This is a genomic window from Bacillus sp. FSL K6-2869, assembly GCF_040869405.1.
Lineage (GTDB): Bacteria > Bacillota > Bacilli > Bacillales > Bacillaceae > Bacillus > Bacillus altitudinis.
Map to the genome: position 1 here is coordinate 1984354 of NZ_CP152035.1, position 57671 is coordinate 2042024.

Sequence of the window (57671 nt, forward strand, 5' to 3'; positions counted from 1 at the left end):
TTTCTTCAGAGCGATTGACGTGAACCATTTCTTCATCGAGCCATTTTTGATAAGGAAGTTCATTCGCAATCGAAGATTTCACTTCTTCATCAGAAATAATGCGTCCTTCTTCTAAATCGATTAACAGCATTTTACCTGGTTCAAGACGGTCTTTATACTTCACATCTTCTTCATTTGTGTCGATGACGCCGACCTCAGATGAGAAAATGATATGATCGTCATTTGTCACGTAGTATCTCGCGGGTCTTAATCCGTTCCGGTCTAAGATGGCGCCGATTTGTTTACCATCCGTAAACGAAATCGCTGTCGGACCATCCCACGGCTCCATTAACGAACTATGATATTCATAAAATGCCCGTTTCTCTTTAGACATGTGCGTATTCTCCGTCCACGGCTCAGGAATCAGCATCATCGCTGTATGAGCAGGAGTACGCCCTGCAAGCACGAAAAATTCAAAGGCATTGTCTAAAATGGATGAATCACTTCCGTCTGCATTCAGCACTGGCAAAATCTTGTCTAGATCTTCTCCGAAGGCTTCAGACACGAATTGTTGTTCTCTTGCTCTCATCCAATTGATGTTTCCTCTTAATGTGTTGATTTCTCCGTTATGAATTAAGTAACGGTTTGGATGCGCTCGTTCCCATGTCGGGAATGTATTTGTACTAAATCTTGAATGAACGAGTGAAAATGCAGAAACAAATGTTTCATCCTGTAGATCAAGATAAAAAGCATCAACTTGATCTGATGTTAAAAGTCCCTTATATACAATGGTTTGACTAGACAGACTGACAAAGTAAAATTGTTTTTCCTCTGCTGTTCCCCAGTTTTCAGCCTGCTTGCGGATGACGTATAATTTTCGTTCAAATGACAAACGGTCTGTTACGTTGTCGTTTGCTCCGATGAACACTTGCCGGACAACCGGACAGCTCTTCGCTGCAACCGTTCCAATTTTCCCAGCATCAACAGGGACCGTTCTCCAGCCAATTAATGTTTGCCCTTCTTGTTTAATGAAGCCGTTGATCTTTTGTTCGATCGCTTGACGCGTTTTGGCATCATCATCTTTTGAAAAGAACACCATTCCTACCCCGTAACGGCCCTTTTCAGGAAGTGCAAAGTCTTGACAGTTCTTTCTAAAAAAAGCGTCTGGCAGTTGTACCATTAAACCGGCACCATCACCTGTATACGGATCACTGCCTTGCCCGCCGCGGTGATCAAGCTGGCACAGCATTTGCAATCCCTTTTTGACGATGCTATGTGTCGCCTCCCCTTTTAAATGGGCGTACAGTCCGATTCCACATGCATCATGTTCAAATTCAGGACGGTAGAGACCTTGTGGTTGTGGTAGTTGATTATAAGTCATCGTTTCTCTCCCCCGTTTAAAAGATCCGTTTTTTCACAGTAATAAAATCTCACAAACTCTGTAACTTATTTTAAGTTTTCAAATTAATATAAACAATATATAATTTAGATCAAAACAATCTCTTTTTGAGATAGATGGGTGTGAAGTGCAAAAATGGAGCTTCGTCAATTACGTTATTTTGTAGAAGTTGCTGACCGTGAACACGTGTCAGAAGCGGCTGAAAACTTACACGTTGCCCAATCTGCCATCAGCCGGCAGATTGCCAATTTAGAAGAAGAACTTGGAGTGGCTTTATTCGAACGAGAAGGACGAAATATCAAATTAACGAAAATCGGCAGACAATTTTTGGACCATGTCAGAACCGCCCTAAAAGCGATAGATTACGCCAAAGAACAAATTGATGAATACTTAGACCCCCACAAAGGGACAGTGAACATTGGATTTCCTACAAGTCTAGCAAGCCAAGTGCTCCCTTCTGTCATTTCCGCATTTAAGCTAGAATATCCAGAGGTCGATTTTTTACTTCGTCAAGGTTCCTATAAGTTTCTGATTGAAGCTGTCAAAAATCGAGACATTGATCTTGCCTTTTTAGGACCCGTCCCGACAAACGATCCTCAAATAGAAGGAAATATCTTGTTTTCCGAAAGCATTTATGCCCTTTTACCTATTAGTCACCCCTTTAGCGGGCAAAGAAGTATTCATTTAAGTGATTTGAGAAAAGACCATTTCGTTTTATTTCCTGAAGGATATGTGCTGAGACAAATTGCGGTTGATGCCTGTAAGCAGGCTGGCTATGAGCCAACTATCTCATCTGAAGGAGAAGATTTGGATGCCATTAAAGGTCTTGTGTCAGCGGGTATGGGCGTTACCTTATTACCCGAAAGTGCTTTTTATGAAACAACACCGCGATTTACAGTGAAAATTCCCATTGATTTCCCTCAAGTGAGAAGAACGGTCGGAATTATTGCGTCTAAATCAAGAGAGATGTCTCCTTCTGCCCATGATTTTTATATGTTTGTAAAGGACTTCTTTTCAAAAATTGAACAATATAAATAATTCATTGAAACAAGACATTTCATTTGTAGAAATAATCCCTCTTTGTATATGATGAGTTACAGAACAACAGACTATATGGAAGAAAGGTAATCGTATGAAATCAATTTTATCGTTTTTAAAGCCCTATCGGCTATCCGTTGTGTCCATTGTGATTCTCACCTTTTTAAGCAGTATGCTCCAGCTGTATTTACCGACGCTTACGGCAGATATCGTTGATGTCGGGATCGTCCAAGGAGATGTCGCTTATATATGGAAGGTTGGGGGCTGGATGGTGGCTTGTTCTTTACTTGCCATCTTGCTCACGATTTGGAAGTCCTACTTGTCATCTAAGACAGCTCTAGGCTTCGGGCGTGATATGAGAAGACAGCTGTTTGTGCATGTCGAACAATTCTCATTAGAAGAATTTCAAAAAATCGGGACATCTTCCTTTATTACAAGATCCACAAATGATGTGAAACAAGTTCAAGATGTCACGATCATGATCTTACAAATGATGACACGGGCGCCTCTTATGCTCGTTGGTGGAATTATTTTGGCTGTATCTAGAGATGCTGTGTTATCTCTCATCTTTTTAGCAGCTCTTCCCCTTCTTGGCGGGTTCATTTATTTGGTGTCAAGAAAAGCAATCCCCCTCTTTGGCCAGCTTCAGAAAAAAACGGACCGGCTGAACTTGATTATGAGAGAGTCGCTTTCAGGCATTCGGGTCATTCGAGCGTTTAACCGAGTAGATGACGAAAAAGAACGTTTTCAAGAAGCCAATACATCGTATAAGGATACTGGCCTTAAAGTCAATCGATTAATGGCGTACTTGTTCCCTTTTATGCTCATTATCATGAACTTCACGAATATCGGCATTGTCTGGATTGGCGCTAATCGGATTGATGCCGGACAGATGGAAGTCGGGAATCTGATCGCCTTCATTCAATATGCGATGATGATTTTAATGGCACTCATTATGCTGTCTATGAGTTTTATTATGGTGCCTAGAGCTCAGGCATCAGCTAAACGGATGAATGAAGTGTTAAATCTAGAACCAAAAATTAAAGACAAAAAAGAAGCTGTCACTAAACTTGATCAGCCAGCCCAGTCCATTCGCTTTGAGAATGTGTCATTTTATTATTCAAATGCTGAAAAACCAGCCGTTCAAGACATGACGTTTGAAGCCAAAAAGGGTGAAACGACGGCGATCATCGGCAGTACAGGTTCCGGGAAAACGACACTTCTTCAGCTGATGACACGTTTTTACGAGGCAACAGAAGGAAAAATTACATTAGATGGTGTCGATATTAGAGAATTGCCTCAAGAGAAACTGAGAAGTCAGATGGGCTATGTTTCTCAAAAAGCCATTTTATTTAGCGGAACCATTGCTGATAATGTGCGCTTTGGCAAACGAGATGCTACAGATGACGAGATTTGGCAGGCACTGCGGACAGCACAGGCCGAAGAATTTGTTTTGCAAAAAGATGGCGGAATTCACGCAGAGATAGACCAAGGGGGTTCGAATCTCTCTGGCGGTCAAAAACAACGTCTTTCGATCGCAAGAGCACTCGTAAGAAAACCTGCATTCTACCTGTTTGACGATAGCTTCTCTGCCCTTGATTACAAAACGGATGCAAAACTTCGGTCAGCGCTAGAAGCTGAAAAAGAGCATGCTGCTTTGATTATTGTGGCTCAAAGAATCAGCACAGTGAAGCATAGCGATAAAATCATTGTGTTAGATGATGGAAAAATAGCAGGTATCGGTACACATGAACAGTTACTGAAAGATAACCTTGTCTATCAAGAGATAGTCGCATCACAGGAAGGTCAGGAGGTGGAGCAAGGATGAGTAAAAAAATGTCGTCTGGAATGGGACATAAAGGCGGTCACCCAAGGGGCCCAGTACAAAAACCGAAGGAATTTAAAAAAACACTTCTTCGTTTAACGGGCTATTTAAAACCGAGGAAATTTCAGCTGATCATTGTCCTGATTGCAGCGATCGGTTCAACCGTTTTTAATGTCGTCAGTCCAAAATTACTTGGGGATGCCACCTCTTCCCTATTTGAAAGTTTTACACAAGGAACTGGCGTTCAATTCGATGTCATTTCACGCATTTTATTGCTGCTTGTTCTATTATATGTCGTAGCATCTCTCTTCTCATTCGTGCAGCAATATGTGATGGCGGGTGTCTCGCAGCAGACCATTGCTGAATTAAGGCAAGAAGCAAATGACAAGCTCACACGTCTCCCCCTTCGTTATTTTGATAAAACAACACACGGAGACACGCTGAGCCGGGTGATGAACGACATTGATAATATTAATACTTCTTTACAGCAGGCACTCACGCAAGTGATCACATCTGTTATTACAGTCATTGGAATTGTCGTCATGATGCTTTTCATCAGTCCGCTACTGACGCTGCTTGTTTGTTTGACGCTGCCTCTTAGTTTGTTTGCGATTCGAGGCATTACATCATTTTCGCAAAAGCATTTTAAAGCACAACAAAAAGAACTAGGGATGATCAATGGACATATTAATGAAATGTTCACAGGACATCAGACGGTTCGTGCGTATGGCTATGAAAAGAAAGCCATTGATACATTTGATCAATTAAACGAACAACTATATGAATCTTCAAGAAAAGCACAATTTATCTCCGGCTTAATGATGCCGATGATGACCTTTATTGGGAATCTTGGCTATGTGGCGGTAAGTGTTGCTGGCGGAATTCTTGTCATTAACGGGAATATTCGTGTTGGGGATGTGCAAGCATTTATCCAATACACACAGCAAATGTCGCAGCCACTTGTGCAAGCATCCAGTGTTGCAAACTTAGTTCAATCTGCTATCGCTTCTGCTGAACGGGTGTTTGAAATTCTGGATGAAGAAGAAGAACATGCGCAAGAAGATGCAGCGATTGATCTTAAATCCCTTTCCGGAGATGTGGCCTTTGAGCACGTTCACTTCGGTTATGAGAAAGATCAACCCATTATTAAAGATTTGAATTTACAAGTCCGAGAAGGACAAACGGTGGCCATTGTTGGGCCAACAGGCGCTGGAAAAACAACGATTATTAATCTGTTAATGCGCTTTTACGAGCTAGATCAAGGCTCCATTCGCATTGGCGGCGTAAAAACCACCGACCTCAGCCGAGAGCAAGTGCGTGACTTATTTGCGATGGTTCTTCAGGATACATGGCTCTTTGAAGGCACAATTTATGACAACATCGCATATGGCAGACCAAATGTTTCAAAAGAGGATGTGTTGAAGGCCGCTAAACATGCCTATGCAGACGATTTCATCCGCACCCTTCCAGATGGATATGACACACTCTTAACAGAAGATGCCGGCAACCTCTCACAAGGTCAGCGTCAACTGTTAACCATCGCCCGTGCCATCTTATCTGATCCGAAGATATTAATCTTAGATGAAGCAACAAGCAGTGTCGATACACGGACAGAGATGCATATTCAAAAAGCGATGAATGAATTAATGAACGGCAGAACAAGCTTCGTCATTGCACATCGACTTTCAACGATTAAAGATGCCTATCTCATTTTAGTCATGAAAGATGGCACGATCATTGAAAAAGGAACTCATCGTGAGCTTTTGAAAGAAAAAGGCTTTTATGCCGACCTCTATATGAGTCAATTTGCCGAAAACCAAGTCGGTTAAACAGCACCAAAAAGGATAGACAGCATGTAAAAATGCCTGTCTATCCTTTTTGTTATGCCTTAAGCTTCCCGTTTTCTGACTTTCACACTAAGTTTCGTCATGTAATCCGCTTCATTTTTAGACATCAGAGAATGAAGTAAATACTCCTCAAAGACATCTCCATCCAGTATCATATCCTCTGCTTCGATACGATCTAATAAACGTGAATAGGCAGTCTCCATCTCTTCATATGTTCCTTGTTGATACATGACTGCATATAGACCCGCTGGCTTTTTGACTGCATCCGGCCCTTCCATTCGGCAAAACAGCCTATCAGATTGATGATAATGACGCTGCAAAAACTGCTCCTTGTTTAAAACAGAACCATTTGCCGCGGCACCTTTAATACCAATCCCTTTCAGAAATTCTCCTACAATTCGAGAAATTTCTTCTACAGGTGTGTTTGAATCAATCGGGTTTGATGTACTGAGGACGATCGGTTCTTCTGGCAGTTCTTGAAACAAGACCTCCCCTGTTTTCACTGATGATAATTCATTCGTTGTCTCGATCACACGAAAAAGAAAAGATTGAATATCCTGTAGTTTTCGGATCTCCTCCCCGACCTTTTCTGCTTGCTCAACCGCAAGGCTTTGCAATTTTTCCTGAGAAGGCTCAGTAAAGTATTGTTTTAATTGCTTGATCGGAAATTGAACAGCGCGAAGAGATTGAATGGCCATGAAATGATCAAACTGTTCAAATGTATAATAACGGTACCCATTTTCCTGAACACCTGCCGGCTTAAACAAATCGATCTTATCATAATAGAGCAGTGTATCTTTTTTCACTTCAAATAATGCCGCAAATTCTCCAGTTAAAAATGTTTTTTGAACATCGTTCATCATTTTTAGGGCTCCTTTCTTGACTATGGAGTTACTCCATCCTTTATGATAACATGCAGAAACACCACATATGTGGAGAAAGGATTTACACATGAACAAAATCGCACAAGATCAAGTCACATTATCACTTGCAAATCAAGAAGACTTCCCTTTGATGAAAAAGGAACTGCAAGATGCTTTCACAGCTGGCATCATTGATGCATTTGGCGATGCAGAAGGTGGACCAATTCCTCCTGATGAGTCGATTGATGAATCTTTTTATTCGACTGAGAACCTTGTCTATCATATTTTACTAAACGGTCAAAAGGCAGGAGGGGTTGTTTTAAAAATCAACCCTCTCACACACCGCAATTCGGTGGACCTATTATACATTTCTTCATTATCTCACAGCCGCGGCATTGGTCAGGCAGCGTGGAAAGCCATTGAGGCGCAATATCCAGAAACGAAGGTGTGGGAAGTTGTCACTCCTTATTTTGAAAAGCGCAACATTCATTTTTATGTGAACAAATGCGGGTTTCAGATTGTTGAGTTTTATCACTTGCACCATCCAGATCCGAGCTTGCCTCATGAGAACGATCAAGAAAATGACCCTTTAGCGCCTGAGACATTTGAATTTTTCAAATTTGAGAAAGTCATGAAAAAAGACCGTTCAAGTTCATAAAAAAACTCCCTCTTATGGGGAGTTTCAGATTGTTGACAAAGGGCTAAAATGGACTTTATTTTAGCCCTTTGTCTTCTTTTTCAAGAGTTGTCAGTGCTTCAGCATCGTTTCCATGTCGTTCCCTTTTTTCTCTCTTCTTTCATCAGTCACTAAAAAACACTACCTCAAGTTAGAAAGGTAGTGTTCTTTACATTCATTCTAGCTTCTAATCTGACCATCACCAGATAGAAGCAGCTTTGTCGTTGTCAGTGCAGGAAGTCCCATTGGCCCTCTTGCGTGCAGCTTTTGAGTAGAAATGCCAATTTCAGCGCCATATCCTAGTGCACCGCCATCTGTAAAACGTGTAGATGCGTTATGATAAACAGCGGCCGCATCGACTTCGTTTAGAAAGATTTGTGCGTTTTTTTCATCCTCTGTTACGATGGCTTCTGAATGTTTCGTTCCGTACTGATCAATGTGGTGAATGGCGTCCTCAATTGAGTCAACGACTTTCACCGCAAGATCAAGACTTAAATACTCATCTGTCCAATCCACTTCCTCCGCAGGAACCGCTTCGGAAAAGAAAGATTGAGCGTCTTGATCTCCATGCACAGTGACATGGTGCTGAAGGAGTGCTTCATTCAATGCTGCACCATTTTCTTTCAGCCAATCGCGATGAACGATCAGAGTCTCAAGCGCATTACAAACGGCCGGACGATTTGTTTTCGCATTGATGACAATCTGAATGGCTTTTTCTACATTCGCTGTTTGATCAATAAAGATATGGCAGTTCCCTGTCCCTGTTTCAAGAACGGGAATGGTCGATTCTTCTACAACTGTTTTGATTAACGAAGCCCCGCCTCTCGGAATTAAAACATCGATCCATTCTTTTAGATGAAACATCGCTTGAACCGATGAACGGTCTGTTTGTTCAATAAACTGTACCGCATCACGAGGGATCTTTGTTTGATCCAATGCCTCATGAATGACGCGGACGATGGCTTTGTTGGAAGAAATAGCGGAGGAACCGCCTTTTAAAATCACTGAGTTGCCTGCCTTGAGGGCAAGCCCTGCTGCATCGACAGTGACATTCGGTCTCGCTTCATAGATCATCCCGATCACGCCGAGCGGTACTCTTCGACTTTTCACATGTAAGCCGTTTTCAAGAGTCCATTCATCCAATATTTCTCCAACAGGATCTGTTAATCTCGTCACAAGCCGCAAACTTTCCGCAAACTCATGAATTCTCTCTTCATTTAACATTAATCGATCCATTAATGCTTCAGAGAAGCCCTTTTCTTTTCCTGCCTCTAAATCCTTTTGATTTTCCTGTAAAATAAAATCACTTTGCTGTTCGAGTGTTTCTGCTATTTTCAGCAGCGCCTCATTTTTTTCCTCTGTTTGAAGTAAACCTAGTTTTTTTGATACGTGCTTTGCTTTTTTCGCTTTTTCTTTGACCGATGTGACAACTTCAGCTGTCAGTGTCATGAAATTCCTCCCTTATGATTAGCAAACTGGTATTGATAAATCTAAATGACAAACAAATGCTTCAAGATCTACGACATGCACCACTTCATCCTGTAGCAAGTCACCGTTCAGTGCGAGTTCGTTGGACGCATAATTGACAATGCCAAGCCCTATTTCTCTTTCATCTTGATCTAAAATACGGACAACATCGCCTTTTTTAAACGAACCCTTTACATCGACTATGCCGTCAGAATCCAGACTTTTCTCACGATGCATGAGAAGTTCCTGTGTTTTCTCTTGAACAACGATTTCGCCTTTTGGGCCAGAATGAAAAGCAATCCACTGCTTTTTATAATTCAGCGGCGCTAAATTTTCGTCAGCTGTAAAATAAGTGCCGTCCTCTGTCCCATTAATGGCTTTGTCTAAAATGTGAGGCGTATCGGCTTTTCCCAAAAAGCCATTGATGCCTGAGGCCATTGAAATTTTAAAGGCGTCGAGTTTTGATTTCATTCCGCCTGTGCCAACGCTGCTTCCCGCATCTCCAGCGGCTGCTTCGATGTCTTCTGTGATTTCTGTGACTTCTAGAATTCTCTTCGCATTCGGATTTGTATGAGGGTTATCTTCATACAAGCCGTCAATATCAGATAAAATAGCGAGGAAATCCGCATCAATCAGTCCAGCTACTTTTGCAGACAATGTATCATTATCTCCAAATTTCAACCGATTGATCGTCACTGTATCATTCTCATTAATAATCGGGATGATCCCTCGATCTAATAACACATTCATTGTATTTCGCACATTTTGATAGCGCGTTTCATCTGAAAAATCGCTTCTTGTAATTAATAGCTGTGAAGCAATATAACCGTGCGATAAAAATAAAGTAGAATATGACTCCATTAAAAGCCCTTGCCCTATTGAGGCAGACGCCTGTTTTTCTGGCAGTGTTTTCGGTCTATCAATAAATCCTAATTTTCGGTAACCAGCTGCAACCGCACCAGATGAGACCAAAATGACTTCGTGTCCTTCATCTTTGAGTTTTACAATTTGATTGACGAGGTTTTCTAGTTTTTTTAAACTAATCTCACCTTGAAAGCTAGTAAGAGAGCTGCTTCCGATTTTCACAACAATTCGTTTTCTCTCTTTATCTGCGTACACCTTATCACTCCTGTATTGAGGCTCTATTTATATCGTTACTTTTTGTTTTTGCTGTTCACTTATTTCTTTTGATCGATTGGCGGCATGTTTGACGGCCTGTTTGATGGCTTCTCCTCCGCCAAAATCATCTAATGCATCTAGTCCTGCAGCAGTTGTTCCATTAGGTGACGTAATTTTTTCTCTGAGGACAGAAGGATTTTCAGCTGTTTCTTGCAGCATCTTCGCTGCACCGAGAAGTGTCTGTGTACCGATTTGACGGGACATTTCTTTTGATAAGCCAGCTTCTTCTCCAGCCTCTTCGATTCTTTCCATTAAGAAATAAAAATAAGCTGGACCACTTCCGGCAATTCCTGTGAAAATATCCATTTGCTCTTCCTGAATGGTATACACTTCTCCCATTTCAGATAAAAGAGCCCGACTCATGCTTACATGTTCATTTTTCACATAACGTCCAGCAGATAAAGCGGTCGCCGACGCCCCAATCGTACTTGACGTATTTGGCATTACTCGCATAACAGGCTGCCCTTCATGCAGCATGTCTTCAATATACGATGATTTCACACCTGCAAGTACAGACAGGATGAGCTGATCTTTCTGAATATGAGGTTTTAATGATTCAAGTGCTGTTTCAGCATCCTTTGGCTTCATTGCCAGGATCAACATATCCATTTCTTCAAAAGGAAATGAATCCATTGTGGCTGTTTGGATTCCGTAGCGTTTCGTTAGTTCGTTTAATCGCTGCTTATTTTGCTTGTTTGTTGCGTAAATTTGGCTGAGCGGCATCTGACCTGATCGCACAATACCTGCAATCATTCCTTCCGCCATAGAACCTGCTCCAATGAAAGCAACTTTCTTTTGATCAATGATATTGATCCTCTCCCTTGTTCGCTTTTTGTTCGTGTTTTTCGCACGTTAGTTATCGTAACATGATGAGAAATCGTGTCAAGAAAGAGCCAGCGCTTTTCAAAAGTCCCGAATACACGCTGAACAGCTTGCGGTATGTATGTTAGCCGTGTTTTTTAAAATCATCAATTTAGATCAAAAGAACTATACAGATTTGAATCATAGTACCCTTTCGTTCGACTGAATTCACCATTTTATTTTTGGTTTCGGTGACTTCAATTCTAGTTTTTAGAAAGCGTTATCATTTTGATGACTTTCTATTTTCCTATAGGATGAATGTGTTTGAATCTTTCGATTAGACTATTGACATATTTTAGAAAACATGTCCGTTGAAATGCGTTTTTCGTGGTGATACCGTGAAAGGGAAATCAAGTGAAAAAGGAGCGTTCATAATGAAAGTAAAAGAAAATTACGTCAATGTCATCCCAATGAAAGAAATCCGATCTACAGATGACCTTCTTTTCCCATTCCCTATCTACAATGAATTAAGATCGCAGGGTGATATTCGATACGACGAAACGAGAAAGTGCTGGGATCTCTTTCGATATGCTGATATTCAGTCCGTTCTGAAGCAGCCAAAAGTGTTTTCATCACAGCGAGGAAGAAGTACATCTAAAACGAGTATTTTAACAATGGACCCTCCAAAACATACCAAAATGAGAACACTCGTCAATAAAGCCTTCACGCCAAAAGCGATCAAACAAATAGAAGAAAAGATCAAAGACTTGACCCATGATCTATTACATCAAGTAAAGGATCAACGGACCTTCGATATTGTGCAAGATCTGGCCGCTCCCCTACCTGTCATGATCATCGCCGAGCTTCTCGGTGCAGAAGTGAAAGACAGAGAGCTGATCAAAAAACATTCAGATGCTCTAGTTGCAGGAGCCAAAGATGATTCAAAAGAAGCTGTTCAAGCCGTTGTCGACATGCAAAAACAAGCAGAAAAAGAGCTGTCAGAGTACTTTGCTCATTTGATCCAAAAGCGAAAAGAAACGCCAGCCGATGATTTAATCTCCCTTCTCATCCAAGCGGAAATTGACGGTGAGCGTTTATCAGAAAATGAACTGCTTGGCTTTTGTATACTCTTACTCGTTGCTGGTAATGAAACAACAACGAATTTAATCACAAATGCCGTACGACTTTTAACAGAGCAGCCGCATCTCGCCGAATCAGTGCGGCAAGACCTGTCTCTCATTCCTCAATTGACAGAAGAAACGCTACGCTATTATCCGCCTGTTCAAGCGATTGGGCGAGTTGCAGCAGAGGATGTTCAGATTGCCGGTTCTCACATTGAAAAAGGAGACTATCTTATCAGCTGGGTGGCATCTGCGAATCGTGATGAACGGAAGTTTGACGATCCAGATACGTTTCGTCTTGACAGAAAATCAAATCCGCATTTGAGCTTTGGCTTCGGCATCCATTTTTGTCTTGGTGCCCCTCTCGCCCGGCTTGAGGCTCATCTAGCACTTGAGGTTTTACTCCGTACGTTTCGAGAAATCACCTGTGCGGCAGATCAGCTGAAACCGATTCAAAGCACGTTTGTGTTTGGGGTCAAAGAATTCCCTGTGCAGGTCACCCGTTTTTAAAAGTCCCTTTCATTAGGGGCTTTTTTTCATATGCTTATCCTTACCTTCCTCGTCTGAACATGCTAAAATAAAATCCATATGTACAGTGATCACGGAATTCGGAAAGGAAGCTAAACGTATGACCGATTACACAGCAATGAAAGACGGAATATTCAAATCAGTTTGTTCGTTAGATTGCCCTGATCAGTGCGGTCTTTTAATACATAAAGAGAACGGAAAGATCGTTAAAGTTCAAGGAGATCCAGATCATCCAGTCACTCAAGGAAACATTTGCAATAAAGTGCGGAATGTCACAGCTCGTTTATATGATAAAAAACGTCTGACAACACCATTAAAACGTGTAGGTCAAAAAGGTGACCGGCAATTTGCTCCAATTACGTGGGAAGAAGCGATTGAAACCATTCGTCAAAAATGGACAAAGCTGATCGAAGAAAAAGGACCAGAAAGCATTTTGCCTTACAGCTTCTATGGGAATATGGGAAATCTCAATGCAGAAGGAATGGACCGCCGCTTTTTCTATCGACTTGGCTCAAGTCAGCTAGACCGAACCATTTGTCAATCAGCCGGAACAACTGGCTATAAATATACAATGGGCGCAAGCATCGGGACAGACCCAGAAGAGACCATTCATACGAAACTATTTATCTTTTGGGGCATCAATGCGGTTTCAACCAATATGCATCAAATCACGTTGGCACAAAAAGCTCGAAAGCAAGGGGCTAAAATTGTCGTCATTGATGTGCACAAAAACCAAACGGGCCGGATGGCAGATTGGTTCATTCCGCTTCGCCCTGGCACTGACAGTGCGCTAGCTCTTGGGATCATGCATGTCCTTTTTAAAGAAGACCTCACAGATACGTCATTTTTAGAGACTTACACGGTCGGTCACAATGAACTTCGCGAGCATGTGAAGCAGTACGATCCAGAAACGGTTGAACAAATCACGGGTGTCCCGAAAGAAGACATCATCACACTCGCGAGAATGTACGCAGAGACATCGCCGTCTCTCATTCGTATTGGCAATGGGCTACAGCATCACGATAATGGCGGTATGAGTATTCGAACCATCTCCTGCCTCCCTGCCCTCACCGGTCAATGGCTGCACAAAGGCGGCGGTGCGATGAAATCGAACTCTTCTTTTCTTAGTTATAATGAAATCGCTCTTCAGCGGCCGGAATTATTAAAGGAACGCGAACCTAGAACATTTAATATGAATCAGCTGGGCAGCGTGCTAACGAACGCAGAACCTTCTATTGATTCTCTTTTTGTCTACTCTTGCAACCCGGCTGTTGTGACACCTGAAGCAAATAAAGTAAGAGACGGTTTGATGCGGGAAGACTTATTTACGGTTGTCCATGACTTGTTCATGACAGAGACAGCCACTTATGCGGATATTGTTCTGCCAGCGACCTCTGCCTTTGAAAATGAGGATTTTTATACTTCTTACTGGCATCATTACATTCAAATTCAAGAACCTGTTATAGAACGTTATGGAGAAAGCAAATCAAACACAGAAGTGTTTCGTCTTTTGGCTCATGCGATGGGCTTTGAAGATGAAGCCTTTAAAGACACAGATGCGGAACTAATGGAACAAGCTCTTCATCACCCTGAAAATCCGCACTATGAAAACATTTCATATCAAGCGTTAAAAGAGAAAAAGTGGATCAAAGCAAAACGAGGGCCTTTCGAAGATTTAAAGCTCCCTACCCCAAGCGGGAAAATTGAGCTTTACTCTGAACAAATGAAAAAAGATGGATATCCAGCCCTCCCAACCTATGTACCTTTATTTAAGGAAAGTGATTATCCACTGACGTTTATACCGGGACCAAACCATAATTTTCTTAATTCCACCTTCTCTCTTCATGAGAAGCATCAAAAGCTTGAGAAATTTCCGAAGCTTCATATGAATGAACAAGATGCAAAAGAAAGACAGATTGAAGATGGGGACATGGTTCGTGTGCTGAATGATCGAGGAGAATGCGAGCTCATCGTGTCAGTCGGACAAAATGTGTTATCTGGCGTTGTTGTCAGCCAGGGATTATGGGCAGACCAAAAAGGCAAAAAACATTTGGTGAATGGCCTCACACCTGATCGTTTGGCAGATATGGGCGGTGGTGCGACGTTCTTTTCCGGCAGAGTCGAAGTTGAAAAATTATGATAGAAAGAGCCAGGCGTTTTGCTCCCGGCTCTTTTCTTTGACTTTTTTAGTTGCCAATAAACAGCTGATTGGTCATCACATTTGCACTTCCGCTGCTTTGGTAGCCTTCTACAGTAAATGCCGTTTCATACATTTTCCCCATTGGCATCCCTAAGCTTTCCCATTTTTTAAAATGCGCACTGACGGAGACCGTTCCGCTTGTACGTTTCGTTTGACGTACACTCCAATATTGCTTGAAGGTTGCGATTCCGATAATGGAAGGCTGATTGACACGGGTTGTTTCATAAATGTCATATGTGCCCCCGTCTGCATAAAATGTTCCTTTATGTGTGCCTGTTGGACGATATGTGCCCCATGAATCAACAATGTAGTATTCTGCTAATGGAGATTGTGTCCAGCCATAGACACATAAATAGGAATTCCCGACTGGGTTAAAGCTTGCGTTGTAATTGATGGAGATGTTGCCAAGTTGATGGTGAGTTCTAGTGGAATCAAACTTTTTTCCTTTTCGAAATAAAGCATTTCCGATATTGTTCCAGCCTGCACTAAATGCCCCGCCGTTATTGAGTGTCATCGAGGTGTTTCCATAATCCTTCCATAATTCATAATCGTACCCGCTATGGTTACCCATTTCATTATTCGTAATGGTTCTCGCATGGGCTGGTACAGCCGTCAGTATAAGCGTCAGTCCAATACACATCACAAACAACAGTCTTAATTTTCTCAAATTCATCTTCCATTCCTCTCCTTTTTCATCCTTTTGATTCTGTCATCTCTAAGATGAAACGAATTCATCACCTCCTTTCATGCCCCCACTCACTACTAGATTATCGATACTGTGCTAGATCCGCATGAATGTCTCTTGTGTTTGTATAAATGCTTTGATACAAACGAAAGAGATGATCATATACATCGACATGCTGTTGATTTGGTGTAAATACGGCCGCTTGATGGATAAACTGATCCGCGCACGCCTCGAGTGACTGGTACCAGCCGCATCCAACTGCTGCAAGCATCGCTGCACCTAACGCGGGCCCTTGCTCATTTTTAAGCTGAATCACCTCAACTTGAAAAATATCTGCCTGCATTTGAAGCCATGTATGACTTCTCGCACCTCCACCAATGGACACAATAGCATCGATTCTTTTTCCGGCCTGCCTGAATAAAGCGATCGATTCATTTAATGAAAAAGTGATTCCTTCGAGCACAGCTCTAACCATATGCGCTTTTTCATGCCGGCTGTCTAATCCAATGAAGCTTCCACGAATGAGTGAATCTGCATGAGGCGTTCTTTCCCCAACTAAATATGGCGTAAACAGCAATCCATTTGCGCCAGGCGCTATATCCTTTGCTCCGGCTAAAAGGGCTTTAAACGAATCATTTGGAGCAAGTAAAGATTTAATCCAATCGAGGCTATAACCTGCTGATAAAGTGACTCCCATTGTATAAAAAGCGTCTTTTTTTGCATGATGGAATAAATGCAAGTTTCCATTCAGCTCTCTGTTATGATTTTCTTCATAGGAAAGAATGACACCTGATGTGCCAATGCTGCATAGTGTGTGACCTGATGATAAAATGCCGGCACCAATGGCACCGCAAGCATTATCCGCTCCACCCGCAAAAACCTTCGCCTCTTCTGTCATCCCGGTTTCCTTTGCGATCTGCGGCAAAAGTGTTCCAACCTCCGCCTCCGATGAAACGAGCGGCGGGCAAATACGAATCGGAATATCAAAGGTTTGACAAATCTCCTCACTCCATGTTTGTTCTCCAATATCCAACAGTAACGTACCAGCCGCATCAGAATAGTCCATATGAATAGCGCCGGTTAATCGATATCTGACATAATCTTTTGGAAGTAAAAACAAATGGATTCGTTGATCAATTTCTGGTTCGTGTTCCTTTACCCATAACAACTTTGGCAGTGTAAACCCTTCTAACGCCTGATTTTTTGTGATCGCTTGCAGCCTGCCTCCTAGCTTTTCTGTCATGCGCACGCATTGCGGTGTTGTTCTTGTGTCATTCCACAAGATGGCAGGCCTGAGCACCTGAAGGGATTCATCCAATAAAACAAGTCCGTGCATTTGTCCAGAAAAACTGATGCCTTCTACCTGCATTGACTGAACAGGCTTTCTCTCCATAAGTTCTGTCATCGCAGCCATCGTCTGCTCTACCCAGTCTTCAGGATTTTGCTCACAATAACCTGGTTTGCTTTGAATGAGGCGGTAAGATTTAGTCGTCTCGCAGCATACCTTCCCGCTCTCATCTACTAATATCGCTTTGACTCCGCTCGTTCCAAGATCAATTCCCATCACATACTTCATGTGTTCACTCCTTCAAAACAGCAGCCCGCTCCATTAATCTTCTAACAAATATTGATTCAATCTGGCTTTCAACTGTTCCTCTCTGCCAGATTCGTTTCTGATGAGCGGATGTTTCAGTGCATATTCTTCTAATGTATGAAAGTTTGCCGTTCCTTCTGAAATCTCCCGTCCAATTCCTTCAGAAAAACTACGGTACCGGTGCTTGATCACATCTTCAAACACACGGTCTTCTATGAGTCTATGAGCCACCCGCAGCCCTTTTGCGAATGCATCCATCCCCGCAATATGGGCATACAGAAGATCTTCCAGTTCAAAGGAGGCTCTTCTGACTTTTGCATCAAAATTGAGACCGCCTGTTCCAAGTCCGCCATTTTGCAAAATTTCATACATGGCGAGTGTTGTGGCATATAAATCCGTTGGGAATTCATCTGTGTCCCAGCCTAGAAGGGAGTTTCCTTGGTTGGCATCAACGGAACCGAGCAGTCCATGAATTCTTGCTACACGCAGCTCATGTTCAAACGTATGACCCGCTAATGTCGCATGATTGGCCTCGATATTTAATTTAAAGTGTGTATCCAATCCATATTGTTTTAAAAAGGCGATCGATGTCGCTGCATCCGTATCATATTGATGAGTTGTCGGTTCCTTCGGCTTTGGCTCAATTAAAAATTGACCTGTAAATCCAATTTCTTTTGCATAATCGACCGCCATATGCAAAAAGGTCGCCAAATGGTCAAGCTCTCTTTTCATATCTGTATTCAGTAGTGTGTCGTAACCTTCTCGTCCTCCCCAGAAAACATAATTCTCTGCGCCGAGTTCCTTTGCTGTTTCGATGCCCTTTTTCACTTGTGCAGCTGCATAGGCAAATACATCTGCATGACAGGATGTCGCTGCACCGTGAACAAATCTTGGATGCTTAAACATATTAGCCGTGTTCCATAGAAGCCGAACCCCGCTTTGCTGCATGTAATCTTTCATTCTTTCTATGATGATGTCTAACTGCTGATTGGTCTCTTGAAGCGTGTCGCCCTCTGGTGCAATATCACGGTCATGGAATGAAAAATACGGAACATCCAATAGATCAAAGAGCTGAAAAGCCACTTCCAATCTAGCTTTCGCCAAATCCATTCCACTATAAGAATCCCAGGCCCTTTTCATCGTGCCAGTTCCAAACATGTCTGTTCCATCAGCAGTCAGTGTATGCCAATAAGCGACGGAAAATCGCAGGTGGTCTTTCATTGTCTTTCCGCCAATCATTTCGCTCGGATTATAATATTTAAATGCGAATGGGTTCTTTGAATGTTTTCCTTCATATTGAATGTTGCCAATCCCCTGTAAACTACTTAACGAAGTCATATTTGATTTGACCATAAGTGATTCCCCCTATATATTCACTTAGTAAGTTGATTCAACAAACGAACAAACGAGTTTACCAACTAATCTCTTTGAATTTTCCATATTTTTTAGTTTTTTAGAAATATTTTCGTTATAATAAAATGAAAAGCATGTTTTATAGAGAATGAACACGATAAAAAGTGGCTTTTCTTCACTTAATCTAAAGACGAAACAAATGGAGTGGATACAATGGATATTGCGGATCAGAACTTTGTGAAAAAAATAAATCAAAAGCTATTGCTAAACGAAATTCTGCACCATGCACCAATTTCCAGAGCAAAATTATCTGAACGCACTGGGTTAAATAAATCGACCGTTTCTTCTCAAGTGAGTACATTAATGAAAGAACATCTTGTTTATGAAATCGGTCAAGGCGAATCTAGCGGCGGAAGAAGACCCGTGCTTCTCATGTTTAATAAACGTGCAGGTTACTCTATCGGCATTGATGTCGGTGTTGATTATGTCAACGGCATTTTAACAGACCTTGAAGGGTCGATTATTCATGATGAGCAGCTCAAGCTCCCATCCAGCACACCTGATGTGACCGTCCGTATTTTAATTGAATTGATTCAGCAGTTACGTTCACACATTCCTTCTTCTCCATACGGGCTGATTGGTATAGGGATTTGTATACCAGGTCTGGTCGATGCAGATGAACAAATTGTGTTTACGCCTCATTCAAAATGGAAAAATGTCGATCTAAAAACAAGTCTCCAAGACACATTCCAAGTACCGGTTTTTATCGAGAATGAAGCAAATGCCGGTGCGTACGGTGAAAAAATCTTCGGTGCTGCTAAACATTATGACCATCTGATCTATGCAAGTATCGGCACTGGTATTGGAATAGGCATCATTATCAATCATCATTTATATAGAGGCACGAACGGTTTTTCTGGTGAAATGGGACATATGACGATCGACTTTAATGGACCGACATGTAGCTGCGGAAATCGTGGTTGCTGGGAACTGTATGCATCTGAGAAGGCACTGTTCCAATCGCTCCAAACAGATGGTCAGCCACTCACCTATCAAGATATTGAGCGGCTGGCGAAGTTAAATGATATGAAGACACTCAATGCCTTGCGTAACTTTGGCTTTTACATTGGGGTAGGTCTCACAAACGTTCTGCATACCTTCAACCCACAAGCCGTTATTTTACGAAACAAGGTCATTGAATCTGAACAGGCCGTTCTAAGTGTCATTCAAGATGAAGTATCCTCTAGAATGGATGCACAATTCAGCTCACGGGTGGAGCTGCTTCCTTCATCATTAGGACAAAATGCACCAGCCTTAGGGATGACATCTCTAGTCACTGAAGCTTTTTTGCGTGATGTCACGCCTTCACCATAATGGAATACATGTTAAAGAGAGACAGCCTTTAGAGTGTTGTCTTTTTTTATTCAGTTGTTTCTTCGTATCGAAAATACTTAAAATCGGCAGGCAGACGTTCGCCGCTTGTGTCTTGGCACTGCATTCCGACAAAAGCCCCTGTAAAGAACCCCCCTCCTCGAATAAAATCATCTGATAAATGGGTCGATTCAAGCGGTACATCTATTTTTTCCCACTCTTGTTGATCAAAAGAATAAGAATACGTGTACGTCTCTCTCTGAACAGTCACTTTTAAATACACATACGGAATCTCGTCTGGGATGATGATTTTTTTGATTAGCGGCTGAGAAAAGGCCAGATTTTCACACACAGATAACTCAAGGATACGGCCAAGCGCCTCGTCATAAGTCACCTGAAGTGCAGTCCAATTTTCCGTATTATAATAATTCACAAGTCCTGCCGCTTGCTGAAAGTTTTTCGGAAAGAAGGAAACCGCTGTCTCTGCTTCAAAATAAAAGCTTTGCCAGCGCCTCGCAACAAACGCTTGGGTAAATTTAGACGTTAAAGATTCCTGCCCATACAGCCTTAAATGATGAGGATTTTCCGTCACTGAACCAATCTGATCCGTAAATGGGATTCTTAATGTTTGAAAATGTCTATTTAACGATGAATCTTTAAATTCATCGACTATGTGATAGGTTGGAGAGAACTCTTTTACGCTCATCGCAGGCGCTTCAACCTCTAGAAGCCCCTCTTTTCCGCCTACAACATACGGCCAGCCATCTTTCCATTCAAGCTTTTGTATGGCTGTCTCTCTTCCTAAAGGGCACCAGCCTCTTTGCTGAAAAATGGATTCCTTCCTTGAATGAATTGGGCGGCCAGTCAGATGAGCCATATACCATTCATTTGTATGCGTTTGTACAATGGAAGCATGCCCGCATTTTTGTAGTGGATGGCTAGGCGCATGAAAAGCCGTTAAAATTGGGTTGTCAGGATGAACCTCGTACGGCCCATCAATACGCGAGGAACGGGCGATTGTGGCTGCATGTTCGTAACGTGTTCCCCCTTCAGCTGTTAATAAATAATAGACATCATTGATGTAATAAAGATGTGGGGCTTCTGTCAGTTTGATTGGCGTGCCTTTAAAAATGACCTTCCGCTCACCGACCAGTTTTTTTTCAAATACACTATATTCCTGCAAGGCTATACCTGCAAAGGAGTGATGTTTTTCTCGATGGTCCCACAGCATATTCAACACGTATTTCTTTCCGCTTGGATCATGGAACAAGGAAGGATCAAACCCAGAACTATTGAGCCGAACCGGATCGCTCCACTCGCCATCTACTTCGTCAGCTGTGACCAAATAATTATGACCATCTTTAAACGGACCATCTACTACTTTAATATCTGAATAGATGAGCCAAAACTGACCATCCGCATAACTTAAACACGGCGCCCAAACCCCGCCGGAATCAGGATTTCCTTTCATATCGAGTTGAGAAGTTTTTTGCAAGGGACGCGCGACGAGCCGCCAGTGGACGAGATCCTTCGAGTGATAAATTTGCACCCCCGGGAACCATTCAAATGTAGAAACCGCCATGTAATAGTCCTCTCCCGTACGGCAAATACTTGGGTCAGGGTTAAACCCTTTGAGCACTGGATTAGTAATCTTCAATTGAACTTCCTCCTCTTTCAGAGAACTACATTTTAAAGTCGTCCATATGATCGATATACACTTTGTCTCTATTCTCAAGCTCTCGTACGACTTTTTTATGTTTTTCTTCATCTAGGTTATAAAAATTAATATCAACCATCGCTAAAATTAGTAAGCATACAGGAATCACCGTTGTCGTGATTAAAATGCCCAGTAAAGCTTCTGGTGTTTGCACTTGGTTTGCAATATAACCAAATCGGTCAAGGACAAGCCCTGGAACGATGCCGCCTAAGGCCATCCCAAATTTAAAGAAGAATCCAATCACTGCGTAGATCAGTCCGCCCATCCTTTTCCCTGTTTTATATTCGCCATATTCAACAGTTTCAGGAATGAGTGCCCACATGTAAGCACCTGCTGTAATACTCCCTGCAGCCGCAACGAGCCTGAAAACAAGTATTAAAGTGATTTGACTCGGCGGGATCACAAGTAATGCAAGAAGGCCTACAATATTCAGCAATAATGAATAATTCAGCAGCTTTTTCTTTCCTAACAACTTGTGCAGCTTAGGAATAAACGGCAAGACCATTAAAGCTGGCAGACTGCCAATCAGGCCGTACCACTTCACTAAATCTTCTCTGCCTAGGTTATACGTCACATAATAGATCCCGACTGAGTTGCTGATCGAGTTCACACCAAAGATAATGATAAAGAAAATGCTTAACACAACAAGCGGACGATTCACTCGTAACTGGACAAAGAGATCACTGAACTTGATCTTTTCCTCTGGCTTTTGAAGCGTGACGCGCTCATTCGTACTTTTAAAACAGAAAATCAGTAATCCGCCCCCAAGTACGCCGAGAAATGCCATCGTGATCTGCCAGCCAAGTGCTGTATTTCCTGTTGTATCACCCAAAAACGTCGCAAGAAACGGAACAAAAAAAGCAACAACTAAACCACCGAGATTTGCAAAAAGCATACGAACAGACGTAATACTGACGACCTCTTGGTTATTTCTTGTCATTGCGGAAGTTAAAGCACCATAAGGAACATTGATGAACGTGTATGTAAGCGATAAACCAACATACGTGATGTACGCATAAATGAGTTTTCCCATTTCGGAAAAATCCGGTGTCGTAAAACAAAGAATGGCAAGAACGGCAAAAGGTAACGCACCAAATAACAAATAAGGTCTAAACCGGCCAAAACGGCTGTTCGTTCGGTCAACCATCGCCCCAATAAACGGATCTGCAAGCGCATCGATGGCCCGAACCACCAAAAACATTGTCCCTGCTGCTGCTGCTGATAATCCATAGACATCCGTATAAAAAAATAATAGATACGTAGAGACAGTTGCATAAATTAAATTACATGCGAAATCTCCTGAAGCATATCCCACTTTTTCAGACATACGAATCTTCTTTAAATTCTCACTCACCATGAGTTTTCTCCCTTCTTCACTTAGCCTCTTCTAACGGACAGATGGTGCAGGGCAGCAGCAATCAATAGGTCGAAAATAAAGCGCTTTCAATTCGTTGTAAAAATGAAGCTGAACATCTCTTTCTTTCAGCTTAGCCCACATAGCAGCAAATCATTCGCTTTAAACAATAGATCAATAGATGATCGACATCTTAGTTTATCGATTAAACAAACTAAGATGAATTCATTTTATAAAATATGATCTGACTTTTCAATATTTTTTGAAAAAATAATCCAAATAATTGATTTCTTGTCATTTTTTCTATGATATGAGGAGATGAACCTTCTTTTTTTCTTCCAAAAACAAAGAGAACTCAAATAATGGTTGCATTCATACCAATCCCATGCTATATTAATCAAGCGATGAGCTGAATTGTGTAAGTCGGGTAACACGTCTCTTTGAGACACACACGAATGTGGCGTGTGGTTATTCCGCCTCAATACGCAAAAGACATCTTCTGATGAAGATGTCTTTTTTCTTACCCTATTTTGGTGCCATTTTCAACCGGGTCATCAGTGGCAAGCAGGACAACGTCTTCTTTTGATGGCATGCCTCCTAAGACAAGTACCTCTGATTTAAACCCGGCAATTCTTCTTGGCGGGAAATTGACCACTGCAATAATTTGTTTCCCAGTGAGATTCTCAGCCTGATAACGTTTTGTCAGCTGTGCACTAGATTGTTTTATGCCAATCTCATCCCCAAAGTCAATCTTCAGCTTGAAAGCAGGCACTCTTGCTTCTGCAAAAAATTCTGCTTCTACTATCGTCCCAACGCGAATGTCTAACGCTAAAAACTGTTCAATATCTGCCATTAAAATCTCTCTCCCTTTCTCCCTTTCAATCTTTCATAAAAAAGGTCATATTTTTCTTCTGCTAGATGACCACTTGTTTTCCACTAATTTCTTAATTGTAGCACACCCTACTCTTCTAAAAGAAAGGGTTAAAAAGCCTATTCATTGAAAATCCTTTTTAGTTTACATAATGATTTTATAGTAGTCTATTAAATGTTTGCATCATGAAAGTGAATTCGGTAAAATGGCAAATAATCCTACTGCTTCCTCTCGAATATTTCGGGGAGGGTTAACACTTGTTTACATTATCAGATATGTGGACGTTTTGCTGGTCGTTTTTCGTCATTCTTCCTATCGTTGCCATCTTGCATCAGCTGGGCCATATTGTAGTCGCCTGGCTGTTTGGAGCAAAGGTTTCGTTTGCACTTGGCAGAGGCAAAAAAGTATTGAAAATAGGCGTCGTTGAAATTAGAAGAATCTATTTTCTAGATGCATTTTGCCACTATGAAGAAATGAGGAGAAATAACCGTTTCTCACACATTCTTGTCTACTTAGGCGGATCATTATGCAACCTGCTCAGTGTTCTCATATTGAACACAATGATCGCCAACGATTTCCTGCCAGAACATCAATTTTTCTATCAATTTGCTTACTTCTCAGTCTACTATGTATTTTTTGCTTTACTGCCAGTACAGTATGCAGATCATCATCCGAGTGATGGGCAAGCGATTGTGAACATCATTCGTCACGGTGAACCATGCGACATCATTGATTAAGATGAGTGGCTTTCACTGTCGATTTGATACTGAATCGTTAAAAAAGGAATACCGAATAGCTTCATTTGATGAATCGCTGTGAGACTTTTTTCCGTCTTCGGTTTCATATGAAAGCTTTCTTCCATTGGCAGTTTCATGGTGATGAAAGACGTATGCAAATACAATCCTTCATCACCCGTACTGCCTTTTGGACTTTTACTTTTTAATAGAAAATCTTCCTTTTCATTCAAAGGTTTTAAAATAGCCGTAAGCTGTGAAAAAGGAAGCGGCAAAGCAATATTCATATAGACTGTCTCTTCATCATGGTGCTGAGCATAGAGCGCATAAAAGACTTGCTCGCCTTTCTCATTGCGCCTGATCCACACACGTACATTCTTCCTTTCTTCAAGAGGATGTTGAAATCTTGAAAGACTCCCCGGCATTTCATATGGCATTCGTGATGACCCTAAATAGAGTTGTCCTATTTGTCTAAAAACAGGTTGAAGCAAAAAGACAAATGGCCTTACCCACCAATGAAAACAGACGGCTGCTTTTAACGTAAAGGACATCGGGTCCTCATAAAATCTGCGAATAACAGGTGACACACTCTCTGCTGAAAATGCCTTTCCATTTAATTGGTCAAGAGAATCGACTAAACCAATCTTCTCATCATGCTGCATGTCGTCATGTTGAAAAGACATGATCTGAAAACGACCGTGAACTCTCGATACCGGAAAATCCTTCTGTTTCAATCGATCAGCTGGTCTTTCAATCAACCATCCAATGAGGCCTGGTAAAATAACCAAACTTGCATTGATACTGCCATGAAACCAAATCATTTGATCCATGCTGATGTAGGTAACATGTAAAAGCATTCCGGCAGAATAAAGGAATGATAGGACGATCGTTCCCATTAACATGATGCTAGAAAACACAACGAACCCTTTTGCGACAGTTGAACGAAAAGAAGTTTTCATACATAAAACTCCATACAAATAAAGTGCGATCACATAAAGAACGACGCTGAACGTATCAAACAGGCGAGAATAGCTGATTCCCACAGCAATCATCACTGGCGACAGTAAAATAACCCAGCCACCCACTTTGTATAACGTCGTCTCTTTTTTCCGCTGCCTTCCTAATAAGCCATAAAAGATTGGGATAAAAAAAGCCGAATAATGAAAATGAATAGCTGTCAAAAGAACAATCATCGGTGAAAATGTCATCACTTGTATATCTGCTATGTACAGCCAGAACCAAAGCCCACCTAGAGCGATATACATACATGCGCCATCGATCATCAGCTCATGAAGCGGATGGGCCCCTCTTTTCAGCAAACGGGTGAAACCAAATAAAGCCAGAATCATTGTAAAGAAAAGCCATCCCAATGCAAGCCAAAGAGAATGATAGATGAATGCGCCTGTTGCACATAGAGCTGCTACTGGAAAGGCTTTCATTATGAAGCTGATCAGCCCCTTCTGCTGCCGTTTCTTCTCTTCCTGATAAAAAAAGTGTAAGAAAGCGGGAAGAAAAAATAAAATCGCAATCAAAACAAAAAATTCTGGTATGGGAGCTGTCGTCAAACGTGTAACGAGAAAGCAAGACATCAACATGATGCTACACATCAAATGCCATTTATTCATATGGTGACACCCTTTCCGTAAACCGGCCCTTATAAGTAAAAAGAGTGCCAAAAAGGCGATTTTTCACTTGAACATCAATGGTATACTCACCTGCATGCTCATCGTACCCTTCTGTTACATCAGATTCACCATAAAGCCAAGAAGGGAGCGGCCACTCCCGCCCAAACAGCAAAAACTTTTGCTTACCTGATTGAATGTGCAAGAATCCTTTTTCCGTGACTGTAAAATGAAGCTCTGACACAAGAAGCCTAGGTTTTCCAAAGTAGTCTAGTACTTGATGGCTCTTCTGATCAATGATCATATCTGCATCAAAATGTCTTTCCTTGTCAGGAAAATAGAACGTTCGAAACCAGTGCATCCCTTCTTCTCCCTTACTTGTCGTAAAAGGCTTGTTCACAATTTGGAAGGGAATATTTCGCCCTCTTTCAGGAAAAAAACAGCGAAACAATGGACCGATTTTGAATAACAATCGGATGAGCTTTGTCCCGCCTCCTATTTCCTCCATGATGCCTTCGGCCGTAAACGCGCGATTATAACGTTCTTTTAATGTTGGATGCAGCTTATCGTAGTCCTTTACTTGATGATGATGAACGACCATGTCTACCTCCCCTTTTTCGTTTGATCGAAAACACATCTACACAATCTTTTAAATTAATCATTCCTGCAACGGATAAAATGAAAAATGCACTCAGCACCAGCGGCTCGTGCAGAGTCGTTTCTGGCGATAAAATCCCTATACCAAGCATCAGTAGCAGAAAGATGCTTTGAAGGATGAATATATATTTCTTTGGCAGTTTAGGCATGAGCCATGATACACCTAATAGCGCATAAAACAATCGAAATCCGGTGCTATGATCAAAAGCAGAAGGTGAAAAAGGAATGATCGCTTGACATAACCAGACGATGGCAAACAACAAACAAATGCCATAATGGGCAAGTGTTCTCTCTAGCAGCAAACGGGGATGCGTTCCCTTTTCAAGCCACGTCTTTAATGCGCCAAAGCTAAAGGCAGTCATAAACCCCATCATTGGCCGAAAAAAGAACCGGTCTGCCCATTTCCACCCTTTTCCTTCCTTTGTTTCATAATCAAATTGCGTTTGAAACACAATGTGATCATTCGTTTTCATGTATTTCCAATACCCTCCGCCTTCTTTGATGAAAGACAAAGGGTGTGATGATTTAAATTGAAGTGAGGATGCTCTTTCATGACGCTCATCCTTCACGCTCGTTCGATACGCTCCTGTCCCAGTTACACTAATGCCGAATCCAAGGTGTTTCTCATACAAAAAGGATTGGGGCTGTTCATCACTAGGTCCATTTAATGAAATGGTCGAAAATCGCAAATCCCATTGTTCATGAAGCTTTGGATTTTGCGTATACTCCCATACTTTTTCAATAGGTGCTTGAATGGTTGTTTCCACATAAACAGGCTTTCTTTTCATCTGCCTCTACTCCTCTATGTGAATTATTTCACATAATAAGCATACCATGTTTCACAAAACTGTCAAATCTTTATTGGTTTTTTGCCCAAAAAATGTTTTGATTTGTTTACATCTCCTTCATCATATCGGTTCGATACATAAAAAAGACCTGTCAATGAGACAGATCTTCTTGCTCTTTGATGCCTGCAATATAAAGACGGACCGCATAGCTCACACTATCTTCAAGCTGTTCTTTCCGTTGAAATCCTTTTTTGTTTGAAATATCTCCAAAACCGTGCAGTAAGCTTCTAAGCCCTCTGACGACATGCGTCATGTCCTCTTCTTTTACACCAAAACGAGACATGATGGATTGGACAAAATCAGCAAGATTCTCTGCAGCCACACTGACTTCTTTTTCATTCATATGTGAAAAAGCAGCCTCATAAAGGCCGGGATGCTGACGAACAAATTGAACATATTGTCTTGCAAATGCTAAAACAGCGTCTTCTTTTTCCAGCCCCGCTGTAACTTGTTTGCCGGCCTCACAAAGCATTGTCAGCCCCTTAACAGCAAGAGCTGCCTGTATTTCATGAAGACCGGATATATGGTTGTAAAGAGATGGTGGTCTGATGTTAAGCCGTTTGGACAATGTAGCAATGGTCAAAGCGGAAAAGCCCTCCTCATCGACAAATTCGATGGCAGATTCAACAATTTTTTCTTGTGTGATACCCATTCTTGGAGACATGGCTTACTGTCCCCCCTTTTGTAGCTGCTGCTTCCTTTTTTCGATAGCGGCTCTGAGCTTTGCCTCAGGCTCTATGATGAGATCACCATGCCCTGCTGCGAGACAAGACAAGGGAAGTGCCAGTAATTTTTCAGCGCTTTTTAGTGCTGTTTCTGCATCCCAAGTGGCAAAAGCCGGGAATGGGAAGGTGAAGCGAAACTCACCCGTTACAAATAAACCGCCTTTTGTCACAACTGCATCACCCGCAATGACAACCCCTGACTTTTCATCGTATAAAGAGATGCTTCCTGGTGTATGTCCTGGTGTGGCAATGACTTTCAGTGACCCAATCTCGCCCCCTTCTTCAACAAGCACGTCTGGTTTTGTGTGAATGTCTTTTGAAAAACTGCCTTTGACTTTTTTCTCTGGCTCACCAGGAAGTAAAGAGAAATCGCCAGCAAACAGGCGAGCATCTCGTTTCGATAAATAAACAATTGCCTCTGGAAAAGCCTTTTTCACTTCATCTAGTGCGCCAATATGATCCATATGACTATGAGTCAGAATAATTTTTTTAATGGGTTTGTTTAATTGATGTGCAAATTCAATTATCGAGCTTGCTGCCATTTTCAAAGCTGCATCAATTAAGATGAGTTCATTCTCTTCCTCAAATACATAACAATTTACCGGAAAGATACGTGGCATGAGTGTAAGCTGGTGCAAACGGTCAAATGTTGTCAATCTCATCTTGTTTTCCCCCTAAAACTAATGTCGTTAGTTTTATATTAACTAATACCATTAGTTTTAGCAACTATTTTTTCATCGACTGCTATATAAATATCAATTTGTGCTTGTTTTGGATCAATCGATCGTTCGTCGTACCATTCAAAATCGCCAGTATATGTTCGCAAGTGACGCTGTTCCCAGCTCCAAATCTGCTGCCATGTTTCAAACACAACCTCTTCAATCGGGCCCTTTCTCGTTTGAAATCTTGCGTAGGTGGAGCCTGGAATCTCTTTTGCATCTTGTGCTAGCTGCTGGTCAACCAATTGCCCCGCTGTGAACAAATAAGCGCCATTTTCATCCTTTTCATAATCTGAATACAGCCCTATGACTGGCGCATGGCCCCCGTCGAGCTGCTGCGTGAAAAATTGCTGCCAAAGCGGTGCAATCTTCCGCTCGTTTGTTTGCTCCATTTCATTTGTTGTTCGAACAGATAATCCCTTGATCCATTGTTTCTGTAAAATCACGATATCGTACATACATTCTCATCTCCTTTTTTTCCATCATATAAAAAGAAACCTGACAACATTGTGTCAAGTTTCTTTTGGTTTTTGAAATTGTTTCAACTTTAGATCAAATGCTTCCCGAACGGATAGCGGAGAGACAATCTCGACATCTGGCCCTAAATAAAAAAGAAAGCTATATAACCAATCATCCTGAGGCAAAGTGATTGTGGCAAGATACGTACCATCTGCACATACGGTGAATTCATTTTCATCTATCCATTCCTTCACTTTACCAACAGAATCTTCAGTCAACCTGAGCGTTAGTGTACTGACGGAAGGTTCTTCGTGCCAAGAATCATTCCAAGGCTTGTCTTCATTTTTTATTCGTTTAGGAAGAAAAGATACTGAATGCGTGATAAGGTCTGACATTCTTTTGAGTTTAAACAGACGAAACGCTTTTTTCACGCAGCAATACGCATACAAATACCAGTGTCTTCCTTTTAAGACAAGTGTATAAGGCTCTACTTTTCTAGGAAGTGTTTCGCCTTTTGCATTGCGATAGGTGAACTGGATATATTGATGCGCTGAGGCAGCGGTATGAATGAGCTGGAGCTTCTTTTCTAAGTAGCTGTCTTTCCCCCAAGAGCTTAAATCAATAAAGACATGTTGCTGTTTCTCATTTTGAGGCGGGATCAGGGATTTCATTTTCTTTAGTACATGTTCACTTTCTTTAAAGGTGTATGCACTCGTAATGCTTTCAAGAGCTGTTAAAATCAGTTCAATATCATCATCGGTGAATAATTTTTTCTCTAGACGATAGTCGTCAACGAGTGAAATTCCACCCCCTGCGCCTTGTTTTGTGACAACTGGAATCCCCGCTTGATTAATCGTATCAATGTCACGGTATATGGTTCTTACGCTCACTTCATGTAGTTCAGCGAGGTCTTTCGCCTGTACTTGCCGTTTGCTAATCAGTATCATCACAATGGACAAAATGCGATCGATTTTCATGACTTTTCCTCTTTTTCATAAATATAGGTTTTGATTTGATAAAAAAAGAAAGAATGGTAATGATAAGTAACAGCCAGCATTCGTTTACATCCCTGCCTGTGCAGGAGGAGGTTGCATCATGACACATCACGTATGGCAGTTGTTCATGATCGGGATCGTCATGCTCGTCTGGATCATCATTCGAATGAATCGAATGAGACGCTATCAGCTTGTGCGCCCGGTAAATCTTTTCATGAGAATGTATGTATTTAGTCTCACTGCCCTTATTCTCTTATCAGAAGGATGGCAAAATCACAGTATTTTTATCTATGCCGTCATTGGCATGATCTTCGGGAGCAGTCTCGCCATTCACGCCTATCAGACGATTCAGATGAAATTAGAAAATGGCCGGCTGTATATGAAAACAAGTAAATGGATTGAAAGCTTTATTTTATGTTTGTTTTTATCTAGGCTTGCATTTAAATCGGTCAATCTGACAACACATGCGATCACCAAAATGGATATCGTTGAATTGTATCAGCATATTGTCAGCGATGATGCGCTGACAATACTCAGCTTTTTCCTTCTAGCGGCTTACTATATTGTGTTTTCTTATCAAATGATGAAAGCAAATAAACGATCAACCCAAGTACATCATGCATAAAAAACCTTCCTATATAAAAGTAGGAAGGTTTTTTCTCAATCATGCTGTGCATGGTGTATCATTTGTTCAAGCACTTCCATCACATGCTGATCTTCAGGACTGTAAAAAATCGAGGTCCCTGCTCGTCTAGATTTCACGAGACGAAGATTTTTTAAAAAGCGCAGCTGATGAGATACGGTTGATTGCATAAGGTTTAGTGTTTCTGCTATATCATTTACTGAATGTTCACCTTGAGACAGCAAATGCAGAATACGAATACGCGTCGGATCAGATAAGGCTTTAAATGTTTGGGAGACAAGAAATAGACTTTCTTCGTCCAGCTCCATCCGTTCCTGTTCTTGATTTGTATTCAGTTCTTCCTTCATTTCGCTTCACCTTTCTTGTCAGTCAACTCACGACTTATTCTATGTATCATCATATACCAAAACGTGTAGCATGCAAAGCTTCCACACCTTTTGAAAAAAGATTTATTCAAATAGCATTGACACGTGGTAGCATTCTTTTTAAAATGAGCATTATTTATTCATTTTTTTAGAGGAGCTGATAGGCAAATTGACTGAAGAGCCAAGACTAAAACGCAGCCTGACTGTTTTTCCACTTGTTGTGATCGGGCTTGCTTATATGGACCCACTTGTCGTATTTGATTCATACGGCATTGTTGCTCAGCTGACGAAAGGACACGTTGCTGCAGCTTATATCTTTACTTTACTGGCATTACTATTGACAGCGCTTAGCTATGGGAATATGGTGAAGGCTTTTCCAAAAGCAGGATCTGCATATACATACGCGCAAAAAAGTATTCATCCTCACGTCGGCTTCCTTGTAGGCTGGACACTATTGCTGGACTATTTATTTTTGCCTATGGTGAATTTTGCAATCGGAAGTGCATATTTAACCGCAGCCTTTCCTGATGTACCTCATTACATTTGGATCATCATACTTGCTATCGCCATAACGACTGTCAATGTAATCGGTATACGTCTTACAGCCAACATTACAGCGCTATTTGTGACCTTTCAGGTGATTGTCGCTGTGACATTTGTTGGGTTTATTGTTTATGGGCTCACGCAGAATGCAGGCACGGGAGAGTTACTGTCAACCCGTCCGTTTTATTCAGCGAGCTTAGATCCCGCCCTTATTTTTTCCGGCGCAACGATTTTATGTTTTTCTTTTCTAGGATTTGATGCGATTTCGACCATGTCTGAGGAAACAATTAAACCAAAAAGAACGATTCCTCTCGCCATATTTTTAACGGTCGCTATTGGAGGTGTGCTGTTTACCCTCACCTCTTATTTTTTACAGCAGGTGTTTCCAAATTTCCAACAGTTCAAGCATCCAGATGCGGCATCACTTGAAATTGCAGAATTTGTGGGCGGCGCGTTTCTCCACTCATTCTTTTTAGCCGGCACCATGGTCGCTGTCATCTCTTCCTCCCTATCATCACATGCGAGTGCCGCAAGACTCTTGTATGCGATGGGAAGAGATCAATCATTACCAAAGCGATTCTTCGGTTACATTCACCCAACATTGAAAACGCCTGTATTTAATATTTTATTAATTGGTGTTTTTTCGTTAACCGCAGTTGTTGGTGAGCTTGAGGTCATTTACTCGTTTATCAGCTTCGGAGCATTAATTGGATTTACGTTTGTTAACTTGTCAGTTTTCGCTTACTATTTCATCAAACAAAAACAAAGAGGTGTATTAAACACACTGAGGTATGCCATCATCCCTCTTTGCGGAACGGCTTTTTGTATTTGGCTCTTAACAAGCATCAGTACAAATGCATTAATCATCGGCATGGTGTGGCTCATGATCGGTTTTGTTTATTTCTGCTATAGACTGAAAACAAGAACAGAATTTACGTTTGGCTATGATTGAATATAAGGTTTTCACTTGGTATCCTGTGCAGGATATGGCATAATATAAAGGCTGTACTTCCCTTTTAAAAGCGGGGCAAAACAGGGGTGAACTGACCTTGAAAAAGAAAAAAACAGGATGTTTTGCCATTTCAGGCTGTTTCACGATTTTTCTGTTTGTTTGCGTATTAGCGGCCATTGTCATTTCCTTTAATCAAAAGGAGTTAAAAAAGCTGCCGATTGATACGGAATCAATTGTTTTGTCGAGACTGGATGATTACAAACCGCTTGTAGAAACAGAGTTAAGAGATCAAGATTTAGATCAATATACCGCGTTAATTCTCGGTATGATGTATCAGGAATCAAAAGGCAGAGGCGGAGATCCAATGCAGTCCTCTGAATCTCTTGGTTTGAAACGAAATGAAATCAATGACCCTCAGAAAAGCATTAAACAAGGAGTCCATCATTTTTCAACCATGTACAAGCATGGGAAGAAAAAAGGCGTTGATTTGGAAACCATTATTCAAAGCTATAACATGGGAATCGGCTATATTGATTTTGTTGCAAAAAACGGGGGAAAACATTCCGAAAAATTGGCAAAGCAATACTCCAAAAAGCAAGTGAAGCGAAACCCTGAAGTCTATACATGCGGGGGCGACAAAGATAACTTCCGCTATCCGTATTGCTACGGTGATTTCACTTATGCTGAAAAAGTAAAAGAAAAAACGAAAACAGTTGAAGAAAAGATGAAATTGGCTTCATCATCCACACCATCATCGTAAAAAAAGCACTTCCGTTTAGGAAGTGCTTTTCATTTTATGAATGCTCTTTCCCGATTTCCGGCAGGATCGTCTTGGCTAAATGCTGATCCATTTCTTCATATTCATCATAATGAATCGTTTCATATAGCTCCTTTCTCGTTTGCATGTCCTCCAGCATCCCCTGCTGCGTCCCCTTTTCCTTAATCTCTGTAAATAAACGCTCATACGCTTTTGCAGCAACTCTCAGGGATGACACTGGATAAATCACCATTTGAAAGCCAAACATAGAAAATTCGTCTGCATGATAATAAGGTGTTTTTCCAAACTCCGTCATGTTTGCAAGAAGCGGCCCTTTTATATTATTTGAAGCATACGTGAAATCTTCTGCTGTGATCAGCGCTTCAGGAAAAATGGCATCTGCTCCTGCTTCTAGATAGAGATTCGCCCGGTGAATGACATCCTCCATCCCGTTTACTGACTTCGCATCTGTTCTTGCGATGACGAGAAGTGTAGGTGCCGCTTGTTTGATCGCTTTGATTTTCGCCATCATGTCTTCTACAGAAACGAGTGATTTTCCGTTTAAATGTCCGCATTTCTTCGGCATTTGCTGATCTTCAATTTGAACAGCCGCTACCTTGCTCTCAACCATTTCTTTTGCTGCCCTGGCTGCATTTAATACCCCGCCATAGCCAGTATCCATATCAACTAAAAGAGGCAGCTGAGAAGCTCGAATGATTTCCTTTGCCTTTTCCGCCATTTCAGTGGAATGAATCATACCGAGGTCAGGAAGCCCTTTGCTTGCGCAAAAAGCGGCACCCGATAAATAAAGCCCTTGAAATCCCATTTTCCTCGCATAGAGCGCAGACATTCCATCGTGAACGCCTGGAATTTGAAATAAAGCGGATTTGTGCATTTGCTCTTTAAAAGCTGCGGCTAAGTCAGCTTGATTTACTTCATCATTCACGATCCACACACTAGCTCCCCCTTATATGACAAATAAATCCATAAATGCTGGTACTGTCGTTGTTTTTAATTGATTTGGATTTTGGCAAAGTGAAACAATTTGATCGACTTGTTTTTGTGGAAATCTCGTTTTCAAATGATATGCCCATTTCTTTTCAAGCAGCGGGATCCCTTCCTGCCTTCTTCTGCGATGACCAAGCGGATATTCAATTTCAATTCGATCTGTCATCGTTCCGTCTTTAAAGAAGATTTGAACACAGTTTGCAATTGATCTCTTTTTCGGATCTAAATAGTCTTCTGTATACCGTTTATCTTCTTTGACGATCATTTGATCACGCAAACGGTCAATGAGCGGATTCTGCGCCGTCTCTTCTTCATAATGATCAGCAGTCAGCTCACCATAGATTAACCCAATGGCCGTAATATACTGCAAGCAATGGTCACGGTCTGCCGGGTTGTAAAGCGGTCCTTTTTTATCAATAATTCGAATGGCTGATTCATGTGTCGTAATCTCAATCCTGTCAATCTCATCTAAACGGTCTTTTACCGCGTCATGTAGAATGACAGCGGCCTCAGCGGCAGTTTGCGCATGAAATTCTGCTGGATAGGCAATTTTAAAGAGTACATTTTCGATCACATATGACCCGAGCGGCTGGGCAAGTGTGAGTGGTTTTCCTTTCATTAACACATCTTCAAATCCCCACTTTTCTGCACTGAGGGGCGTCTGATAGCCCATTTCTCCTTTCAATGTCATCATCGCTAGTCTCACTGCACGGCTTGTGGCATCCCCTGCTGCCCACGATTTCCTTGATCCTGTGTTCGGGGCATGCCGGTACGTTCTAAGCGGTGAATTATCCACAAATGCTTGTGATAACACATGCTGCACATCTTCTTTCGTTCCGCCAAGCATTGCACAAACGACTGCACTTGATGCCACCTTGACAAAAAGAACATGATCCAAGCCATTTCGATTCAAACAATTTTCTAAAGCAAGCACACCTTGTATTTCATGTGCCTTTACAATCGCATGCAGTACGTCATTCATCGAAAGCGGTTCTTCTCCGTTTGCAAGCCTCGTTCTGCTGATATAATCGCTTACAGCCAATATCCCGCCCAGGTTATCTGATGGATGGCCCCACTCCTGTGCAAGCCACGTGTCATTATAATCTAACCAGCGGATCATACATCCTATATTAAACGCCGCTTGAACAGGATCTAATACAAATGAAGTGCCGGGCACTCTTGCTCCGTTAGGGACAACAGTTTCAGGTACGATGGGTCCAAGATGCTTCGCGCATTCTGGAAAGTTGAGCGCCAGCATTCCGCAGCCGAGTGTATCCATGAGTACATACCGAGCTGTTTCAATGGCCTCTTTGCTCGTAATTTCTCCATCCACGGCATAGGCTGCGATGTCTTCTAATAGTTGATCTGTTTGATTGGCTACTGCTGTTTTATTCATATTCATTCCCCCGTTTTTCCATCATCATTTGTGACTTTTAATCCTCTTGGTCCTAAATACCGTACTCTCGGTCTAAAAATCCGATTGTGTGAATGCTGCTCGATGACATGCGCTGCTAATCCGCTTGCTCTCGCAGCAAAGAAAATCGGTGTATAAAGTGAAATAGGAATGCCGAGCACGTAATAAATAGGTGCTGCGTAATAATCAAGGTTTGGATAGAGGTTTTTCTTTTCTTTCATGTATGCCTCGCCTGCGACGCACATGTCATACAGCGTCGTGTCTCCTTTTGATTCGGTAAGCGTTTTCAACGATCGTTTTAAAAGAGCCGCTCTTGGGTCCATTTTTCTCATATATACCCGGTGTCCAAAGCCCATCATTTTTTCTTTTGCGGCTAATTTACGTTCGATGAGCGCAAGGAAACCTTCTGTTGTTTTGCCTTCGAGCAGCATGTGCATGACTGCTTCGTTTGCGCCTCCGTGTAAGTCACCTTTTAATGAAGAAATCGCTCCAGTAAAAGCACCATACATGTCAGAATGAGTAGATGCAATGACTCTTGCTGCAAATGTTGAATTCGGCAGCTCATGCTCACTATAAAGCGTGAGTGTTTGGTCAAATGCTTTGATTTCGTCTTGTGCCGGAGTGCGGCCTGTTAACATCGCTAGAAAGTTTTCAGTGTAGGATTTGGTCTGGTCTGGAGTAGGTGTGGTGTCTTGTGTGAGAATATGATAGCTTCCCGCAACAATCGCTGGCAGCTGGCCAAGTAATCGAACGGCACGCGCTTGTTGGCATGCTTCTGATCGATCATTCAGTTGTTCATCGTACCCTGCAAGAGCTGATAAACACGTTCTCATGGCATCCATTGGGTGAGTGGTTTTTGGCAGTTTTGTCAAAATGGTTTGAATGGTTGGATGTAAGCTTGTTTGTGAGGAAATATCTTGCTGAAATTGGTGATATTCCATTGCATCTGGTAATCTTCCATAAATGAGCAGATAGGCTGTTTCTAAGTACGTCTTGCTTTGTGCCAGCTCGATGAGGTCATAACCGCGAATCACAATTTCTTCTTGCTGGACATCTAGGAACGAAATTGACGTTTCGCTTGCCACAATGTCTTCAAGACCCGGTTTGTACTGCAATTGTTCAGTCATCATATAACCCCCGTTTCGTTCAATTGTGTTCTCCAAACGAGCAAACGGCCAGACATGATGTGATTCTATAGGTGGGAAGATACCGTGCAAGTCGGATACCCAATTCCCATTTTATCCAAAGCACTTCATCTTGTAAATAAAAGAACGTATGCCCAGATGGACATACGTTAGCTGTAGTATGGAGAAATCATGATATATACGATGACACCTGTTAGACTGACATAGAGCCAAAGAGGCATGGTCCATCTGGCAATTTTACGATGACGTTCGACTTGCATTTGTGCGCCTCTAAAGAGAGTGATCAGTGCAAGCGGTACAATGACGGCAGATAAGACGATATGTGTGATGAGAATAAAGAAGTAAATCGGACGAATGATTCCTTCTCCCCCGAAGTGTGTATCAGCTGCCATTGAATGATACGTCACATACGAAATTAAAAAGACAAGTGTTGTTGAAAAAGCCGCAAAGATAAATCGTCTATGGGCTTTAATGTTCTTTTGTTTAATCATAATGAGCGCTGAAAGTAAAAAGATAAACGTAAAACTGTTCATCACGGCATTCAGTAACGGCAGAAATGTAATATCCAGATGACTAAATTTATCTGTTTTTGGCATGAAAAATAATAAAGCAATTAAGCCGTTTATGGCAATTGTTAAAAAGACAACCATGCCGGTGAAATTTTTCGGTTTTTGATTCTGTTCGTTCATGTTTGAAAACCTCTCTTTATTAGTTCCGACTAAGAGTATGTTATTTAACTTTCTCTCTAAAGTCAATGAATTCGCTGTCTTCGTCGAATTTTAGACAAACTTGCCGATTGCCTGCCTTCTAGCGGCTTGAAAGATCCACTCACTTCCTTTAGAATGGGAATTTGTGTGGTTTTTATCAACTCTTCTATGAAAGGAGCAATAGACTTGTCAATCTTACAGGAAACAACAAAAGATGTGAAGACATTAGAGCAAGAATTACAGCAGTTGCAGTTCCAAATGTATCGAATGCAAGAAAATATAAAAGATATTTCAAAAAAAGCAAAGATTATTGGCATTGATCAAGCGAAGGAAGATGAATGGATGATCGTCTCTGCAATTGAGAATGCAGATACGTGCAAAATCATGTTAAGCGATTGTGAAAAAGCTTTTCGCGGACAATCTGATTTTTCCTTGATCGCGGAATATCCTGAAGAAGGAAAGATTCACATTGCCGATATTAAAGGCCCGCCTGATAATGGCTATGGATCCATCTGTATGAAGCATTTAAAAGAAATCGCAAGAGAGCAAAACATTCCAGTCATTACTGGGGATCTCGTCAAAAGAGATTGGAACCATGTGGACCGCCTGATTCATTTTTATGAAAAACACCATTTTGATGTCCAAATTAATTGGAAAGAGCAAAGCGGAGAAATTTATTGGGTGGACAGCTAACGACACAAAAACCAGCGTTGAGATGAGCTTATACGCTGGTTTTTGTCGAAAATGCAAATTTTTCAGAAAAATATGTGTATTTCCGGCCAAAAAAAGGTATAATAAAAGCATCAGGCCGCCACCTGATGCTTTCTTCCAAAAACAATAGACTACTAGTTAAGTACTTTCACTTTGACTGATTTTACGCCCCAATTTTTAGCTTGGGATTTGCTTGGTACGTGTACATCAATTTTGTTACCTTTAATTGCGCCGCCAGTATCTGCTGCGATGGCTTCACCGTAGCCTTCAACATAAACCTTACTTCCTAATGGAATGACATTAGGATCTACTGCGATTACTTTTGCATTTGGGTTTTTGTTTAAGTTTACCCCTGTTGCAGTGATACCTGAGATGCCACCATCATTTGCTGTATAAGCCGTAGCCGTTACAGTCATTTCTTTTTGAACACTTTGACTAGCAGAAGATGATTCTGCTTTAGCTGTTTCCTTTTTAGGAGCAGCTTTTTTCGTTGTTTGCTCTTTTTGGACAGGTGCCTGTTTTTGAACAGGTTCTGAGCTTACCGGAGCTGAGCTTTGACCAGCAACACTTAATGTTGAACCAATCATAATTATATCTGAGTTTAAGTTATTCCAAGACTTAATATCGCTAATTGACACATTGAATTTTTGAGCGATTTTCCAGAGGCTGTCCCCCTTCTGGACTTTGTACTGCTCCTGAGTTTTCTCTTTTGAAGAGATTGTCAATTTATCTCCTACATAGATCATGTCTGTAGATAAATTGTTCCAACCCTTTAGGTCCTTTAGAGACACATCATTTTTTTGAGAGATTCCCCAAAGTGTATCACCTTTCTGTACAGTGATTTCCTTTGCAGAAGCTTGCTGTGCTCCTAATGCTGTTGTTGAGATTGCTGCAACAGCAACCAAGGACATAATAGTCTTCTTCATAAAGTAAATCCTCCCTTGTTAGCTTTTTATGGCGGCTAACGAGTGCTATCGTAACATATGTAAATGTCATTTCAATAACAAAACGATATGTTTTAGATTACAGTTCCTTTACATGAAACATCTCTCTCCATTGGTAAATCAGCCCACTAAATGGCTCAATTCCGCATCATATCAAGGTTTTGTAGGGATGGAAATCATCATGATGAAAACGCGTCCAAGTGAAACGAAAAAAATTTATTTTCCTTCTTCAAACTCTTTATTTTTTCTCTTTTTCTATAAATAAACGAATTTCTTCTAAAAAAACATCTCCATATTTCTCTCTTTTTTGTGCACCGACACCTTTAATATTTAAAAGTTCTTCTTCTGTTTTAGGCTCTACTGCTGACATTTCCTTCAATGTTTGATCAGAAAAGACAACAAATGGCGGAACGCCCTGCTCTCTTGCCAACTTCATTCTGACCATTCTTAACTGCTCAAATAATGCATCATTTTCTTGAATAGCCTCTGCCTTTATCGCCTGCTTTTTATAGACGGTCTCCTGCCCCACTAGCACTTTCTTTCCTTTTTGTGTCACTTTTAGTGTTGGAAAAGCTCCTTCAGACATGTGTAAATACTCTTCCGTAATTAAAAATTCAATGAAATCACTGATATGTTGGGCTGAATGCTGTTTCATTAAAGCATAAGTAGGAAGCCGGTCGAAACCAAAATCAAGCACTTTTTTATTTTTAGAGCCGGCTAATACTTGAGCAATCATCATTTTTCCGAATCGTTCGTTCATTCTAACGGTACACGACAAAACCATTTGTGCTTCTCTCGTGACGTCTTCACGCTCTCTCTCGTCTAGACAGTTGCTGCATTTTTGACAAGGGGCACTTGATGATTGGTCAAAGTAATCCATCACAAATTGCTGAAGGCACTGTTCCGTATGACAGTAGTCTACCATTTGTCTCAACTTGAGCAATTCATGCTGATACCGCAATTCATCTTCTGTTGATTGTTCAATGAGAAAGCGCTGCACGCGTACGCCTTGCGGTGAAAACAGTAAAATGCATTCACTTTCAAGCCCGTCTCTCCCGGCACGTCCTGCTTCTTGGTAGTAACTTTCAATATCTCTTGGAATTTGATGATGAATGACAAAACGTACATTAGACTTATTAATCCCCATACCGAATGCAGATGTAGCTACCATTACTTGAATATCATCATTTAAAAAAAGATTTTGCTGTTCTTCTCTCACTTCATCATCTAATCCTCCGTGATAAACACCCGCTTTGATCTTTTGCTTTTTTAGACGATGATAAATTTGATCTGCTTCTTTTCGTGTGGCTGTATAAATAATGCCTGACTCAAGACTGTTTTTCTTCATATATTGTGTGATGAATTGGTCGCTGTTTTGCCCTTTCACCACTTGAAAAGACAAATTTTCTCTAGCAAAACCAGTAAAGATTGTTTCTTCTTCGTCCATGCCAAGTTGCTCACATATATCCTGTTGGACCTTCTTTGTAGCAGTGGCTGTTAATGCTACAATAACAGGCCTTTTTGAAAGCTTGTTTACACATTCTTGTATAAAGCGATAGCTCGGTCTAAAATCATGTCCCCACTCAGATATACAGTGCGCTTCATCAATAGCCATTAAAGGAATCGTCAATCGATCAAGCAGCTGAAAAAAACGTTCATTTTGTAAGCGTTCAGGGGTGATATAAAGCAAATCATACTCCCCATGTTCACATTTTTTCAGCCTTGTATTCATTTCACCTGCTGAAAGTGTACTATTTAAAAAGGACGATCGTATTCCCATCTCATTTAACGCATCAACCTGATCTTTCATTAAAGAAATTAGCGGAGATACAACGATTGTCGTTCCTTCCATCATAAGGGCAGGAATCTGGTAGCAAACCGATTTCCCTCCGCCTGTCGGCATAATGCAGACCGTATCCTTCCGTTTATTCACAATCGATTCAATGGCTTGTTTTTGTCCTTGTCTAAAAGCATCAAAGCCATAATATTGTTTAAGAAGTGCTTCTGCTTGTTGTAACATCCAATTCCCTCTCCGTCGTTTGTTTTGTCTATTTTAACATACATTTGTACATCCACATTCGGTCTGTTCAAAATCGTATTTCGGACAAAATAAAAAGCCATTTTCCAAAAATGGAAAATGGCTTGAATCATCCTAGGAAAAGCTGCGGATGCCGTAATCTAAGTAAGAAAGTTTTAAACCACCACTCCTCAAAGTGGGTGTTTGCAGAAACGTTCCTGTCTTCCTCTCGAAGGAGGCGTGACATTCCGGCTTCAATATAAAACTCCCTATTACAGCTTAAAGGTTAAAACTTAATTAACATTACGCGCATCGCAGCCTTTAAACTATACTACACGAAAGTTTATTAAATTTCAAGATATGTTTTTTCTAAAAAAATACTCATGTATACAAGATTTTTGTCCATGTAGACGTGGGAAAACATTATGTTGAGAAAACATAAATGCCTCTCATCATGTTATTTTTCCTCATCTACATCAACATCTTGCTCTTCTTCTAGCCTTTCATACGTATCTGAATGTAATTGATCCATTGTTTCTCTATTTGTTAAATCACGCATTTGCTCAGAAAACGAACGGTCAAATTCATTTGGATCTTGATTGGTTTCTTCATTTATTTTTGCATCAATTGAATAACGAGTATAGGGTACTGCTTTCAAACGTTCATATGGAATGTCTTTTCCTGTTTTTTCACAAATTCCATATGTTCCGTCTTCCATCCGCTTAAGCGCTGCATCAATTTCACCTTCGAGCTGATCATCGACTTGATCCAGCGTCTGTTCGGTCATGCGATCTAAATAGATGCTTCCGTGATCTGCGATATGGTTTCCAACACCATTTGAAATCTCATTCGATTCGACCAGCATGGATTCTTCTTTCTTTTTTGATCCTTTCACATCTTCTTTTAATTGAATAAGTCTTTCATATAAATCAGCTTTTTGCTCTTTCGTTAAGCTCACGGTCAATCACTCCTTTCTCTTTACCTTCCCGCTCCATGTGAAATGAAAACATCAAAAAAGCCGCCACCTTTGGCAGCAGCTTTCTTCATTTAAAGATTACGAAGTGCTTCTTCTACTGGTATATCACCTTTGATTAAGTCAAAGGCTTTATTTTTCACATTGGATTCCGTTAAGCTTTCCACTAAGACAGTGGCTACATCTTCTCTTGAAATCTCAATGTCACGATCGTCTGGAATATGAGCAGCCGCTTCTATTTTCCCTGTCTTCTCCTCATGCAGCAGTGCTCCTGGCCGCACAATGGTGTAAGAAAGACCAGACTGTTTTAAATGTTCATCGGCTTTTCTTTTCGCTTCATAATAAAGCTCCATACTGCCTTGTCCTTTTCCTTGATGAGGATCGTCGGCATTATAAGAACTCAGCATCACAAAATGCTGAATATTTTCTTTTTTGGCTGTATCAACGAGGCGTTTTGCTCCCTCTTGATCAACAGCGATGGTTTTATCTGCACCTGTTTTTGAGCCTGAACCAGCTGCAAAGATGACAGCTTCTGCTTGCTTCACAGCATCTGTCACATCCTTTTCAAGATCACCGATGACAGGCGCTGCACCAAGTTCTTTTAGCGCATCTGCTTGTTTTTCATCTCGAATGAGAGCAAGCGGCTCATGTCCTTTTTCTTTTAAATATCGAATGACAAGTCTCCCTGTATGTCCGTTTGCTCCAGCAACCAATACTTTCATTGTTCATTCTCCTTTCTGTATCTGTTTCATCTTTATCCTTTTTTGATGTGATTCAAACACACGAATAGAAAAAAGCCTTCCCCACTGTGATGGGAAAAGCTCAAGGGATATGCGATAGATAAAAATAAGAACAAAGAATGAGAAAAGTGCATGTGATCTATGTAATCGCATCGTTGATCAGCAAAGATGTTTTGTTAAAATGGCCTGCACGTCACTCAAATCGGTATCTTTAGAAAAATCGAGTTCAAATACTTTTGAGCTTGTAACAAGCAGCATACCAGTGTCCTGATCAAACACGCCAGCTTCTTGAATGGCAAAACTTTCAATTGATCGATACGGCAAGGAGACCCTGACTTTCTTTTTAGAAAATACGCGGTTATCGCCAAAGATCAGTCGTTTATTGGTGAAACAAATTTGGTCGTGACGCAGTCTGTAAACAGCCTCAATTCTTTCTCCTTCAATTAATAAGGATTCGAATTTTTTATGATCATTTTGTTTACTGACAGAAAAAATACCCACGTAAACCCCCTCTTCCTGCATCAAATTCCTTTATGACAAAACGGCCACACGGCTCTGTGGGTACGTTTTATTCTCACTTATAGAATACGCTATAAATCGTCGTTATTCCATTACGAATAGATTAAATTTCATTTAACTTTTTCTTTTTGATCCGATGCTCTTTCCTCTACTTATTTAGACTGTTAAAGCAGGAAAAAAGTTTCATTTTTTTTCAAGAAATCATTCGTTATGGGACCATAAAAAAACAGTGATTATGTAAAATCACTGTTTTAAATGACTATTCATCTTTCGGGGTATCAATCGTTCCTTCGGCATACACATCAGAAATTTGCTCAAGTGTAATCGCCATATCAGCATCTTCATTGTCATGCCAAGCATTTTGATGTTTCTGCTCTTCTTGCTGCTGCTTTTTCATCATCATCACCCTTTACTGTTTTTCTTAGTATGAGTGATGACCATCAAAATCATTCAGCAGAATTGTCTTCGAAATACTCTTTGTAATACCCGCCTACTTTACCCGTATTATCAACGACAAAGAGAAATTCCTCTGTTTCATTTTTCACATCATATGTGTGTCCAACCGTTAATGCCCGGTCAACCATATATTTTTTCGCATTTGTATGTACACATTTTACTTGTTTTACCGTTTCAGCCGTTTGCCAGTTTTGATGGATCATGATTTAAAAACTCCTTTTTTCATCGATACATTTATTGTAGCCAATTTTTCGTGAAATGCAATGAGTGTTATCGATTGCTTTCAAAGATGTCGTGTAATATGATAAATGTATACGTTTACATGAGTGTGCGTATACAAATGGCTTCATGTCCACTTTTTCCACCTAGAACTCGCAGAACAACCCATATCTTTAAGGAGGTTTGTTTATTTATGAGCTCTACAACACTTCAAATCAGTTCAAAACTCGAATCTTTTCTCCAAGGGACGAAAAAACTCTACATTAACGGTCAGTTTGTCACAAGTCATGATAACAAAACATTCTCTACGCCTAACCCTGCCACAGGAGAAACCCTTATTGATGTATATGAAGCAGGTGCAGCCGACATTGATGAGGCAGTAAAAGCTGCTAAAAAGGCGTTCCATGGACCTTGGCGTTCTATGTCTGCAGCCGAACGTGCCCGCTTGATGTTTAAGCTGGCAGATTTAATGGAAGAACATCAAGAAGAACTGGCTCAGCTGGAAACACTTGATAATGGAAAACCAATTAATGAAACAACCAATGCGGATATCCCTCTTGCCATTGAGCACATGCGCTATTATGCAGGGTGGACCACAAAAATGACTGGACAAACCCTTCCTGTCAGCCAGGGATATTTTAATTATACTCGCCATGAGCCTGTTGGCGTTGTGGGACAAATCATTCCTTGGAACTTCCCGCTGCTCATGGCCATGTGGAAAATGGGTGCTGCACTAGCAACTGGCTGCACCATCGTATTAAAGCCAGCTGAACAAACGCCACTATCTGCTTTATATTTAGCTGAATTAGTGGATAAAGCCGGATTCCCAGAAGGCGTGATTAACATCGTTCCTGGATTCGGTGAAACAGCCGGTGAAGCATTAACCGATCACCCTGATGTCAATAAGCTGGCTTTCACTGGATCAACAAGTGTTGGGAAATTGATCATGGAGAAAGCAGCCAAATCCATCAAGCGTGTTACTTTAGAGCTTGGCGGAAAATCGCCGAATATTATTTTACCAGATGCCGATTTAAAGAAAGCCATTCCAGGTGCATTAAACGGCGTGATGTTTAACCAAGGTCAAGTGTGCTGTGCAGGATCAAGGGTCTTTGTGCACCGCAGCCAATATGATGAAGTCGTCGATCAAATGGCTAAATATGCGACATCATTAAAACAAGGAGCTGGTCTTCATCATGATACCCAGATTGGGCCTCTAGTGAGTAAAGAGCAGCATGAACGTGTGTTAGGTTATATCGAAAAAGGGAAGTCAGAAGGTGCAACAGCCGTAGTCGGTGGTGACTGCCCTTATGAAGCAGGCTATTTCGTCTCCCCTACTGTCTTTAGAGATGTAGAAGATGAAATGACAATCGCAAAAGAAGAGATCTTCGGGCCAGTTCTATCTGCGATTCCTTACGATTCCATTGATGAAGTGGTCGAACGGGCCAATCAATCTGACTATGGGTTAGCGGCAGGACTTTGGACAGAAAACTTAAAGCATGCTCACGATATCGCTGCACGCCTAGAAGCAGGAACCATTTGGGTCAACTGCTATAATGTCTTTGATGCCGCCTCCCCGTTTGGCGGATATAAACAGTCAGGCCTTGGCAGAGAAATGGGATCATATGCCCTTAACAACTATACAGAAGTCAAAAGCGTGTGGATTAATCTGCAAGACTAATCACGCTAAAGCCGGTGACGATGTCATCGGCTTTTTTTGTGCTGGCATGTGACAGGCCGACTCCTGAATATAGTGATAAAGGAAAGGAGCATGGCCGAATGCAAGATTTTAAAACGAGAGTCAACGAATATATCGATGAACTGCACATGCAGGTAGAACGCAGACAAAGAGAAGATGGCGCATTTATTTTCTGCTTTGAAGGACCTATGATGACAAATGCTTTTTTCATTATGCTGTTAAAAGCCGTTGGTGACCCTGATCAGCAATTGATCCATCAATTGGCCGAAGCAATACATGCCAAACAAAATGAAGATGGTTCCTTTTCTTTGTATCATGACCAGTCGGGACATCTCACAGCTACAGTACAAGGTTATTGCGGCATGCTCGCATCTGGCAGATTTCAAAAAGACGAGCCCCATATGGAAAAAGCAGCACAATATATTCGCTCAAAAGGTGGCCTAAAGAACGTTCATTTTATGACAAAGTGGATGCTTGCCGTAAATGGCATGCACCCTTGGCCCTACTTCTATGCACCTCTTTCTCTTTTACTCATCCCTACGTCTTTTCCACTGCACTTCTACCACCTTAGTGCCTATGCAAGGATTCATTTTGTACCCATGATGATCGCACTGAACAAACGGTACACCTCTCATGCTGCGTTTCCATCATTAGCCCATCTTGATGAAAACATGTCTAAAAATCCATTTGACTGGTTTATGGCAAGAGAAGAACGTTCGACTGATCACTTCCTCATGTATATGCGGTCATATACAGCCCTCGACAGCCGGCTCGACTTTTTCGGATATGAAGCGGCAAAGCGATACATGTTTGACCGTCTTGAAAAAGATGGGACGCTGTACAGTTACTTAAGTGCAACCATCTTTATGGTCTATGCCCTCATGAGCCTTGGGTACTCCCCTGGACATCATCTCATCCAAAAAGCAGTCAGAGGTATGAAAAAGCTCGTCACCTCCTGTCAAGGCAAGATATATGCTGAGAATTCCACCTCGACTGTGTGGGATACAGCGCTTGTCAGTTACGCTTCTCAAAGAGCAGGAAGAAAACGAGAAGATCCCATGATCATGAATTCCTTCACCTATTTGCTGGACCGGCAGCAAATGAAGAAAGCGGATTGGGCAGTTCATAACCGTCATGCTGCTCCCGGGGGCTTTGGTTTCTCACATATCAATACGAATAATCCTGATTGTGATGACACGCAAATTGTGTTAAAAGCGATCCCAAAAGAATACGCTCCACTTCAGTGGAAACGAGGATATAACTGGCTTCTCTCCATGCAAAACCGTGATGGCGGCTTTTCTGCTTTTGAAAAAAATCAAGATCACTTTCTGCTTCGTCACCTTCCGCTTGAATCTGCGGAGGATGCGGCGATTGATCCGTCAACTCCTGATATTACTGGTCGTGTGCTCCATTTGATTGGTTTAGAAGAAAAAGATACTGCTTCACCCTCGATTCTCAGGCAAAAAGATCGATGTGTAAAATGGCTCATTGACCACCAAGAGAAAAACGGATCATGGTTTGGCAGATGGGGTGTTTGTTATATTTATGGAACTTGGGCAGCGTTAACAGGACTGAAAGCGGCCGGCGTTCCCTCCTCACACCCTGCTGTGCAAAAAGCGTGCCGTTTTCTAAAGCAGATTCAGCTTGAAGATGGCAGTTTCGGAGAATCGTGTAAAAGTGCAGAACTGAAAACCTATGTCCCGCTTCCCTTTGGCACAGTGGTTCAAACCGCATGGGCGACCGAGGCGCTCCTCCAATATGAGAAAGCAAATAACGCAGCCATTTTGAAAGCTGTCTCCTTTTTAGTGAACCATCACCATACTGAAGAAGCCATGTACTATCCAGTCGGCATTGGACTGCCAAAACAATTTTACATCACCTATCATAGCTACCCATTTGTGTTTCCGATGATGGCTTGTTCTACATTTTTAGACGAAATGAGGCGTATACATGAATAAAGAAGAATATCGCTCACAGCTCAAAGAGTGGCTTAGCACGATTCAACATGTGTTGCAAGATGATAAAATTCATCAAAAAGTGGAAAATTTACGGCTCAAAATGGAGGATGATCATTCGAGTGAACAAGAATGGTACGAACTAGCCGAAAGGATTGCAGAAGACATGCAGCCACACGAAGAAGTGCGCGATGTAGCAGCTGGAAATCATCAGTTACCACCACTGCCTTATCGGTATGACGCGCTCGAACCTTATATTTCAAAAGAAATTATGTACTTGCACCATCAAAAGCATCATCAAACTTATGTTAATGGTCTAAATCAAGCTGAACTTGCGCTAAAAAAAGCAAGAAGAACCAACGACTTTACGATGATCAAGCATTGGGAACGTGAACTTGCCTTTCATGGGGCAGGACATTATTTACATTGTATCTTTTGGTTTTCAATGAGTCCTTCAGGAAAAAGAAAACCTACTGGTCAAATGCTTCGTCTCATTGATCAATCATTTGGCAGCTATGAGGCGTTCAAGTCACATTTTTCAGCTGCTGCCAAACAAGTAGAAGGTGTCGGATGGGCGATCCTTGTATGGTCCCCGCGATCTCAGCGTTTAGACATTTTACAAGCAGAGCGCCATCAGTTCCTCTCGCAATGGGACATCATCCCCCTTCTTGCTCTTGATGTGTGGGAGCATGCCTATTACCTCCAATATCGAAATGAAAAGGCGCAATATGTAGACCAGTGGTGGAATGTCGTTGACTGGCGTGAGCCAGAAGCAAGACTAAAACAGGCTCAACAAGTGAAATGGACACCTTTTTGATCGCATACTCCACATAGTTCATATACTATGTGGTTTTTTTATTAGTTTACATAATAATATTATGAGCACCAGATGTAAAATCATAGGTTGTTTTTTCAGAAAATTCATTTAAAATAGAAAAGATATGAAAAGAAAGAGAGTTGAATGATAGTATGAAGACCCTTTTACACATTAGTCACTTTGCAGGAAGAACATTTGCTATATGGGTCATTGTCTTTGCTTGTCTAGGCTTTACTTTTCCTGCGGCATTTTCTTTGATTGGACCTTATATCCCTTTTTTACTTGGCATTATTATGTTTGGCATGGGGCTGACGCTGTCTTCTGAAGATTTTAAAGAGCTTTTTAGAAAGCCTCTTTATGTATTGATCGGGGTTTTAGCGCAGTATACACTGATGCCACTCATTGCATTTTTATTGGCCTATGGGTTACATTTGCCTTCTGAAATCGCTGTTGGTGTCATTCTCGTTGGCTGCTGTCCAGGCGGGACTGCATCCAATGTAATGACCTTTTTGGCGAAAGGAAATACGGCCTTATCCGTTGCCGTAACAACGATATCGACACTACTTGCTCCCATTTTGACCCCTGTTTTCATTTATATCTTTGCAAAATCTTGGTTATCTGTATCACCGGGTGCTTTGTTTTTGTCGATTGTCCAAGTTGTCTTAATTCCGATTATTTTAGGGGTCATCGTCAAATTGTTTTTTAAAAAACAAGTGACGTATGCTGTACAAGCACTCCCGCTTGTATCTGTGGTTGGCATTGTCGCCATCATTGCAGCTGTTGTCAGCGCAAATAAAGAACAGATTCTGCAATCTGGACTGCTTATTTTTGCCGTTGTTGTTTTACATAATGCTCTTGGTCTATTATTGGGTTACCTCATTGCAAAATGGTGTAAAATGGACATTCCTTCTCAACGAGCAATTTCAATAGAAGTAGGGATGCAAAATTCTGGACTTGGCGCAGCCCTTGCAACCGCACATTTTTCTCCACTTGCCGCCGTTCCCAGTGCCATTTTTAGCGTATGGCATAATTTATCTGGCTCTTGGCTGGCAACATTTTGGTCAAAAAGAGGCTACCCAGAAAATAAAGACCAAAAAAGCTAGTACCCTCATCGGTACTAGCTTTTTCTTTCGATTATCCTTCAAGCAATAGCTGTTCAGGATCTTCAAGTAGATTTTTAATCGTGACAAGGAACCCAACAGCTTCTTTACCATCGACAATACGGTGGTCGTATGAAAGAGCTAAATACATCATTGGACGGTTTTCAAAGCGTTCTTCATCAATTGCAACAGGACGAAGCTGAATTTTATGCATACCTAAAATTCCAACTTGAGGACTGTTTAAAATTGGTGTTGAAAGCAGAGAACCAAATGTTCCTCCGTTTGTGATCGTGAATGATCCACCTTGTAATTCATTGAGCGATAATTTGTTATCTCTTGCTTTTTTCGCAAGATGACCGATTTCTTTTTCAATTCCAGCAAATGATAGTCTGTCTGCATCACGGACAACTGGTACCACAAGCCCTTCATTGGCGGCTACAGCAATACCGATGTCATAGAATTTTTTAATGACAAGCTCATCACCTTGAATTTCTGCGTTGAGAAGTGGATATTTTTTAAGTGCTGCTACCACTGCTTTTGTGAAGAAGGACATGAAGCCCAGTTTCACATCGTTTTGTTCAAGGAAGGCATCTTTGCGACGCTTTCTTAGATCCATGACAGCTGTCATATCGACTTCATTAAATGTTGTCAGCATCGCTGCCGTTTGTTGAACTTCAACTAAACGTTTTGCAATGGTTTGTCTGCGGCGTGACATTTTTTCACGCTCAACTGGTTTCCCTGCTTGATCATTTTGCACCGCAGCATTTGCTTTTGGCGCGGCTTTCGGTGCACTTGCAGGAGCTTCATTCTTTTGGTAAGAAGCTACATCCTGCTTTCGTACCCTGCCCAGCGGATCTACGGTTGGAATCTCAGATAAGTCTAACCCCTTCTCTCTTGCTAGTTTTCTAGCTGCTGGAGAAGCGATCGTTCTGCCATTACCAGATTTCGGCTCTTCTTTTGCTGCCTCTTCTTTTTGTTCAGCTGCTGGTTCTTCTTTCGAAGCTGGTGCAGAATCTTGCTCAGGTGCTGGAGCTGCGGACTCGCTTCCGCCAGCTTCACCTGCTGCAATCGTTCCGATGACTTCTCCAACTTGGACAGTGTCACCAGAATCTTTCAGTACTTCTTTTAGAACACCAGATTCTTCAGCTGTCAATTCGACATTGACTTTATCTGTTTCAAGTTCTAACAGGTATTCCCCCTGCTCAACATAATCGCCCGGCTGTTTTAGCCATTGAGCAATTGTTCCTTCCGAGATTGATTCCGCTAGTTCAGGTACTTTAATTTCCGCCATTTTTCATTTCCCCCTTAGTTTTTGCGAGTCAAGCTATCAGATACAATTCGTTCTTGTTCTTTTTTATGAACAGTTGGATCACCCTCAGCCGTACTTGAACGTCTTCTGCGGCCGATGTAACGTACTTTTACTTTTTCAGATGCAATTTCACGTAAATATGGCTCAATATATCCCCAAGCGCCCATATTTTGCGGTTCTTCTTGCACCCATACGATTTCTTCTAAGTTCGTCAGTTTTGATAAAATGGCTTTAATATCTTTGGCTGGGAATGGATATAATTGTTCCACTCTCGCAATATGAAGCCAATCTTTTGAGTCTTCCATTTGAGTAAAACGATCACTAATATCGATCGATACCTTCCCGCTCGATAGCACAAGGCGTGTTACTTTTTCATGATCATGCACAAGGCCCGGCTGTTCAAGAACTGGACGGAACTGTCCATCTGTTAGTTCTTGGACTTCGGATAATGTGTTCGGGTTACGAAGCAGACTCTTCGGTGTCATGATGACAAGAGGACGAATCTCTTCACGAAGCAGCATTTTCGCCTGTCTTCTAAGAATATGGAAGTATTGAGCTGCACTTGTCAGATTCGCAACTGTCCAGTTATTCTCAGCAGCTGATTGCAAGAAGCGTTCTGTTCTTCCACTAGAATGTTCTGGACCTTGTCCTTCATATCCATGTGGCAAGAGCATCACAAGCCCTGACTTTTGTCCCCACTTGGCGCGGCCTGCTGAAATAAATTGATCAAAATACACTTGAGCCGCATTTGCGAAGTCTCCAAATTGAGCTTCCCAAATCACTAATGTTTCAGGAGAATAGACATTATAACCATATTCAAACCCGATGACAGAGCCTTCTGACAGTGGACTATTATGGACTGTAAATGATGCATTTGCATCACTCAGTTCATGAAGAGCAATGAATTCATCTCCCGTTTGACTGTCGTGAAGAACAAGGTTTCTTTGAGCAAATGTGCCTCGCTCAGAATCCTGTCCGGTCATTCGAATCGGCGTACCGTCTTTTAATATAGATGCAAATGCCAGTGCTTCACCAAGTGACCATTCCACTTTGCGATCATCTGTAAACACTTTTGCACGTTTTTCAAGGATCCGCTTTAGCTTACCGAATACTTGGAAGTCTTTCGGCCAGCTAATTAATTCTTCATTCAGCTTTCTTAATACATCAAACTCTACAGATGTATCAACTGCAGGGAAGCCGTTAGATACAGGCTCTGGCAGTTCGATTTCTTGAATCGTATGTTCTTTCTTTGAAGGCACTTTTTTATAAGCTTCTTCAATTTTTGCCGTGACAGCCTGCTCAATTTCTTCTCTTTGTTCTTTTGACAGAAGGCCCTCAGTGACAAGCTTATCTGCGAAGATATTCTTGACCGTTTTGTGCTTTCTGACCGCATCGTACAGCATTGGCTGAGTAGTAGATGGCTCATCCATTTCGTTATGGCCATATCTGCGGTAGCCAATCAAGTCAATTAAGAAATCCTTTTTAAACCGTTTTCGGTATTCTACCGCCAGCTGAACAGCTGCTAAACAAGCTTCTGGATCGTCTGCATTGACGTGAACAATTGGAATCTCGAAACCTTTTGCAAGGTCACTAGCGTATTTTGTTGAACGAGATTCATTGCTTTCTGTGGTAAATCCAATCATATTGTTGGCAATGATATGGATCGTTCCCCCCACTTGATAGCCGACTAATTGACTTAAATTTAATGTTTCTGCGACAATTCCCTCTCCAGGAAATGCAGCATCCCCATGAATTAAGATGGCTAACGCTTTTTCAACGTCTTGAACTGGATAGCCTTTTTGAGTACGCGATTCTTGAGCTGCACGAGTGCTTCCTTCAATAATCGGGTCAATAAATTCCAAGTGACTTGGGTTATTGGCAAGTGTGACTCTTGCACTCTTTGTATCTTCATCTTTGATTTGGCGGTCAGCACCGAGATGATATTTTACATCCCCTGTCCATCCGTAGCTGATGCCGATAGAGCCTTCTGATGGTACAAGCTCTTTATTAGGCGCATGCTGGAATTCTGAGAAAATGATCTCATATGGCTTTCCTAACACATGTGCTAATACATTTAAACGGCCTCTATGTGCCATTCCAATGTTAATATTTGAAGTCCCTTGTGTAACAGACTCGGATATAATTTCATCAAGTACTGGAACAAGTGCGTCTAATCCTTCAATAGAAAAACGCTTTTGTCCAACAAATGTTTTATGAAGGAACTGCTCAAATTGCTCGACTTCTGTTAATCTTTTGAATACAGAAACTAGTTTATCTGCTGGTTTTTTCTTAAATAATTCACCAGACTCAATAGATTTAGAGAGCCAGTTGCGCTCTTCGAAGTCATGTACGTGATCAAACTCAAATGAAATGGTACGCTTATACGTATTTCTCAAATGGTTAATGGCTTCTATGCCGTTTGAAATGTGTTTAGGTGCATCTGGACTAATAATTGATATTGGAATATTCTTAACGTCTTCTTCAGTTAAACCGTATTCCTTTAATGGAAACAGCTCTTGTAATTCCTTTTCTTTGCGAAGAGGATTGACGGAAGCATTTAAATGGCCATACGTTCTGATGTCTTCTGCCAGTTTAACGACTGATGCTATCTTTTGGATTTGTTCAGAAGTAACTACGCTATTTTCTTTTTTCCCAATTTCCTCCTTCATTTCACTCGGTGGTGCACCAAGTTCATCAAATATGCCTCTTATGTCTTCATCAACACTAGTAGGATCCTGGACATATTGATCGTAGAGCTCGAGCACGTAGCCGAGGTTCGGACCATGAAATTCTTCCCAACTCAACGGTTGTTTCACATCATTTTGAAACATTTTGAACACTACCCCCAACTTTGATCATCAAGTGATTGAACACTATCTCGATATAACTTCCAGAACACAATGACCAAATTTATGTAATAAAACGCTTCCAATCATATTCTACCACTGTTTCGGATTACTTTCTACATTCTTTGTTCAATTAAAGATAAAAAATTCAAAGAAAAACAAAAAATTTAAATCATTCCGAAAAATATTTTAAAGAAAGGGGCAAAACCTTATGCCCCAATGCTTTTATGCAGCAATTTCTTGAGTAATGGATATAGCACATCTGGCAATGTATCGACATCCGGTACAAAAATGCTGAACTTGCCATACATATCTTGGATCGTTTTCATCTGCGCCTCTTCAATCGGAGAATTGGATAAAAACACATTGATGACTTCAATTCCCTTTTTTCTCGCTTCGAGAACCGCTTCATGTGTATCCACGATCCCATTTTGTTCGTAGCTGAATGCAGCCGGCTCTCCGTCTGAGAAAACAATGAGGAACTTTTGCTCTTCTCTTCGTTTTAAAATCATTTTTGTCATTTGGCGAATCGCATAGCCGTCCCGGTTATCCTCTTCTGGCTCAAGTGACATAATGGATGGTCCTGCGTCAAATAAGGAATCTTTGAACGATACGACGGTGTTAAAGTAGTTCGGCTGACTTGTTTCAGTTGCGTCATTTGTATCTTCCCAGAATCCTACAATTTGATGAGGTACCTGCACTGATTTTAAAGCTTCATGAAACAGAACAATCCCTTTTTTTGTCTCATCCATCTTGTCAAACATACTCGCAGAACAGTCAACTAATAAAGTGAACACAGCATCAATTTGAGAAGATGGCGCTTGTTTTTTATAAAATAGTCGAGGATTGGACTCTGTAAAATAACGAATGAGCTTTTTACTGAGACGTCCTGCATGAAGATCTGTTTTTGGCCATGATTTTTTATGCTCAAGTGTTTTTTGAATCATTTGTTTTAAGCGTTTCTGATAAGGCTCGATTGCCTTTGCGTGTTGCTTGTACACACCTACTTGCTCTGGTGAAGGAGGTTCTGGTGAAATCATGACTGGAAATGCATATTTGTTTTCTTTTCCATTCTCATGCGCATCTGCCCCGCTTTCTTCTCCTTCTGCCTCTTCTAGTGCTTCAAGCTTTGAATAGTCTTTTCGATGGGTTTGTTTGGCTGAACCTTGAACCGTTCCAAGCGCCTGATCTCCATCGTCACCTTCTCTTGCCGCATCTTTACCGAGATCGCTTTTACCACCGTGTTCTAAATCAAATTGAAGGAAACTTTTAGATGGTGCTTCCGTTTCTCTATGCCATACTTCCATATATTCATTATGGATGTCTTCATCCCCCTCTTTTTCCCGATCGACTTTTATATCCTCACTTAATTTAGGCTTTCTTTTGAGGTCATGGAAAAGCGGTTCTTTTGCCGCTTTTTCATAGTCCAATTCTGGGAAGAAAAAGTATGTGTTCAGCATATCCTTTTCAAGGAGCTCATCGAAGCCTTCTGTCAATTCCTTCACAATGATGGCGATATCAGATGTCGAGCGTGCGTCATATACACGTTCAAGACTTGACTCAATAAACGGAATCATTGGATCTATCCGCTCATGAAGGGGTGGAATTTCTTCAAGCGGAGATTCGGCTGTCAGCTTCACGTATATCGCACAAAAGAGTGCATCTGTTAAAATACTGCGCTCTTGGTTAATCGTTAATTGTGTTTTAAAGTGACGTCTGTAAAGCTCTCTTCTCCGTTTAAACACCTTTTTTGTTCCTGGGCGGTCACGTTTAATCCGCTCTTCAATGCGGATATCTTCAAACAGCATAAACAATTGTTTGCACACATCAGGAATGGATAATGTGTGGGCATAGCGAATGATGTCTTCAAATACTGTAAGATCGCTATACACTGTCCCTACTGCTCGCAGGAACACATCACTTTTTAGGCCTGCCATCATATCCTCTTGATGACGATCATCCCAAAAATGGCTGATGAAAATTTTCTTTTCAAACGGTTCATAGTACGATTGAACACCGTATTCAAGCTCCACATCATCACTTTTGGCAAGTGTTTTGGCTAAATCCGTTAATTCCATAAATAGAAATGAATCGATTCTGCTGTCATTAAATTTGATGAATTTCAAAAGTCAGAACCTCACTCGAATAATGTTTGAGCGATATTTCTTACCGCTGCTTTTTCCCGGTCATCTTCTAGCTTCTCTACAATTCCTCGTTCAATTGCACGAAGCGGCGGGATATATTGCGCAAGATCACATGTATCTAACAGTGCGCGAATGGATGCGGCTTCTTCACTGACCTGTCCATTGTGTGCTTGGACGATGAGATCTGATGAGAGCTGTACGAATTGATCGATTAAACGCTCATCCTTTAATACAGATTGAGTGTGCAGTACTTCTTTTAAAATGCCACCGCCAATGTAAGGAACTTCAATGACGACAAAACGGTTTTTCAGCGCTTCATTGAGCGGCACTGTCCCCACATACCCCTCATTGATTGCTGCAATCACGCCAAAGCCTTCTTCTGCTCTAACGACTTCACCTGTAAATGGGTTTGTCATCATTTTTCTGTAATCAAGCACACCGTTTAAAATAGGCAGTGTTTCTGGTTTTGCCATGTTGATTTCATCAATATATAAAAGGTGTCCTTTTTTCATTGCTTTTGTAACGGGACCTTCAATGAATTCTATAGAAGCAACTTGTCCATCATTATGGATGGTTTTATAGCCAATTAGACTTTCTGCATCAAGGTCAACTGAGCAGTTTACACTGTGCATCGGCTGTTGAAAAAACGCGGATAAAGTTTCTGCTAGTTTTGTTTTACCTGAGCCCGTCGGTCCTTTTAACAGAACATTTTTTCCTAGGGCAAGTGCAATCATGGCATCTTGAATAATAGACGTATCTTGTGATTCATAGCCGCTTGTTCCGATAAGCGGACGAAATTCTTCTTCGAGAACTTTTCCTTTTGCTTCGATCATTGCTTGAATTTCTTCTGGGAGTGCTGGTTGGTTAAACATATATGATTAATTCCTCTCTTCGATCATTTTCCTCACCAAGTATACTAAAAAAACCTTTATGCACTCAATACATAAAGGTTCGTCTTCTGTTATTTTACCATTTCTTTTGTGATGGCTCCGCAAGCAATGCGTCTCCCTGAGTTGCCAGAAGGGTTGCTTAAGTAATCATCTGCTTCTGCATGGATGATGAAA

Annotated in this window: 51 protein-coding genes and 1 other RNA gene (2 of these 52 only partly in view); 16 read left to right on the plus strand and 36 right to left on the minus strand. The window is 41.3% G+C overall.

Annotated elements, in window-relative coordinates:
• On the minus strand, positions 1-1360 hold the 5' portion of the coding sequence (gene gltB / locus MHI58_RS10110) for a glutamate synthase large subunit (protein WP_045034973.1). It extends 3212 nt beyond the left edge of the window; only the first 1360 of its 4572 coding nucleotides appear in the window; its start codon is at positions 1358-1360; the stop codon falls past the left edge of the window.
• Positions 1361-1513: 153 nt separating this feature from the next.
• On the opposite strand from gltB, the gene MHI58_RS10115 reads away from it, so the two are divergent.
• The 3 genes from MHI58_RS10115 to MHI58_RS10125 all read left to right on the plus strand — a co-directional run bounded on the left by MHI58_RS10115 (position 1514) and on the right by MHI58_RS10125 (position 6070).
• Positions 1514-2416 carry a LysR family transcriptional regulator gene (locus MHI58_RS10115; RefSeq protein ID WP_024718330.1) on the plus strand — a complete coding sequence of 301 codons (903 nt, stop codon included), beginning with the start codon at positions 1514-1516 and terminating at the stop codon, positions 2414-2416.
• Between the two features lie 94 nt (positions 2417-2510).
• Positions 2511-4244 carry an ABC transporter ATP-binding protein gene (locus MHI58_RS10120; RefSeq protein WP_041507104.1) on the plus strand — a complete coding sequence of 578 codons (1734 nt, stop codon included), beginning with the start codon at positions 2511-2513 and terminating at the stop codon, positions 4242-4244.
• On the plus strand, positions 4241-6070 hold the full coding sequence (locus tag MHI58_RS10125; RefSeq protein ID WP_368004316.1) for an ABC transporter ATP-binding protein: 1830 nt from the start codon (positions 4241-4243) through the stop codon (positions 6068-6070). Before MHI58_RS10120 ends, MHI58_RS10125 begins: the two co-directional genes overlap by 4 nt.
• A gap of 59 nt (positions 6071-6129) precedes the next feature.
• Here MHI58_RS10125 and MHI58_RS10130 read toward each other — a convergent pair whose 3' ends face one another.
• A complete protein-coding gene (locus tag MHI58_RS10130) occupies positions 6130-6951 on the minus strand; it encodes a MerR family transcriptional regulator (protein ID WP_041507102.1) in 822 nt (273 codons plus the stop codon).
• Positions 6952-7039: 88 nt separating this feature from the next.
• Between MHI58_RS10130 and MHI58_RS10135 the strand changes: the two genes are divergently transcribed.
• A complete protein-coding gene (locus MHI58_RS10135; RefSeq protein WP_041507101.1) occupies positions 7040-7609 on the plus strand; it encodes a GNAT family N-acetyltransferase in 570 nt (189 codons plus the stop codon).
• A 198-nt stretch (positions 7610-7807) separates the two neighbouring features.
• Here MHI58_RS10135 and MHI58_RS10140 read toward each other — a convergent pair whose 3' ends face one another.
• Genes MHI58_RS10140 through proC form a run of 3 tightly spaced genes read right to left on the minus strand, consistent with a single transcriptional unit; the run spans position 7808 to position 11086 of the window.
• Entirely contained in the window at positions 7808-9076 is a 1269-nt protein-coding gene (locus tag MHI58_RS10140; protein ID WP_025207480.1) for a glutamate-5-semialdehyde dehydrogenase, read from the minus strand.
• Positions 9077-9094: 18 nt separating this feature from the next.
• Entirely contained in the window at positions 9095-10213 is a 1119-nt protein-coding gene (proB, locus tag MHI58_RS10145) for a glutamate 5-kinase (protein WP_045034976.1), read from the minus strand.
• Between the two features lie 27 nt (positions 10214-10240).
• Positions 10241-11086 (minus strand): pyrroline-5-carboxylate reductase, encoded by an 846-nt coding sequence (gene proC, locus MHI58_RS10150; RefSeq protein WP_080688171.1) that lies wholly within the window; start codon positions 11084-11086, stop codon positions 10241-10243.
• A 422-nt stretch (positions 11087-11508) separates the two neighbouring features.
• Here proC and MHI58_RS10155 point away from each other — a divergent pair, with 422 nt between their 5' ends.
• Positions 11509-12705, plus strand: a complete 1197-nt coding sequence (locus tag MHI58_RS10155) for a cytochrome P450 (RefSeq protein WP_045034977.1) — start codon at positions 11509-11511, stop codon at positions 12703-12705.
• 118 nt (positions 12706-12823) lie between these two features.
• Entirely contained in the window at positions 12824-14863 is a 2040-nt protein-coding gene (locus MHI58_RS10160; RefSeq protein ID WP_045034978.1) for a molybdopterin oxidoreductase family protein, read from the plus strand.
• 46 nt (positions 14864-14909) lie between these two features.
• Here MHI58_RS10160 and MHI58_RS10165 read toward each other — a convergent pair whose 3' ends face one another.
• The 3 genes from MHI58_RS10165 to xylA form a co-directional block, all read right to left on the minus strand.
• Positions 14910-15596 carry a glycoside hydrolase family 11 protein gene (locus MHI58_RS10165; protein ID WP_008346560.1) on the minus strand — a complete coding sequence of 229 codons (687 nt, stop codon included), beginning with the start codon at positions 15594-15596 and terminating at the stop codon, positions 14910-14912.
• A 94-nt stretch (positions 15597-15690) separates the two neighbouring features.
• Positions 15691-17184 carry a xylulokinase gene (gene xylB, locus MHI58_RS10170; RefSeq protein WP_045034979.1) on the minus strand — a complete coding sequence of 498 codons (1494 nt, stop codon included), beginning with the start codon at positions 17182-17184 and terminating at the stop codon, positions 15691-15693.
• 33 nt (positions 17185-17217) lie between these two features.
• Positions 17218-18555: a xylose isomerase gene (gene xylA, locus MHI58_RS10175; RefSeq protein ID WP_024718319.1), complete on the minus strand. Its 1338-nt coding sequence runs from the start codon at positions 18553-18555 to the stop codon at positions 17218-17220.
• A 213-nt stretch (positions 18556-18768) separates the two neighbouring features.
• Between xylA and MHI58_RS10180 the strand changes: the two genes are divergently transcribed.
• On the plus strand, positions 18769-19929 hold the full coding sequence (locus MHI58_RS10180; RefSeq protein WP_045034980.1) for an ROK family transcriptional regulator: 1161 nt from the start codon (positions 18769-18771) through the stop codon (positions 19927-19929).
• A 46-nt stretch (positions 19930-19975) separates the two neighbouring features.
• Here MHI58_RS10180 and MHI58_RS10185 read toward each other — a convergent pair whose 3' ends face one another.
• The 3 genes from MHI58_RS10185 to csaA all read right to left on the minus strand — a co-directional run bounded on the left by MHI58_RS10185 (position 19976) and on the right by csaA (position 23850).
• Positions 19976-21583: a glycoside hydrolase family 43 protein gene (locus MHI58_RS10185; protein ID WP_045034981.1), complete on the minus strand. Its 1608-nt coding sequence runs from the start codon at positions 21581-21583 to the stop codon at positions 19976-19978.
• A 25-nt stretch (positions 21584-21608) separates the two neighbouring features.
• Positions 21609-23000: an MFS transporter gene (locus MHI58_RS10190; RefSeq protein ID WP_045034982.1), complete on the minus strand. Its 1392-nt coding sequence runs from the start codon at positions 22998-23000 to the stop codon at positions 21609-21611.
• Between the two features lie 517 nt (positions 23001-23517).
• Positions 23518-23850, minus strand: a complete 333-nt coding sequence (gene csaA, locus MHI58_RS10195) for a chaperone CsaA (RefSeq protein ID WP_045034983.1) — start codon at positions 23848-23850, stop codon at positions 23518-23520.
• A gap of 275 nt (positions 23851-24125) precedes the next feature.
• Here csaA and MHI58_RS10200 point away from each other — a divergent pair, with 275 nt between their 5' ends.
• A complete protein-coding gene (locus MHI58_RS10200; RefSeq protein WP_007500681.1) occupies positions 24126-24605 on the plus strand; it encodes a hypothetical protein in 480 nt (159 codons plus the stop codon).
• Here the strand turns inward: MHI58_RS10200 and MHI58_RS10205 are convergent.
• The 7 genes from MHI58_RS10205 to MHI58_RS10235 form a co-directional block, all read right to left on the minus strand.
• Positions 24602-26227, minus strand: coding sequence for a YndJ family protein (locus MHI58_RS10205; RefSeq protein ID WP_368004317.1), 1626 nt, complete (start codon positions 26225-26227; stop codon positions 24602-24604). The two genes, MHI58_RS10200 and MHI58_RS10205, sit on opposite strands and share 4 nt — an antisense overlap.
• Positions 26220-26825 carry a DUF4166 domain-containing protein gene (locus tag MHI58_RS10210; RefSeq protein WP_048002886.1) on the minus strand — a complete coding sequence of 202 codons (606 nt, stop codon included), beginning with the start codon at positions 26823-26825 and terminating at the stop codon, positions 26220-26222. Before MHI58_RS10210 ends, MHI58_RS10205 begins: the two co-directional genes overlap by 8 nt.
• Positions 26788-27669 (minus strand): hypothetical protein, encoded by an 882-nt coding sequence (locus tag MHI58_RS10215; protein WP_007500684.1) that lies wholly within the window; start codon positions 27667-27669, stop codon positions 26788-26790. The genes MHI58_RS10210 and MHI58_RS10215 overlap by 38 nt, the downstream gene beginning before the upstream one ends.
• Positions 27670-27820: 151 nt before the next feature.
• Positions 27821-28393, minus strand: coding sequence for a TetR/AcrR family transcriptional regulator (locus MHI58_RS10220; protein ID WP_008346533.1), 573 nt, complete (start codon positions 28391-28393; stop codon positions 27821-27823).
• A 3-nt stretch (positions 28394-28396) separates the two neighbouring features.
• Complete coding sequence (locus MHI58_RS10225) at positions 28397-29116, minus strand: MBL fold metallo-hydrolase (protein WP_058214066.1); 720 nt, start codon at positions 29114-29116, stop codon at positions 28397-28399.
• A 38-nt stretch (positions 29117-29154) separates the two neighbouring features.
• Positions 29155-29631 carry a GyrI-like domain-containing protein gene (locus tag MHI58_RS10230; protein ID WP_007500687.1) on the minus strand — a complete coding sequence of 159 codons (477 nt, stop codon included), beginning with the start codon at positions 29629-29631 and terminating at the stop codon, positions 29155-29157.
• A gap of 54 nt (positions 29632-29685) precedes the next feature.
• Entirely contained in the window at positions 29686-30609 is a 924-nt protein-coding gene (locus MHI58_RS10235) for a YafY family protein (RefSeq protein ID WP_048002888.1), read from the minus strand.
• A gap of 118 nt (positions 30610-30727) precedes the next feature.
• Here MHI58_RS10235 and MHI58_RS10240 point away from each other — a divergent pair, with 118 nt between their 5' ends.
• Positions 30728-31252 (plus strand): hypothetical protein, encoded by a 525-nt coding sequence (locus MHI58_RS10240; RefSeq protein WP_025207492.1) that lies wholly within the window; start codon positions 30728-30730, stop codon positions 31250-31252.
• 35 nt (positions 31253-31287) lie between these two features.
• On the opposite strand, the gene czrA is transcribed toward MHI58_RS10240, so the two are convergent.
• Positions 31288-31617 (minus strand): Zn(II)-responsive metalloregulatory transcriptional repressor CzrA, encoded by a 330-nt coding sequence (gene czrA, locus MHI58_RS10245; protein WP_007500691.1) that lies wholly within the window; start codon positions 31615-31617, stop codon positions 31288-31290.
• A gap of 187 nt (positions 31618-31804) precedes the next feature.
• Between czrA and MHI58_RS10250 the strand changes: the two genes are divergently transcribed.
• A complete protein-coding gene (locus tag MHI58_RS10250; protein WP_236809924.1) occupies positions 31805-33130 on the plus strand; it encodes an APC family permease in 1326 nt (441 codons plus the stop codon).
• A 97-nt stretch (positions 33131-33227) separates the two neighbouring features.
• The gene (locus tag MHI58_RS10255; protein WP_017359484.1) at positions 33228-33890 is read left to right on the plus strand and encodes a lysozyme family protein; all 663 of its coding nucleotides are present in this window, start codon (positions 33228-33230) and stop codon (positions 33888-33890) included.
• Positions 33891-33924: 34 nt separating this feature from the next.
• Here MHI58_RS10255 and prpB read toward each other — a convergent pair whose 3' ends face one another.
• The 4 genes from prpB to MHI58_RS10275 form a co-directional block, all read right to left on the minus strand.
• On the minus strand, positions 33925-34842 hold the full coding sequence (prpB, locus tag MHI58_RS10260) for a methylisocitrate lyase (RefSeq protein WP_039963936.1): 918 nt from the start codon (positions 34840-34842) through the stop codon (positions 33925-33927).
• Positions 34843-34854: 12 nt separating this feature from the next.
• Positions 34855-36291, minus strand: coding sequence for a bifunctional 2-methylcitrate dehydratase/aconitate hydratase (locus MHI58_RS10265; protein WP_045034989.1), 1437 nt, complete (start codon positions 36289-36291; stop codon positions 34855-34857).
• A gap of 2 nt (positions 36292-36293) precedes the next feature.
• Positions 36294-37436, minus strand: a complete 1143-nt coding sequence (gene mmgD / locus MHI58_RS10270; protein WP_045034990.1) for a citrate synthase — start codon at positions 37434-37436, stop codon at positions 36294-36296.
• A gap of 167 nt (positions 37437-37603) precedes the next feature.
• Positions 37604-38143: a DUF420 domain-containing protein gene (locus MHI58_RS10275; protein WP_045034991.1), complete on the minus strand. Its 540-nt coding sequence runs from the start codon at positions 38141-38143 to the stop codon at positions 37604-37606.
• Positions 38144-38347: 204 nt separating this feature from the next.
• Here MHI58_RS10275 and MHI58_RS10280 point away from each other — a divergent pair, with 204 nt between their 5' ends.
• Positions 38348-38854: a GNAT family N-acetyltransferase gene (locus MHI58_RS10280; protein WP_008346514.1), complete on the plus strand. Its 507-nt coding sequence runs from the start codon at positions 38348-38350 to the stop codon at positions 38852-38854.
• Between the two features lie 152 nt (positions 38855-39006).
• On the opposite strand, the gene MHI58_RS10285 is transcribed toward MHI58_RS10280, so the two are convergent.
• From MHI58_RS10285 to MHI58_RS10320, 8 genes are all read right to left on the minus strand, one after another.
• Positions 39007-39798 (minus strand): LysM peptidoglycan-binding and 3D domain-containing protein, encoded by a 792-nt coding sequence (locus tag MHI58_RS10285; protein WP_007500712.1) that lies wholly within the window; start codon positions 39796-39798, stop codon positions 39007-39009.
• A 256-nt stretch (positions 39799-40054) separates the two neighbouring features.
• Positions 40055-41836 (minus strand): DNA helicase RecQ, encoded by a 1782-nt coding sequence (recQ, locus tag MHI58_RS10290; protein ID WP_041507083.1) that lies wholly within the window; start codon positions 41834-41836, stop codon positions 40055-40057.
• Between the two features lie 135 nt (positions 41837-41971).
• A non-coding RNA gene (ssrS, locus tag MHI58_RS10295) (6S RNA) lies at positions 41972-42157 on the minus strand.
• Between the two features lie 133 nt (positions 42158-42290).
• On the minus strand, positions 42291-42791 hold the full coding sequence (locus tag MHI58_RS10300) for a TraR/DksA C4-type zinc finger protein (protein WP_041507082.1): 501 nt from the start codon (positions 42789-42791) through the stop codon (positions 42291-42293).
• Between the two features lie 89 nt (positions 42792-42880).
• Positions 42881-43528 carry an SDR family oxidoreductase gene (locus tag MHI58_RS10305; protein ID WP_024718581.1) on the minus strand — a complete coding sequence of 216 codons (648 nt, stop codon included), beginning with the start codon at positions 43526-43528 and terminating at the stop codon, positions 42881-42883.
• A gap of 177 nt (positions 43529-43705) precedes the next feature.
• Positions 43706-44047, minus strand: coding sequence for a PH domain-containing protein (locus MHI58_RS10310; RefSeq protein WP_008346505.1), 342 nt, complete (start codon positions 44045-44047; stop codon positions 43706-43708).
• 277 nt (positions 44048-44324) lie between these two features.
• A complete protein-coding gene (locus MHI58_RS10315) occupies positions 44325-44462 on the minus strand; it encodes a YozQ family protein (protein ID WP_017359491.1) in 138 nt (45 codons plus the stop codon).
• 49 nt (positions 44463-44511) lie between these two features.
• Positions 44512-44724, minus strand: a complete 213-nt coding sequence (locus MHI58_RS10320) for a DUF6501 family protein (RefSeq protein WP_017367443.1) — start codon at positions 44722-44724, stop codon at positions 44512-44514.
• 209 nt (positions 44725-44933) lie between these two features.
• Between MHI58_RS10320 and MHI58_RS10325 the strand changes: the two genes are divergently transcribed.
• From MHI58_RS10325 to MHI58_RS10340, 4 genes are all read left to right on the plus strand, one after another.
• The gene (locus MHI58_RS10325; RefSeq protein ID WP_017359492.1) at positions 44934-46418 is read left to right on the plus strand and encodes an aldehyde dehydrogenase family protein; all 1485 of its coding nucleotides are present in this window, start codon (positions 44934-44936) and stop codon (positions 46416-46418) included.
• A gap of 98 nt (positions 46419-46516) precedes the next feature.
• Positions 46517-48394, plus strand: a complete 1878-nt coding sequence (locus tag MHI58_RS10330) for a prenyltransferase/squalene oxidase repeat-containing protein (protein WP_045034992.1) — start codon at positions 46517-46519, stop codon at positions 48392-48394.
• Positions 48387-49208 carry a superoxide dismutase gene (locus tag MHI58_RS10335; RefSeq protein WP_024718579.1) on the plus strand — a complete coding sequence of 274 codons (822 nt, stop codon included), beginning with the start codon at positions 48387-48389 and terminating at the stop codon, positions 49206-49208. Before MHI58_RS10330 ends, MHI58_RS10335 begins: the two co-directional genes overlap by 8 nt.
• 152 nt (positions 49209-49360) lie before the next feature.
• Positions 49361-50311 (plus strand): bile acid:sodium symporter family protein, encoded by a 951-nt coding sequence (locus MHI58_RS10340; protein WP_045034993.1) that lies wholly within the window; start codon positions 49361-49363, stop codon positions 50309-50311.
• A gap of 31 nt (positions 50312-50342) precedes the next feature.
• Here MHI58_RS10340 and odhB read toward each other — a convergent pair whose 3' ends face one another.
• The 5 genes from odhB to MHI58_RS10365 form a co-directional block, all read right to left on the minus strand.
• The gene (gene odhB, locus MHI58_RS10345; RefSeq protein WP_045034994.1) at positions 50343-51599 is read right to left on the minus strand and encodes a 2-oxoglutarate dehydrogenase complex dihydrolipoyllysine-residue succinyltransferase; all 1257 of its coding nucleotides are present in this window, start codon (positions 51597-51599) and stop codon (positions 50343-50345) included.
• A 14-nt stretch (positions 51600-51613) separates the two neighbouring features.
• Positions 51614-54448 (minus strand): 2-oxoglutarate dehydrogenase E1 component, encoded by a 2835-nt coding sequence (gene sucA / locus MHI58_RS10350; protein WP_017359494.1) that lies wholly within the window; start codon positions 54446-54448, stop codon positions 51614-51616.
• Positions 54449-54672: 224 nt separating this feature from the next.
• Positions 54673-56589 carry a nitric oxide reductase activation protein NorD gene (locus MHI58_RS10355; protein ID WP_045034995.1) on the minus strand — a complete coding sequence of 639 codons (1917 nt, stop codon included), beginning with the start codon at positions 56587-56589 and terminating at the stop codon, positions 54673-54675.
• 11 nt (positions 56590-56600) lie between these two features.
• A complete protein-coding gene (locus tag MHI58_RS10360) occupies positions 56601-57479 on the minus strand; it encodes an AAA family ATPase (RefSeq protein ID WP_008346487.1) in 879 nt (292 codons plus the stop codon).
• 89 nt (positions 57480-57568) lie between these two features.
• Positions 57569-57671 carry the final stretch of a superoxide dismutase family protein gene (locus tag MHI58_RS10365; protein WP_045034996.1) on the minus strand. It continues 476 nt past the right edge of the window, so the window shows 103 of its 579 coding nt (coding positions 477-579); its start codon lies beyond the right edge, outside the window; it ends in the stop codon at positions 57569-57571.

Bases quoted from the DNA above. Each gene is read 5' to 3' on its own strand.
- MHI58_RS10115 (WP_024718330.1), top strand. From the start codon at position 1,514: ATGGAGCTTCGTCAATTACGTTATTTTGTAGAAGTTGCTGACCGTGAA.
- MHI58_RS10120 (WP_041507104.1), top strand. From the start codon at position 2,511: ATGAAATCAATTTTATCGTTTTTAAAGCCCTATCGGCTATCCGTTGTG.
- MHI58_RS10125 (WP_368004316.1), top strand. From the start codon at position 4,241: ATGAGTAAAAAAATGTCGTCTGGAATGGGACATAAAGGCGGTCACCCA.
- MHI58_RS10130 (WP_041507102.1), bottom strand. From the start codon at position 6,951: ATGATGAACGATGTTCAAAAAACATTTTTAACTGGAGAATTTGCGGCA.
- MHI58_RS10135 (WP_041507101.1), top strand. From the start codon at position 7,040: ATGAACAAAATCGCACAAGATCAAGTCACATTATCACTTGCAAATCAA.
- MHI58_RS10140 (WP_025207480.1), bottom strand. From the start codon at position 9,076: ATGACACTGACAGCTGAAGTTGTCACATCGGTCAAAGAAAAAGCGAAA.
- MHI58_RS10155 (WP_045034977.1), top strand. From the start codon at position 11,509: ATGAAAGTAAAAGAAAATTACGTCAATGTCATCCCAATGAAAGAAATC.
- MHI58_RS10160 (WP_045034978.1), top strand. From the start codon at position 12,824: ATGACCGATTACACAGCAATGAAAGACGGAATATTCAAATCAGTTTGT.
- MHI58_RS10165 (WP_008346560.1), bottom strand. From the start codon at position 15,596: ATGAATTTGAGAAAATTAAGACTGTTGTTTGTGATGTGTATTGGACTG.
- xylB (WP_045034979.1), bottom strand. From the start codon at position 17,184: ATGAAGTATGTGATGGGAATTGATCTTGGAACGAGCGGAGTCAAAGCG.
- xylA (WP_024718319.1), bottom strand. From the start codon at position 18,555: ATGGTCAAATCAAATATGACTTCGTTAAGTAGTTTACAGGGGATTGGC.
- MHI58_RS10180 (WP_045034980.1), top strand. From the start codon at position 18,769: ATGGATATTGCGGATCAGAACTTTGTGAAAAAAATAAATCAAAAGCTA.
- MHI58_RS10190 (WP_045034982.1), bottom strand. From the start codon at position 23,000: ATGGTGAGTGAGAATTTAAAGAAGATTCGTATGTCTGAAAAAGTGGGA.
- csaA (WP_045034983.1), bottom strand. From the start codon at position 23,850: ATGGCAGATATTGAACAGTTTTTAGCGTTAGACATTCGCGTTGGGACG.
- MHI58_RS10205 (WP_368004317.1), bottom strand. From the start codon at position 26,227: ATGAATAAATGGCATTTGATGTGTAGCATCATGTTGATGTCTTGCTTT.
- MHI58_RS10210 (WP_048002886.1), bottom strand. From the start codon at position 26,825: ATGGTCGTTCATCATCATCAAGTAAAGGACTACGATAAGCTGCATCCA.
- MHI58_RS10215 (WP_007500684.1), bottom strand. From the start codon at position 27,669: ATGAAAAGAAAGCCTGTTTATGTGGAAACAACCATTCAAGCACCTATT.
- MHI58_RS10220 (WP_008346533.1), bottom strand. From the start codon at position 28,393: ATGTCTCCAAGAATGGGTATCACACAAGAAAAAATTGTTGAATCTGCC.
- MHI58_RS10225 (WP_058214066.1), bottom strand. From the start codon at position 29,116: ATGAGATTGACAACATTTGACCGTTTGCACCAGCTTACACTCATGCCA.
- MHI58_RS10230 (WP_007500687.1), bottom strand. From the start codon at position 29,631: ATGTACGATATCGTGATTTTACAGAAACAATGGATCAAGGGATTATCT.
- MHI58_RS10235 (WP_048002888.1), bottom strand. From the start codon at position 30,609: ATGAAAATCGATCGCATTTTGTCCATTGTGATGATACTGATTAGCAAA.
- MHI58_RS10240 (WP_025207492.1), top strand. From the start codon at position 30,728: ATGACACATCACGTATGGCAGTTGTTCATGATCGGGATCGTCATGCTC.
- czrA (WP_007500691.1), bottom strand. From the start codon at position 31,617: ATGAAGGAAGAACTGAATACAAATCAAGAACAGGAACGGATGGAGCTG.
- MHI58_RS10265 (WP_045034989.1), bottom strand. From the start codon at position 36,291: ATGAATAAAACAGCAGTAGCCAATCAAACAGATCAACTATTAGAAGAC.
- mmgD (WP_045034990.1), bottom strand. From the start codon at position 37,436: ATGACTGAACAATTGCAGTACAAACCGGGTCTTGAAGACATTGTGGCA.
- MHI58_RS10275 (WP_045034991.1), bottom strand. From the start codon at position 38,143: ATGAACGAACAGAATCAAAAACCGAAAAATTTCACCGGCATGGTTGTC.
- MHI58_RS10285 (WP_007500712.1), bottom strand. From the start codon at position 39,798: ATGAAGAAGACTATTATGTCCTTGGTTGCTGTTGCAGCAATCTCAACA.
- recQ (WP_041507083.1), bottom strand. From the start codon at position 41,836: ATGTTACAACAAGCAGAAGCACTTCTTAAACAATATTATGGCTTTGAT.
- MHI58_RS10305 (WP_024718581.1), bottom strand. From the start codon at position 43,528: ATGAAAGTATTGGTTGCTGGAGCAAACGGACATACAGGGAGACTTGTC.
- MHI58_RS10315 (WP_017359491.1), bottom strand. From the start codon at position 44,462: ATGAAAAAGCAGCAGCAAGAAGAGCAGAAACATCAAAATGCTTGGCAT.
- MHI58_RS10320 (WP_017367443.1), bottom strand. From the start codon at position 44,724: ATGATCCATCAAAACTGGCAAACGGCTGAAACGGTAAAACAAGTAAAA.
- MHI58_RS10325 (WP_017359492.1), top strand. From the start codon at position 44,934: ATGAGCTCTACAACACTTCAAATCAGTTCAAAACTCGAATCTTTTCTC.
- MHI58_RS10330 (WP_045034992.1), top strand. From the start codon at position 46,517: ATGCAAGATTTTAAAACGAGAGTCAACGAATATATCGATGAACTGCAC.
- MHI58_RS10335 (WP_024718579.1), top strand. From the start codon at position 48,387: ATGAATAAAGAAGAATATCGCTCACAGCTCAAAGAGTGGCTTAGCACG.
- MHI58_RS10340 (WP_045034993.1), top strand. From the start codon at position 49,361: ATGAAGACCCTTTTACACATTAGTCACTTTGCAGGAAGAACATTTGCT.
- odhB (WP_045034994.1), bottom strand. From the start codon at position 51,599: ATGGCGGAAATTAAAGTACCTGAACTAGCGGAATCAATCTCGGAAGGA.
- sucA (WP_017359494.1), bottom strand. From the start codon at position 54,448: ATGTTTCAAAATGATGTGAAACAACCGTTGAGTTGGGAAGAATTTCAT.
- MHI58_RS10360 (WP_008346487.1), bottom strand. From the start codon at position 57,479: ATGTTTAACCAACCAGCACTCCCAGAAGAAATTCAAGCAATGATCGAA.